Source organism: Thermobifida fusca YX, from assembly GCF_000012405.1.
Lineage (GTDB): Bacteria > Actinomycetota > Actinomycetes > Streptosporangiales > Streptosporangiaceae > Thermobifida > Thermobifida fusca.
The window spans coordinates 3,246,953-3,304,623 of record NC_007333.1; the positions used below are offsets into that span (position 1 = coordinate 3,246,953).

A 57,671-nucleotide genomic window follows, 5' to 3' on the forward strand; every position below is an offset into this window, starting at 1 on the left:
ACCGACGAGGAAGGCCGCGGCCACTCGCAGACATCAGTGTCGTGGCAGCCCCGCGACGGCGAAGCCAACTCGGTGGTGATCCACGCGGAACGCACCCAGACCGTTCCCGTGCTTGCGGGCACCGCGGGAGAAACCCTCGCCTGCGTCACTATCCCCCAGTGACAGCCGACAGCCGCCAGGCTGCCCCACCGGTCACGGGCGAAGCCCGATCGTGGCGCTAGCCCGGCGCTGCGCGGTGGGCAGCCACGGCAACGGGACAAGATCCCCGAGAAAACCATATTCGCGGGCAAGCCGCTCCCAGCTCTCGTCACGGCGGGACGCGCACACCTGCCCCCACCACGCGGCAATATCCGCCCACCCCGGAGCCGACAGCGACCCCCCGGTGTGCTGCACGGACAGCGCCGCGCACAAGTTAGCGAACCGCAGGCGCTGCTCCAAAGGCCACCCGGCCAGCGTGCCCATGATGAACCCGGCCCCGAACACGTCGCCCGCACCGGTGGTGTCCACGGCATCAATCACGATGCCTTCCACCTCGGCTTCCTCACCCGTGGTCTGGTCAATCGCGATCGCCCCGCGCGGCCCGTCCGTGACCACCGCGACCGGCACGTGCTCGGCGAGCGCCGCCACAGCCAGCGCCGGGCTGCCCGTCCGCGTGTACGCCATCGCCTCGATCGCGTTCGGCATGAACGCGTGACAGTGCCGCAGCTGCTCCAACACGGACGGAGACCAGCGCTGACTATCGTCCCATCCCACATCGGCGAAGATGAGCGTGCCGTTCTTCGCCTGCTCCTGCGCCCACTCCGGTACCCCGTCCTCATTGCTCAAACTGACGAACGCAGCCCGCGCCTGCGGCAAATCGCGCGCCATGTCCTGCAACGGGATCGGTGACGGATGCTCGTGGGTGACCATGCTGCGGTCACCCCGGTAGGCCAGCGACACCGTGAACGGGGAATGCCAGTTGGGAATCCGCCGAGACGCAGACAGATCCACCATCTCCTGGTTCGCCAGCGTCTCCCAGCAGAAGTCGCCGTACACGTCCTCCCCGAACGCTGCCGCCACTGCGGTGCGCAGCCCTAGCCGGGATGCGGCCACCGCCATGTTCGCCACCCCGCCGGGGCAGGACCCCATCCCCTGGGCGCTGACCTCGGTGCCGCTCGCCGGCGGCGAACTCAACCCGGTCAGCACAATGTCGAAGAAGACCGTCCCGCTCAACGCCAAGTCGATGGCGGGTCCGCCGCTCTCCCGGGTCTCCTTCAATACGTCCTTCGGCTCCCCCACCAGAGGAGTGGACTCGAGTTTTCCGTACTGGGATGTCAGCCCTTGGGGGTCCCCTGCTCCGTCCGAGGCCATCGGCGCTCCCTGCGTATCTGGTGCTCAAACCGTAGGTTAACCCTTTTCCCACCCGTGTCGACGCTACGACGGCTCCGCTCCGGCCGAAGCCCACTACCGTGAAGCGCAGCCGCACCCGACAGGGAGGGGAAAAGACGTGCGACTGACCATCCTCGGCGGCGGTGGTTTCCGCGTCCCGCTCATCCACCGCGCCCTGCTCGCCGACGCACGGCACCCGGATCCGCCCATCACCGAGCTCGTGCTGTTCGACACCGCACCGGAGCGGGTGGCGGTGATCCGCACCATCCTGGAACAGCAGCGTGAAGCCCACCGGGCCGTCTACGGCGAACCCCCGCTCACCGTCCGCGTCGCAGACACCCTGGACGAGGCGTTGCGGGGAAGCGCCATCGTCTTCTCCGCGGTCCGTGTCGGCGGCGCCGAAGGCCGGGTCCGCGACGAGCGGGTGGCGCTCGCCGCTGGAGTACTCGGCCAAGAAACCGTGGGCGCGGGCGGGATCAGCTACGGGCTGCGCACCGTGCCGGTGGCCGTGGCCATCGCCCAGCATGTGGCCCGCCTCGCCCCCCAAGCATGGGTGATCAACTTCACCAACCCGGCCGGGCTGATCACCGAGGCGATGACCCAGATCCTCGGCGACCGGATCATCGGTATCTGCGACTCCCCGGTCGGGCTCGGCCGCCGCGCCGCCCGGGCACTGGGCTTGGACCCGGCGCGCGTCCACTTCGACTACGCGGGCCTCAACCACCTCGGATGGCTGCGCGGCCTGCACGCCGACGGCCGCAACCGGCTCCCCGACCTGCTCGCCGACGAGGCCGCGCTGACCTCGTTCGAAGAAGGCCGACTGTTCGGCGCGGCGTGGCTGCGCGCCCTGGGCGCCCTCCCCAACGAGTACCTGCACTACTACTATCTGGCCCGCGAAACCCGCGAAGAGATCGCCCGCACTCTTGCGGCCGGCGGCCACACCCGCGGGGAGCAGCTCGTCGTCCAGCAGAAAGAGTTCTACCGGCTGGCTGCGGCCCGCCCTCGCGACGCCTACGACCTGTGGGAGCAGACCCGTCGGGAGCGGGAAGAGACCTACATGGCCGACAACCGGCGCGCCGCCGGAGGAGTGGAACGCGACGAAGCCGACTTGGACGGCGGCGGCTACGAGCAGGTGGCGCTAGCGGTCATGCGCGCGATCCTCCGCGACGAGCCCGCCCGGCTGATCGTCAACGTCCGCAACCGGGGCGCCCTGCCCGGCGTGGACGCTGACGCAGTCGTGGAAGTGCCCTGCCTGGTCGACGCTTCCGGGGCCCGCCCACTCGCCGTGGACCCGCTCGCCCCGCACCAACTCGCTTTGGTGCACGCGGTCAAAGCCGTGGAACGGGAAGTCCTGCACGCGGTCCGCACCGGTTCACGGACTGCGGCGCTGCGGGCTTTCGCCACCCACCCGCTCGTGGACTCGGTGGCTGTCGCCCAACGCCTCCTCGACGGCTACCTGCAGGCTTTCCCCGAACTGGCCCGCATCCTGCCCGGAGACTAGAAAGTCCTGCCCCGATGCCGTCCCCATCGGGGCAGGACTGTTCCGCAGCCGTGCAGGAGGACGGCCACGGAACAGCGCAAGGGATGACAGAGCACCGGCTGGAGCCCGCGGCTGCTTCAGGGATGTGACACTGCTCGGTTGCAGTCGGGCAAACCCCTGGCCTCCCCGCTTCAGCCCCGGTCACCCTTCCGTGTTGCGCCGGACGAGAGCGACCGCTTCCCGAGCCCGGTACACGTCCATGCCGGTCGCCTCCCGGACCATCTCCACCGCTTCCGCTTCCCGACCTTCCCGTACCAGGTCACGCACTCGGGACAGAATGTGCGGGGCGAGGACGGGTTCGTGACCGGTGCTGTCCTCAACAAGCGGCCAATACCCCCCGATGCCGTTGCCTTCCGGCAGAGGCTCTATGCCGTCCGCGTCGAATGCCCGGCCTCCCCGGTACTCGGCCCCCCAGCGCACGAGCGCTATCCCCACCGCCATCACCAGGACAGCTCCGAGCAGTGAGACCAGCATCAGCAGCATGCTCATACTTCGACACTAAACGTCACCATCCCCACCGTGAGGGATTGGTCGCGGGGCGTCGGAACAAAACAGGACACGTACCGGTTACCCTAATACCCCCAGGGGTATTCAAGGGAAAGGACGGTGTCAGCCATGGCGACGATCGAACTCACCAAGGAGAACTTCAACGAAACCGTGACCGGCTCGGACATGGTGCTCGTCGACTTCTGGGCGAGCTGGTGCGGTCCGTGCCGCATGTTCGCCCCCGTCTACGAACGGGTCGCTGCCCGCCACGACGACATCGTCTTCGGCAAGGTCAACACCGAAACCGAACAGGAGCTCGCCGCAGCGTTCCGCATCTCCTCCATCCCCACCCTCATGGTGATCCGCGAAGGCGTCGTCGTGTTCTCCCAGGCAGGGGCCATTCCCGAGCAGGCCCTGGAAGCCCTGATCGCGGACGCCCGCAAACTGGACATGGACGAGGTGCGGCGCAAGATCGCAGAACAGTCCGCAAAGGCGTGACACGGCCCCACAGCAGAGGCATGCAAGGCCCACCGGTTCCGGTGGGCCTTACGCCTGCACCGGGCAGGCTGAGCGTCTCGAAGACCGCCGCCTTCCTCCCACCTTCCCGCTGACTTTCCGCCCGTTCCTTCCCCCCACCTGCGGGTAGTCGCCCCAATGGGATTGCAATCCCAAGGCGGACCGCTCGCAGAGGAGGAACACCATGCATGCCGTCCAATACCGTGAGGTCGGCCAGCCGCCCCGCGTCGTCGACGTTGACGTGCCCACTCCCGGCCCCGGCCAGATCCTGCTGCGCGTCACCGCCGCGGGAATCTGCCACTCCGACCTCACAGTCATGCACTGGGACGCCAAAACCCTCCCCTACCAGTTGCCGCTCACCCTGGGCCACGAGGGCGCTGGCGTCGTCGAAGCCGTGGGGGAGAACGTGAACGCCGTCTCCGTCGGCGACTCGGTTGTCGTCTACGGACCGTGGGGGTGCGGCACCTGCCACGCCTGCTCGCAAGGCCGGGAGAACTACTGTCCGCGCGCCGCGCGCCTCGGCATCATGCCCCCGGGACTGGGCCGTCCCGGAGCACTAGCGGAATACCTGCTCGTCGACTCGGAGCGGCACGTGGTGCCGATCGGGGACCTCGACCCGGTGAAAACCGTCCCGCTCACGGACGCTGGACTCACCCCGTACCACGCGATCAAACGCTCCATGTCCAAGCTGGAACCGGGCAGTGTCGCGGTGGTCATCGGCGCAGGCGGGCTGGGGCACGTCGGCATCCAACTGCTGCGCCTCATGTCCGCAGCCACCGTGGTGGCCTTGGACATCCGCGAGGAGAGCCGGGAACTGGCGTTGCGCAGCGGAGCGCACCACGCGCTGCCGTCCGACTCCAAAGCCGTGGGCCTGGTGCGGGAGCTGACCGACGGCGCAGGCGCCGACGTGGTGTTCGACTTCGTGGGGGCACAGGTCACCCTCGACCTTGCCGCGCAGATGGCAGGCTTGGACTCCCACATCAACATCATCGGTATCGGCGGTGGGTCGCTGCCGGTGTCGTTCGACTCGCTCCCCTACGGCACCAGGGTGAGCACCAGCTACTGGGGCACCCGCTCCGAGCTGATCGAACTCGTCGAACTCGCCAAACAGGGCGCGATCGACGTGCACGTGGAACGCTACGAGCTTGAGGAAGGCCCCGAGGTGTACAAGCGGATGGAGGCCGGGAAGATCCAGGGTCGCGCGGTGTTGGTGCCCGCCCAGAGGTCGTGACAATCGTTTTGGGGTGGATACCCTCCTGGAAAAGTATCCACCCCAAAGATCTTTTATTACGCAAAACATCCAACGCAGAGCTGATTGACCAGCAATAGCTCAGGAAGTCTCTCTACCGTTCGACATAGTTCCCCGTTGAACGGGGACCACCATCTACCAGGTCGGGATCTTCTTCATATTTTCCACTGCTGCCCAATTCACTCCGCACCTGACGCCAAGCACGAATGATTGGCGGTATTCGTGCCAGGACCTCATTGATCTGCGAGAGTGTCAGAGTGACACAGCCGGAGAAGGCAAGGATAGCGAGAGTCAAGCTGTCCCACTTCACGGCGCTTCCCCGTCCTCAACTGGATGAGAAAGAGTGCGGTATTCACCTTCTTCTACATCGATTCCAAACTCTACCAAAGACTCTAATATGGCATCGGGTCCACAATCGATGTCTGAGAAGTCATGCTTACCGTCGCAACCTTCGGGACATTCCATTTCCTCACAAAGCTCCGGATCAGGAGGCATGGCGTCGTTGATGATCCGATAAGCGAGAGAATTCGCCACAGCGAACCTCGTTGAGATCATTTCCAACGCGAGTTGGAACTTTTTTCTTTGCATAATCTCGTCCTCGTCCTCAACGGAGGCCGGTTGTTCGGGAGCACCGTCCTCAACCCAGGCATAAGCCGACTCCAATTCCATGAACAACCAGGCGGTCTGCGAAGCTCTGAGATCCTTCTCCGTAACGAGGTAGGCTACGGCCTCCGCTGCCCGACGCACCCGCTCAAGCTCAGCGAGATATCGTCCACGCTCTGCAGCCCACGCAGTTGCTTCCTTCCGAGCCTGCTCAGCTTTTCGGACAAGTGCGCTATCACGCAGTTGACGTGCCCGGGCGACCAGATGGGTTAGACAAGGGCGGCATGCAAACAACCCGAATCCTTCAGTCCCCCCGAGCGAGACTGGTGCGCGTCTCCCAAAAGGCTCGTTGCAGAAACAACAGTCCAGGCCAGCCACTTGTCCTGGGGTCGGGACTAGTGGTAACTCCGCACGGATCGTGGCACGGGCATAAGCAGGAATGTGCATACGCGAGCAACCCCTTGAAGCAACAAAGCTAGACGTCACCTTCCATGCTTCGGACATCTCTGGCTGCATGTCGTCATCTGACAGGAAAAGCCAGGAAGTTGACTAAAATTGACGCAATCAGACTGCTTTGTTGGCAAAAGTTGACATTTCCTGCTGCTGGAAGGAGCCCATATGCCGGCAGACGCTACTTCATTCCCTGCTTCCTTGGCACACGAAGAGCTGGTTGAGGCTCTCCAGGAACTGCATAGAGCTACTGGATTGCTGAGCTATCGGAAGATCAGTTCGCTCATCAAGGACCGAGACGATCTCCCAGACAGTGTCAGTCATGAAGGCGTCCGGACTGCTCTCAAAGGAGAACGGAAGCCGCGCTGGGAGACTGTTCGCTCAATCGTTGTCGTGATGGCCGAGCAGTGCACTCCGCCTCGAGACCCCCAGTCCGAGGTGGCACGGTTCCTTCCGCTATGGCGTGCAACACGTCAGGGCGAGGCAGGAGCTTGGAAGTCTGCTCGAGAATTCGATCTCAGCGGCTGGGGCGGCGAGGACGGAAAGTGGACCCCTGAACTAGTTGCTGGACTCATCATCAATCCCTTCAACGCTATTGAAATCCACCCTTCATTGACACTCCCACATGAGCCAATAATTTCTGAAGATGAATGGATTTATTCCGTCAAAAGAATAATTGAAGAAAATGGAGTAGAGTTCGCTCTTCGCGCACTTTCGCGCATACTTAAAGGCGACTATCCAGGAGCAGAGGAAGGAGTACCTTATGGTTACAAGAGCCCCGAGGTTGAGGAAGTATCAGCCATCCAGGCTTTCCGTTACGGATGCTCAGAAATTTTGCGGCGCCTGCGCTCTGAGCCCAACCTTCTCCAAAAATCTGTACATGCCATCAGAACTGATGAGACGATAAGCCAAGAGGAGCGAGCGGAAATACTCCAGGAAGAGTCAGATGTCACTTTGTTGCGAGAGGTGATGACTGTAACTCCCGAAACTTGGCATGAAGTCTCAGAAGAAGCACATCACCTAGTATTCAACTATCTTATTAAAAGAATTGAAACTATCGGCCCCATCAATCTACCCCCAGAGAGTCGCTTTCGAATTATTTGGCGCATCCCTGAAGAGCCCCAGACACCTTAAAATCCAAAAACATTCAGAAAATTGGGAATTAGTAGATCATGGAGCGAAGATTTTTTAATTCCCTGTTTCAAACTTTTCTTTGGGATCGCTGGCGTTGGAGTGCCGCCCCGATCAAGCACCGGGAACGAAGAACTGCGGCTTAGCATCTCGACCACTGGCTTAGCGTGTGGCCATGAGGCTTCCTCACGGAGAGGTACTACTCTCCTCAGTCGTCCAGATAAGACGCAACAACTTTCCAACAGATAGACGACATAAATCCTCATAATAGAAATAATAAAAATTACAAAAAAAGAGGCTTGTTTTTCATATCTGTTTCCCACCCCCTTGCCATGGGTAAAGTTTCTACATCGTGGAGAAATGGTCTTCTCGTCCTCTGTCAAAGGAGTCCTATGCCTCGAGAAGAACAACTGTCCCTTTTCAGCCCCGATCTCGAATCGCCTCCGTTAAAGCCTCCAGGGGATCAACTGGAGCGGATGCGGGTCCTCATTACAGTCAAAGCCGCTCCCACACCGTCAAAAACCTATGGCGAGACAGTCTGCGTCGCGGGTTTGCGCCTCGACCCTGACTGTCAAGGTTGGGTCCGGTTATATCCGATCAACTTTCGGGCACTCGAATCCGAGGACCAGTTTAACAAGTACGATGTGGTGTCTCTGTTCGCGAAACCATCGAGACTCCACGACCAGCGTCCGGAAAGCTGGCGTCCTCGCTTAGATTCCCTAAAAATCGAAAAAAAGCTGAAGGGATGGAAGAAAAGAATCCCCTATATCTCCGGCTTCATCGAGGAGTCCATGTGCCGGATCTACTGGCGGTGTAAAGAGGATCCCCAGGCACGTTCCTTGGCTGCTATCCGCCCGAAACGTATCTACGGTATCGAGGTTGCCCCGCATCCTCCGTGGACCCCTGAGGAGCAGCGGAAAATTGACAAGTATGTCAACCAGCTTGCCCTCGACTCCTCTGCGCCACGAACCGCTCTCGAGGCACCACGGTTCGCAGCGTGGTACCGCTACACCTGCTGGCAGCCAGAGTGTCGAGGCCATCGTCAAAGAATCCTCGACTGGGAACTTGTCGCTTTGCAGCGCCGCTTCCGACCGGCCTCCGACCAAGAACTCACATCGATTATCAAGGAGAAGTTTTTCGAAGAGATGTGTGCACCTACCAAGGACACCGTCTTCTTCGTCGGAAACCAAGCGAAGCGACGACACACTTTTTCTGTTCTCGGCATTTACTACCCCGATCGTTAAAATAGATTCTTATTTGCCGATTACTATCACTTCATCAGGCAGTAGCGAGCTTTCCGATACGATCACGGACTTCCCGGATCGTTACATAGCGGTGGCAGCGCTCTTCACAGGCCTCGAAGCACATCAGAGCAACTGTTCTTGTCATGGCCTGCTCTGCAATCCACTCGATCCACTGCTTTGCTTCATTGTTTTGCATAAGCTTTGAATATGTGGATCGTGCTTCCTCTAGCTCGCGCGGATCTCCAGAGAATCCTGGTCGATTCCACTTCGGATTCCCGAGACAGGAAGCGTGCTTGTACTCGATTCCGACAGCCTTGAGATTCTCACTTAACCTCGTTTTGCTAAGTCCAGGCTTTCGTGATATCGGAGTCTTTCTAATATCAACAAGAAGAGACACTTGGTCTTTTTTCAGTTTTTCTATAAATTGAAAGACATCGAGCCCTTCATAGCCCACTCCAACAACACCACAAGCATCAAACAGAGGAGTATCCGACATTGCCACCTCTCTTGCCAATAACTCCTTAACCCAAGGATATCAGCAATCGAACAACAAAGACACAACTATCCTCAAACTATTTAAAACCAAAGAAGAGAAAGTTTTCCACATGATGTGGAAAACTCTAGCAGTCGAACCACAGTCAATTCCCACCCCATCACTCCCTCTAAAACTGTAACGACAAATTTTAAAGCCCCCAACCAAGACTTTCTCAAACACCATTTCCTTCACCGTATAATTCAAGCTTCCAAACCAAACTGTACCCACAAACAGAAACAGTCATATTTCGACAGAAAAATGAGTTAATTTCCACTGTTCATTCGACCGTCAGATCTCGAACCAGGTTTCTTGGCCGTGCCATCCTTTGCGACTTCCCCAGCGGTCGGCGAGAGCGTCAACGATGAAGAGCCCTCGGCCGTGTTCGTCGTCGGTTTCGGGTTTGGTTACGTGAGGGGTTTGTTGGCGGTTTCCGCTGTCGTGGACGGTGATGCGGACTATTTCGGTACAGGTGTGTTCGACGGTGACGAAAAAGCCGTCGCCGTGTTGGCCGGAGCGGGTGTGTTCGATGGCGTTGGTGGCCAGTTCGCTGGTGAGCAGAATTGCGTCGTCTTGGCGGGGGTGGCTGGGGAGTTCCTCGGCGATGAAGCGACGGACTTGGCTGATGGACCCGGGGCGGCCGGGGAACCAGCGGGCGCGGGCCGACTGTGTCGGATGGAGGGGGTGGGCAGCGTGCAGGCTCATCGCGGTGTGACCTCTCGTGAGACAGCCCATAGCCGACATGAACTGCGCGACTAGTATTTAAAGTACGGCTGGAGTACAATAAGTAAATGTTGTTTGGAATGTGTTTGCCACACGATGAGTACGGACAGCGAAACGCATAGAGTCAGCTAAGGGAGTCGCCGTGTTCGGTCTGGTGGTTAAGTTCGTCCTGAAAGACCAAGCCAGCGCGCAGGGGTTTGATGCGCTTGTGGCCGAGACGTTGCCCAAGATCCGCCAGAGCGAGCCGGGGACCCTGGTCTATGCAGTGCACGAGGTGGACGGTGAGCCGTTGCAGCGGGTCTTCTACGAGCTGTACGCTGACCGGACGGCTTTCGAGACCCACGAAGAGCAGCCGCACGTGATGCGCTTTCTTGAAGAACGCGGCCAGTACCTGGAGTCTTTCACCGTGGACTTCCTGAACCTGCAGGATGCCAAAGGTGTGGCACGGTGAGTACGGAGTATCAGAAAGCGCTGGGCCGCAAGATCGCCCAATACCGGCGCAGACGGGGCCTGTCGCAACGGGAGTTCGCTGCTCTCATCAACCGTTCTGAAGCCTGGGTTTCTCAGGTGGAACGCGGGGTGCGCAAGGTCGACCGGATGTCGGTGCTGGCAGCCGTGGCTGAGGTGTTGGACGTACCGGTTGCGGAACTGGCCGCTGAGGCACCTATCGTCGCGGCCACAGCCAAAGAAACCCCAGACAGTACCCGGCTGCGCCTGGTGCTGAGTGCCGCGCACGCCCTGAATGCGCTCCTCGCTCAGAAGCAACCAGCTGATCTTGCAGAGTTGCGGCCTCGTGTAGAGCAGGCGTGGCAGCTCACCCATAAGGGTCACTACCTGGAGTTGACAGACCTGCTGGAATCCTTGGTGCCTCAACTGGAGACAGCGGCACGATCCGTCGACGACGAGCAGCGCACCGAATGTTTCCGGTTGCTGGCCTCGGTCTACCAGGCGTGTTCGTCGGCGCTCAGCAAGCTGGGCGACTTTGCGGCGGCCTGGGTTGCTGCTGAGCGGGCAATCGTCGCGGCAGAGCGGGCTGATGATCCGCTGTTGATGGCGGCGGGCGAGTTCCGGTTGTGTGTGACCTTTCAGGGGGCCAAACACTTCCACCAGGTCGACACAGTAGCGCGCACCTCAATAGAGGCGCTGTCCTCTCTGGCTTCCAACGACCGTCCAGAGGTGCTATCACTCATGGGAGCGCTGACTCTGCAACGGGCCATTGCCGCCGCCCGCAGCAACGACGCAACCGCCGCATACACACACCTCATCTCAGCACGATCCCTAGCTCAACAACTCGGCGCAGACCGCAACGACTTCCACACCGAGTTCGGCCCAACCAACGTGAGCCTGCATGAAGTATCGGTCGCAGTGGACCTAGGCGATGCCGGAATAGCGCTGCGAGCAGCAGCAACAGTCGATGCTTCAGACCTATCCGCAGAACGGCGAGGACGGTTCCTCATCGACGTCGCACGCGCCCACCTTCAGCGACGCAACCTCGACAAAGCCATCCATACGCTGCACCAAGCAGAATCAATCACACCCGAACAAGTCCACAGCCATCCCCTAGCCCGTCAAGCAATCGGAGACCTCCTCACCATCCAAGACCCCGCCAGCCCAGCACTCCAAGAACTGGCCCGCAGAGCAGGCATGCTTTAGATACTCACAACTCAAAACACCAGGCAGTCACACAAGCACCGGTCAGGGTGTGGCTACCGCCGCACCCCTCCCGCATGCGCGGGGAGCACTCGACACCGATCGTGCCGCCGGCACGCTGACGCGGTCCATCCCCGCATGCGCGGGGAGCACCGAGCCGAGGCGATGCGTTCTCGCACCGAGCCGGGTCCATCCCCGCATGCGCGGGGAGCACACTTAACGACCTGCGACTTTACCGGCCCAAGGCGCCAGTTTCATTCACTTCTTGGAGAAGTGTAGATCGTTGATGGTGGCACTTCGAGCCGAGCTTCTCTGTTTGGGGATCCCTCCGGGTTCCGGCAGCACCACTACGCCGCTTTGACCTGAGCGTCACCGCCAACCCATGAAGGTTTCCTGTTGTTTTCCGCATCACGCTGGGCCATGGAGGCGCTGAACGGGCGGCGACGGTTGGCGGCTCCGTCATCGTCCTTCAAGCAAGGGCGTTGGATCTTCCGGTCCCGTCAGACCCCGAGGAATGCAGACGAGGCCGGCTTCCGAAGCCTGGCCAGAGACCCCTCCTCAGCACAGAGGACAAGAAAAGGCCCTCCCTGGACCGGGGAGGGCCTTCCGTACTGCGAGCCGCCTGTGGGAATCGAACCCACGACCTACGCATTACGAGTGCGTCGCTCTGGCCGACTGAGCTAAGGCGGCCTTCACAGAGGCTCTGTAAGTCTAGCGCGTTCCTGGGCAGGACCGAAATCGAATCCGGACGGGTCAGCACGCCACCCGTGCGGGCAGGTCGCTGGTGTCGGGGAAGCGGTCCAGGTAGGTGGAGAACGCGAAGTCCAGAAAACGCGCTCCATCATCCAGGGTACTCGCTAGGCCGAAGGAGACGCGGATCGCTCCGGCCGTGGGCATGCCCATGGCAGCGAGCACCTCGTCGACTGTGGCGGGAAACTGCAGTCCGGGCAGTCGCAGGTTTTCCCGGCGGAGCCGGAAAGCCGCCTCCCCTGCCCCGGGGTTGCAGAAGCATCCGGTCCGCAGCGAGATGGTGGCGCGTGCCGCGTCACGGGCCACCACCCGTTCGTCGACGACGCGCCCCGCCGGGTCGAGGAAGTTGAACGCGATCGTGCCGCCGCGCGCGTCCGTGGTGGTGGGCCCGTAGATGCGGACGAGCGGCGTGCCCGTGGCGTGGCGGGCGCGGACCAGCTGGTCGAGCAGCCAGCCGGTGAGGCACTGCACCCGGGTGTGCACGGTGTCGATGCCGATCGCGGACAGCCAGCGCAGTCCCACTTCCACATCCGGAATGGACAGGTAGTTGACGGTGCCGTCTTCGAAGGCTGCGGCGCCGTCCAGCGGGTGGAACCAGTCGCCTTGCACGCTGACCGCTTGGATGGTGCCTCCGGAGAACCACGGCCGCTGCAGTCGGGCAAGGGCTTCACGGCGTGCGATGAGACAGCCCAGGCCGGTCGGATACCCGAAGAGCTTGTACCAGCTCACAGGCATGAAGTCGGGGTGGATTTCTGCGAGGTCGATCCGGTTGGCGGGCGCGTAGGCGGCCGCGTCCAGCAGCACGTCGAAGCCGTAGCGGTGGGCGATGTCGATCCATTCCAGCGGGTGTTGCACGCCGGAGAAGTTGCTCTGCGCCGGGTAGGCGAATAGTCCGGCCCGCCCGCCGTTGTCCTCCCGGTTCCGGAGGGGCGGGGGTGGGGGGCGGTCGAGCGCGGTGTGAATCTCGTGTTCTTCTGCGCGCAGTTCGGGAGGTGTGACGTCGATCGTGTCGATCTGTGCTCCTCTGCGGCGCGCGAATTCGCGGATGCCGTTCACGGAGTTGTGGTTGTCGGCGAGCTGCACGAACCGGGTTCCGGGTTGGAACGGGTACGCCTCGCCGACGAGACGGCAGGCCCCGGTGGCGTTGGGGGTGAAGATGGCCGTGTACTCGTCGGGGGAGGCGTTGAAGAACCGCAGTACCGCGTCACGGGCCTGTTCCACGAGTTCGGTTGAGGCGGCGGAGGTGGGGTTGGCGGAGTGGGGGTTGCCGAAGCAGTTGGCCCGTACCCGGTCAGCATGGGCTTGGATCTGGGTTTCGGCGGGGAGTCCGCCCCCCGTGTAGTCCAGGTAGAGGTGGTTTTTGGCGTCGAGGTACCGGTATTCGGTGGCGCGCAGGTGGTCGAGTATCGCCGTGTCGGCGTACTCGGGGTAGGTGTCGAGGAACGTGCTCTGCTGGGGGATGGGGGACTGCGGGGTCGGATGCGTCCCTGTGGCGTTCGGAGCCGCGCGGTCCTTCGTCCGTTTCATGCTGCCCTCCGCGTCATGCCTGTCCTTGTGAGGGCCATTCCCGCGGTTGCGCCCCGCTTCCCACCATCCTCGCGTATTTTGAGGAGCTTTTACCTGGTTCAGGGTAGTTTGCCGGGTTTATCGGTTTGTCTGGGTTCCCAGGGCGCAGACAGTCCCGTCTTCCGGCACGTCCCCCTCCACCAGGTAGGCGTCGACTTCCGCGTCCACGCACGCGTCGAACCCGTAGGCGGTGTGGCCGTCCCCGTCCCAGGTGAGCAGCACCCCCGACTCCAGAGCCTCAGCCATTTCCTCCGCCCACGCGTACGGGGTCGCGGAGTCCCGGGTGGTGCCGACGACGAGGATGGGCGGCGCGCCATCGCCGTCGATCTCCGGCACCGCGTCCTCCTGGGCTTCTTCCGGCCAGTACGCGCACGTCAACGAGCCCCACACGAGGGACGGCCCGAACAGGGGCGACGTTGTTTTCACGGTGCGCGCAGCCTCCTCGTAGGCGGCGAGGTCCCGCGGTCCGGGCCGGTCCGCGCAGTTCACCGCGATCAGCGCGGCCAGGGAGTTCTCGTACGTGGTGCGGTTGTCCCGGCGGTACAGCATGTCGCCGAGTTCGAGAAGCGTCGTGCCGTCGCCGTCGTTGATCGCTTCAGCGAGCCCGGCGCGGACCCGCGGCCACAGCGACTCGCTGTACAAGGCGGCGAGCACCCCCAGTTCCACGCGGGTCTGGTTGATCTCCCGGTCGTCAATCCGGTTGCGCAACGGCTCGGCTGCGGCCTGCTCCATGAGTGCAGCGATCCGCGCCACCCCTTCTTCCACGGTGGGGTTCTCCCCGTCGGCGAGCGGGCAGTCGGACCAGGTCAGGCAGTCGTCAACGAAAGCGTGCAGGGCCGTGGTGAAGCCTTCCGCTTGTTCGACGCTGAGCTCCAACTGGTCGCCGTGCGGGGCGACCGCGCCATCCAGGACGAGGGCGCGCACCTTGTCGCCGAAGAGTTCGGCGTAGTGGGCGCCGATGAACGTGCCGTAGGACTTGCCGAGGTAGGTGAGCTTGTCGTCGCCGAGCACTTCCCGCAGCACGTCCAGGTCACGGGCCACGTTGGCGGTGCCCACGTGGTGGATGAGCTCCCCGGAACGTTCCAGGCACGCCGCAACGAAGTCGCGGTTCACCTGGGCGAACTCGTCCAGTCGGGTGTCGGCGGGGTCCTCGCTGTCCAGGATGGGCGCGGGGAAGCCGATGAACTCGTCCAGTCCCGCGCTGTCCATGCAGTAGATGGGGGTGCTCTGGCTGACGCCCCGCGGGTCGAAGCCGACGATGTCGAACCGTTCCCGCACCTGCTCGCTGAACAGGGAGGGGGCGGCGCTGACATAGTCGAGTCCGGAGCCGCCCGGCCCACCCGGGTTGACCACCAGGGATCCGATTTTGTCCCCGGAGGCGGGGAGGCGTTTCACCGCGATCGTCACCTGCCGTCCGGACGGGTCGTCGTAGTCCATGGGGACTGTGATCGTGCCGCATTCGAAGCCCCGGCCGCAGTCCTCCCAGGCGATCTCCTGGTCGTAGAAGGCGGCCAGCGGGTCCGCTGTCTCCGACGCGGCAAGGGGGTTGACGTTAGCGCATCCGGTCGCGAGCAGCGCCACCACCAGTGACGCGCCGATCCAGCCCTGTGTTCCCACTCGTTTCTGTTCTCCGTGCCAGGCCCTCGTAGGCGTTGTCGTATGCCTGCCTCGCCGCGCAGACGTCCGCTCGGTCGCACGAGAAGCGCCGCCCCGGGGACTCGTGCTCCTGGTCCGGCTCGTGCTCGTAGCGCAGGCAGCACATCAGCTTGCCGCACGCGCCCGAGATCCGCAGGGGATTAGCGGGCAGGTTGTGTGCTTTGGCCATGCGCATCGTCACCGGTTCGAAGCGGGTGAGGAAGGTGGCGCAGCACAGTTCGCGGCCGCACGGGCCGATACCGCCGTGCCGGCGAGCTTCGTCGCGTGCGGAGAGCCGGATGAACCGCACCCGCGCTTTGAGGGTCTGGGCCAGCTCCCGTTGCAGGGCCCGGTAGTCCACCCGGGTGCGCGACGTGTAGTAGATGGTGACGGCGTCGCTGTCGGCGACGTGGTCGGCGCCGACGACCACCAGGTCCACGCCGCGGGTGCGGGCTAGGCGCCGCGCAGTACGGCGTGCTTCAGCGCGTCGGCGGCGGGCCTGTTCGGCGCGGGCCAGGTCTGCGTCAGTGGCCAGGCCCAGGCAGACGGGGAGGCCGTGGATGTCTTCGTTGACCCACTGCGGTGCCCACACACATTCGGCAACCTCGGGTCCGCCTTCGGCGGGGACGAGCACTTTGTCGCCGACGCGGGGACTGGTCTGCCCCGGGTCGAGGTAGTGGAGCCGTCCGTACCGTTCGAAGGCCACCGCCATGATCATGGGCATGGTGATCAGCCTAAGCGGCGTCCTGCGGCCAGCACCAGTGTCGTGCAGGGCTCAGCCCAGATACAGGGCGGCGGTCATCGCTTCCATGGCGATCTGCGGGTGGACGTTGGCGTTGATGCGGCGGCGGCATTCCATGATCGCGTCGATGCGGCGCAGGGTGGCTTCCGGGGTGCTGGAGCGTGCCACGCGACGCAGGTCGGCGTCGCGGTCCGCGGTGGAGAGTTCCACGGACGCACCGAGTTGGATGGCGAGCACGTCCCGGTAGAAGGCGACCAGGTCCATGAGGAACGTGTCGTAGGCGTCCCGTTTGATGCGGGTAGCGCGGCGTTTCTGCCGTTCCTCGAGTTCTTTGAGGGCTCCGGCTGCGCCGCGCACTGCTTTGGCCACGCCTTTGCCGGTGGCGCCTTCCCCGAAAGCAGCTTTGAGGTCTGCTTTCTCCTGTTCGTCGAGGGCCGCGGTGCTTTCCTTCGCGTCGGCTTCCGCGATCTCGTACAGGCGGGCGGCGGCGTGCACGCACGCGCCGAGGCTGTCGAGCCGGGCGGGGATGGTGAGGACTTCTTCCCGCCGGGCGCGGGCGGTTTCGTCGGTGGCGAGTTGGCGGGCGCGTTCCAAGTGTCCGGCAGCGGCGCGGGCCGCGGCGACTGCGCGGTCCCGGTCGATCCCGTCCCGGGTGACGAGGGCGTCGATGATCGCTTCCGTGCTGGGGGTGCGCAGGTTCACGAGGCGGCAGCGGGAGCGGATCGTGACGAGCAGGTCGTGGGCGGTGGGCGTGCACAGCAGCCACACGGTGCGCGGGGCGGGTTCTTCGATTGCTTTGAGCAGGGCGTTGGAGGCGGCTTCGGTGGCGCGGTCGGCGTCTTCGAACAGCACGACCCGGAAGCGGCCCCCCGTGGGGCTGGAGGCGGCGCGCACCACGAGTTCCCGGGTCTGCTCCACGCCGAAGCTGAGCCCGCTGGGGCGCACGTAGAGGACGTCGGGGTGGGTTCCGGCAAGCACTTGGTGGCAGGAGGCGCATTCGCCGCAGCCGCCGTGGGTGCATTGGAGGGCGGCGGCGAATGCGCGGGCTGCCTGGGCTCGCCCTGCCCCGGGCGGGCCGGTGAACAGCCACGCGTGGGTCATGCCCGTGCCGTCACCGCCGGAGAGCAGGTTGTCGGCTGCGCGCACGGCGGCGCGCAGCCGTTGGACTACCGTGTCCTGGCCCACCAGGGTGTCGAAGACGCTCATCACCGGCCAGCATAGGGGGACCCGACGACAGTCGGGGCGGTCTGGGTGCTTCGGGCGGGTGCCTGAGGCTCGGTCACTCCTTGATGATCGGGATCATGCCGGTGATCTCTTCGGCGTCGTGGGGGACCGGGTCGGGCAGGATGCGCCGCAGGTGCCTACGGATCGCCTTGGTGATCTCTTCCTGCGGTTCCCGGGCGTCGAGCACGAGGTAGCGGTCGGGGGCGCGGTCGGCGAGTTCCAGGAAGCAGCGGCGGACCCGCTCGTGGAATTCGAGGTTTTCTGACTCGAGCCGGTCGGCGGGACGGTCGGCGTGCCGCCGCAGTCCTTCTTCGGCGGGAATGTCGAGCAGGATCGTCAGGTCCGGCACGAGCCGCCCGGTGGCCCAGTTGTTGATTGTGGCGACGTCGTCGGGGTCCAGTTCCCGTCCCGCCCCCTGGTAGGCGAGCGTGGAGTCCACGTAGCGGTCGCTGATGACGATCGCGCCGCGTTCCAGTGCGGGCCGGATCACTTTGTCGACGTGTTCGGCACGGTCGGCCGCGTACAGCAGTGCTTCGGTGCGTGCCGCCATGCCCTCGTTGGCTTTGTCGAGCAGCATGGTGCGCAGCCGCATCCCGAGTTTGGTGGCGCCCGGTTCGCGGGTGGTGAGCACGTCGAAGCCTTCGTCCCGCAGCCACACGGCGATCTCGCGGACTTGGGTGGACTTGCCGGAGCCTTCGCCGCCTTCCAGGACAACGAACAGGCCGCCGGGCTTGTCGGGGGCGCCTTCTTCTTCGGCTGCGCCGCCCAGCAGGGTTTTGAGTTCAGCCCACAGCGTCTTGTCGTGGCCTTCGTTCATCTGCCAGTAGGCCACGAGGGAGACGAGGATGAGGAGGACCGCGGCGATCAGCAGCATGCCGGCGGAGCCGTGGAACTCGTAGCTGAGCTGCCCGGCTTTGAGAGTGGCAGACCCCATGGTGGCGGCGATCAGCGGGGACACCGCGACCGAACCCATGAGTACGACGCGGGCCATGGCGTGCAGGAACGCGAAGGTGCGGCCGCGGATCTCGTCTTCGACTTCTTGTCCGAGCAGGGTCAGGCCGATCACCCAGGCGATGCCCGCGCCCACGCCGACGCCCGTGGTGAGCACTGCAGCCAGGACCATGTCGGGGATCAGGCCGGCCAGCAGCAGCGCAATCCCGGAGCCCAGCAGGGACAGGCCGAACAGTCGGCGGCGGCTGAAGTCGCGGAGCACGCGGGGTCCGGCGAACATACCGAGCGCCATGCCGGTGAAGACCGCGCCGAACAGGACACCGAACCCGGCGTTGCCGGCGCCGAGGTGGGTGACGTAGATGCGGGCGACCCCGATGACTGCGCCGCCTGCGGCGAACGCGCCGAGCATGCCCAAGAGCAGGCCGCGCACCAGGCGGGTGGTTCCCGCATACCGGAGGCCGTCCCAGATGGCGCGGAACATGGAGATCCGGGTCACCTTGTCCGAACTGTGGGTGGTGGGGATGGGCAGTCGGGCGATGACGACTGCGGCGACGAAGAAGGTGACGCCGTTGATGTAGAGGGCGATGTCGGCTTCGGGGGTTTGCAGGACCGGGAAGAGGCCGCCGAGCACCGTGCTGAGGGAGGCCAGCAGCGCGAACAGTCCGGCAGCGACGGGGGCGGAACCGTAGGTGGTGAGCAGGCTGAGCTGGTTGGCCTGTTCCAAGCGGTGCCGGGGCACCAGGTTGGGCACGGTGGCGTCCTTGGCGGGCGACCAGAACAGGGCCACGCATTCGGCGAGGAAGTTGGCGATGAGCAGCCAGTCCAGGCGGCCCACGATGGGGATCGAAATGTAGAGCAGGCCGCGGATAACGTCGCCCACGACCATGGTGAGGCGGCGGTCGAGCCGGTCGGCGAGGACTCCCGCGATCGGGCTGAGCACCACCGAGGGGAGCACTTTGAGGACGACGACTCCGCTCACCGCGAAGTATTGGATGACTGCTTCCTCGCCCTCGGTGAGGATCGCGGCCAAAGACATGAGTGCCAGGAGGCTCAGCCAGTCACCGAGGCTGGACAGGGATAGCGCAATCCACAGCCGCCGGAATGGCGGAATCGCGAGAACGGTGCGCGCCTCGCTGGGTGTCCCTAGGGGTGCGGGTCTGCTCATGGCGACCAGCGTAGCGACGGGTGCGAATCATGCAACGCTTACGGAATGCCCATTATTGGCATTTCTGGACATCTTCTCCCGGGGCCTCAGGATGAAAAGGACGTTCGTCCTGATCAGGAAGGGGAGGACCCGGGAAGGTCCTCCCCCTGGAATGCCTGTCACGCTTTTTTCGCGGTGCTTTTCGTGGTCTTCCGCGTGGTGGTGCGGGACGTGGTCTTCTTCGCGGGCGCTTTAGCCCGCCGCTCCGCCAGCAGTTCCGCGGCGCGCTCCGGGGTCAGCGACTCCACGTCGTCCCCCTTGCGCAAGGAGGCGTTGCTCTCCCCGTCGGTGACGTAGGGGCCGAACCGACCTTCTTTGATCACCATGGGCTTGCCGGTGACGGGGTCCGGGCCGAGTTCCCGCAGCGGCGGCGCCGCGGCCCGGGTGCGCCGCTTCTTCGGCTGGGCGAAAAGCTCCTTGGCTTCTTCGATCGTGACCGTGAACAGTTGCTCTTCGGTTTCCAGGGAGCGGCTTTCGCTGCCTTTCTTCAAGTAGGGGCCGAACCGGCCGTTCTGCGCGGTCACCTGCTCCCCGTCGATCTCCCCGACGACGCGGGGCAGGGAGAGCAGCTTCAACGCGTCCTCGAGGGTGATCGTCTCCAACGACATGGACTTCAGCAGGGACGCGGTGCGCGGCTTGGGGGCAGCGGTCTTCTTCCGCCCCTTCGGCTTCGCCTCCTCGGCCTCAGCTTCGGTCTCTTCGATGACCTCGGTGACATAGGGGCCGAACCGGCCGTTCTTCGCCACAATGGTGCGCCCCGTCTCCGGGTCCTTGCCGAGTTCCCGGTCCCCGTTGGGCTGGGCAAACAGTTCTTCGGCCCGCTCCTTGGTGAGCTCGTCCGGGGCGAGGTCGTCGGGTACGTTCACCCGCTGGCCGTTGCGTTCCAGGTAGGGGCCGTAGCGGCCGACCCGCAGCACGATGTCGCTGTCCGGCAGCGGGAACGAGCTGATCTCCTTGGGGTCGATGTCCCCCAGGTGCTCGTTGACGAGTTCTTTGAGGCCGATCTGTCCGTCAGCGCCGAAGTAGAACCGGCGCAGCCACGGCACCCGTTCCGCTTCCCCGCGGGCAATCGCGTCGAGCACGTCTTCCATGCGCGCGGTGAAGTCGTAGTCGACCAGGTGGCTGAAGTGCCGCTCCAGCAACTGGACCACGGCGAACGCCAGGAAGGACGGCACAAGCGCGGAGCCCTTCTTGAACACGTAGCCGCGTTCCAGGATGGTGCCGATGATGGTGGCGTAGGTGGAGGGGCGGCCGATTTCGCGCTCTTCCAGTTCTTTGACTAGGGACGCCTCGGTGTAGCGGGCGGGCGGCCGGGTGCTGTGTCCTTCCGCGTCGACGCTTTGGGCGTGCAGCGGGTCTCCTTCGGTGAGCGGTGGCAGCCGCCGTTCCCGGTCGTCGAGTTCGGCCTGCGGGTCGTCGGTGCCTTCCACGTAGGCTTTGAGGAAGCCGTGGAAGGTGATGATCTTCCCGGTGGCGGAGAATTCGACCTGTTCGCCAGCGGTGGAGGTCCCTGCGACGCGGACGCTCACCGATTCGCCGACCGCATCCTTCATCTGGGAGGCGATCGTGCGTTTCCAGATGAGTTCGTAGAGGCGGAGCTCCACCCCGCTCAGCCCGGTCTCCGCGGGGGTGCGGAAAGTGTCGCCGGCCGGGCGGATCGCCTCGTGGGCTTCCTGGGCGTTTTTGACTTTGCTGGTGTAGGTGCGGGGCTTGTCCGGCAGGTAGTTGTCGCCGTACAGGCGGGCGACTTGGGCGCGGGCCGCGGCGATAGCGCTCTCCGACAGGGTGGTGCTGTCGGTGCGCATGTAGGTGATGTAGCCGTTCTCGTACAGCCGCTGCGCCACCTGCATGGTCTGCTTGGCGGACAGGCCCAGCTTGCGGGAGGCCTCCTGCTGCAGGGTGGTGGTGCGGAACGGCGCGTACGGCGACCGCCGGTAGGGTTTCCGCTCCACGGAACGCACCGTGTACTGGGCTCCGGCCAGGCGTTCCGCGAGTCCGCGCGCCGTCTCCTCGTCCAAGTGCCGCACCCCCTTGGGGGAGCGCAGCACGCCTTGGGAGGTGAAGTCGCGGCCTTGGGCGACCCGGTCGCCGTCCACGGTGGCCAGGGTGGCCGGGAAGGTCGTGGGGTCGGCCCCGTCTGTCCCGGTGAGGACAGCGAAGACAGCTTTGAGGCCCCAGTATTCGGCCGGGGTGAACGCGATCCGTTCGCGTTCCCGTTCAACCACGAGACGGGTCGCCACGGACTGCACTCGCCCTGCCGACAGGCTGGGCATGACCTTCTTCCACAGCACCGGGGAGACCTCGTAGCCGTAGAGCCGGTCGAGGATGCGGCGGGTCTCCTGGGCGTCGACCAGGCGCAGGTTGAGGTCGCGGGTGTGTTGGGCCGCGTGGCGGATGGCTTCCTTGGTGATCTCGTTGAACACCATGCGCTTGACCGGGATCGTGGGTTTGAGTTCCTCGCGCAGGTGCCAGGCGATCGCTTCGCCTTCGCGGTCCTCGTCGGTGGCCAGGTACAGTTCGTCAGCTTCGGCCAGCAGTTCTTTGAGCCTCTTGACTTGGGCTTTCTTGTCGGCGTTGACCACGTAGAGAGGCTCAAAGTCGCGGTCGACGTTCACTCCGAGGCGCGCCCACGGCTCGTCCTTGTAGCGTGCCGGGATCTCCGCGGCCTTGTTTGGCAGATCCCGGATGTGGCCGATGCTGGACTCCACGATGTAGCCGGGGCCGAGGTAGCCCGCGATCGTCTTCGCCTTGGCGGGCGACTCGACGATGACGAGTTTGTTTCCTCCGCCCCGTGCGGTGTCCTTCACGCCGTCTCCGGCACTGCCCTTCTTGGGTGGCACGTCTTCCCCTACGTCTCGCCTCGCGTTCGCGCGTCCACTCCGCAACGCGCGGGTCGGTTGCCCAAACTTTGACGGTAACCGACGCCGCTTGGTGCCTTTCGCACATCCGGACCGACGTGATGGGCCCGCGGTCCGGGTATCTCCCACTATGGGAGAGACACTGTCCCTCAGTTCGTCCGGGTAACGCTCTGGCGCAACACCCGTCAGCAGTCGCAGAATAAACGCAATGCTTGAGTACGAATACCAGGAACTCCGCTTTCCACGCGGCACTTCGCGGAGCGCGGCCCGTCAGGCCCTCACTGATCACGCCGAATACGGACGGTGGGAGCTGGCCCGAGTACGTGTGTACATGGACGGCAGCCGCCGTGTCACCTTACGGCGCCGGATCATCCGACAACCCAGACTAGTGTGATTTCAGACACAAACATAGCGAGGCATGTCCGTGTCCTTTGAACGGCGCGGAGGAAATGCCCTCGTCGCAGGACAGACTGGAGAAGTCTGGCCTGCAGACCACGGCGCGGGTGCGGGGTCTCCGCCGTCGACGGTCCGCTGCCGTCACCGGAACAGGTTCGGCCGGTCTGCGCGGCCAAGACCGTACCCGACGTAGATCGCGACCCCACCGAGCAGGATCGTGGCGACCCCCGCGGTGAGCAGCGGGGAGTCCTGAGATCCGACCGTGGTCAGCGCATACGAGGCGACTTCGGGGGCTGCAGGGCGGTCAAGCGGTTCCGGCAGTCGGGGGATTTCTGCGAGACGCAGCGGAGGGATCTCCTCAGGCTCCGGGCTCGCGGCATGCCAGGTGTCGTTGTTGCGGGGAATGTTCGCTTCGAGGACGGGGGCGATTCCGGGCTCCGCAGCGGACACCGGTTCTGCCTCGGCCTCGCGGGAGGGGGCTTCCACCGGTTCCGGTGTCTCCTCGGTTTCCTGGGGCGGCGTGATGGCGTGGACTTCGACGATCTGCGGCAGGTTTGCTAGCGGGCAGTGCGCTTCGGCTCGGCACCGGTCCGGGGCCGCGTCTGCTTCGGCGGGTGCGGGCTGTTCTGCAGCGGGGGCGGCTGGCGTGGTTGCGGTCGCGCACACTGTGGAGCGCTGCACGAGCGTGAGAGAGGTGTCGCAGACGTTGAGCGTGGTGTCGATCAGGGGGGTCCACTTTCCGTTGAGGAGCGCGTCGTGGTCGTCTCCGACCGTGTCGGCATACGCTGCCGGGCTGGCCGCGACAAAGCCCGCGGCGATGAGGGCGGCGAGCGTGGTGTTCCGCACGGGTGCGTACATGCGTGTTCTCCCTCTGGACAAGTCTCTGGTGTCGACGGACGCGGCGGTGCGGGTTATGTGAGGGTTGGGGAGCCGTCGGCGGGTGTGCGCCGGTCGGGTTGGGCCGCGTTCCGACTGGCCGGGTGGGGAGTACCTCGACGTCGTTGTCGCCTCGATAGGGGAGCTGTCCCGTGGACCGGGAAGTGCCGGGGCGGCTTCTGGGGTGCCGCGGCGGGGGTTTGCGTCGCCCGGTCCGGGTGCCGATGCCGCCACCATCGGCCGACGCTGTGCGGGCTTCCCGGGAGTGTGCGGCTGCCCCGCACTGGTGGGAAGCCACCGCGGAACAGGGTGGCACCGCCACCCCGCAGCGGGGCAGCGGTAGTCGTGGGGGCCACGGCCAGCGCAGCCTTCGCTTTCCACTCGGTGGGGAAGGCAGATCGGGCGGGGTCCGCCCCGAATCTGACGCCCAACCCGTCGCGGGCCGGGATGTGAGCGGAAGCGGGAGGGGCAGCACCGCAGACCGGACGGCCAGCGGCGTCCTGTCGCTCGCGTTCCGAGCACACCATGGACCAACCCCTCAGTGACTCCGGCTGAGCAGGACTAATCCCACGACTGTCGCGGAGATTCAGCTCTCCGAAACACAAAGCAACGGTAGCACCGAGTAAGCAGTCCGTCTCGATGTGAAACCAGGCGTGTCTAGGGTGAACCGTCCCGAAACCACCCCGAAGCGGTCCCGGGACGGCAAGGCGTTGCTCAGGCCAGGTCGAAGAAACGGTCGAGGACCCGTACCCCGAACTGCAGGGCGTCGACGGGGACCCGTTCGTCTACCCCGTGGAACATGCCCGCGAAGTCCAATCCCGGGGGCAGCCGCAGCGGCACAAACCCGAAGTTGCGGATACCGAGCCGCATGAACGCCTTGGCGTCGGTGCCGCCGGACATGCAGTACGGCACGGCCTTGGCTCCTGCGTCTTCGGCCTGCAGCGCCTGGGTCATGGCGGTGACGATGCCGCCGGTGAACTCGGTCTGCACGGCAGGCAGGTACTGGATGAATTCGCGGGTGACCTTGGGGCCGAGCAGTCGGTCGATCTCCGCGAAGAACTCCTTTTCCAACCCGGGGAGGAAACGCCCGTCCACTTGTGCGGTGGCCGTTCCGGGGATGACGTTGGCCTTGTAGCCTCCGGCCAGAACGGTGGGGTTCACCGAGTTGCGCAGGGTCGCGCCCACCATGCTCGCGGCCGGGCCCAGCTGGGCCACGGTGGCTTCCACGTCGTCTTCGCGGAACTCGATACCGAACTCGGCGCACACTTCTTCGAGGAAGGTGCGTACTGCCGGGGTGAGCCGGACCGGGAACTTGTGCTGGCCCAGCCGGGCCACGGCGGCAGCGAGTTCGGTGATCGCGTTGTCGTTGTTCACCATCGACCCGTGCCCTGCCGTGCCCCGCGCGGTCAGCCGCATCCACGCGAGGCCTTTTTCTGCGGTTTCGATCAGGTACAGCCGCCGGTTCTCGTTGACGGTGATGCTGAACCCGCCGACTTCGCTGATCGCCTCGGTGCAGTCGGCGAACAGGTCGGGATGCTTTTCCACCAGCCAGTGGGCGCCGTGGGTCCCTCCGGCTTCCTCGTCGGCGAGGAAGGCGAGCACGATGTCCCGCGGAGGGCGGCGTCCTTCCCGCATCCGCTGCCGGACTACTGCGAGCACCATCGCGTCCATGTCTTTCATGTCGATGGCGCCCCGGCCCCACACGCATCCGTCGGCGACCTCCCCGGAGAAGGGGTGGTGGGTCCAGTCGGCGGGGTCCGCGGGAACCACGTCGAGGTGTCCTTGCACAAGGAGCGGCGGCCGGGACGGATCAGTTCCTTCGATCCGCGCCACCACGCTGCTGCGCTTGGGGTGGGATTCGTAGATCGTTGCTTCCAGGCCGACTTCGTCGAGTTTGGCGGCCACGTATTCGGCGGCTTCGCGTTCCCCCGGCCCGGAGTGGTCCCCGTAGTTGGAGGTATCGATCGCGATGAGCTCTCGGCACAGGTCGACGACCTCGGTTTCGGCCGTGCTCATCCCTTCCCTGTCCGTCATGGGTCGCACACCATCCTTTGTTGCGTTGATTCCTGCCCCCATGGTCCCGGTTCTGAGCAGTCCTGTGCTGCTTCTCGACGGATGAGGTCTCCGTTGTCGGCTAAGCTGCCGATCCGAGGCAGGGTTTATTGGCGTACGGGCCACCCCAGAGTTTTGATATGGTTGTCTTTGTCAGGCGGTGGTCCGCCAAGGAGCACCCCAGGTCCGGGTGGCGGAATAGGTAGACGCGCTAGCTTGAGGTGCTAGTGCCCGTTATAGGGCATGGGGGTTCAAGTCCCCCCTCGGACACGGACCTGAATCGACAAAGTCCTGGTTGCTGGCAGCAGCGGCCAGGACTTTTCGTTGTGTGGGCAGTCAGGCCAACGCTAGGCCGGGTTCGGCGTAGGCTTCCGCGGTGCAGGGGGCTGTGCCTGGAAGCGGCGAGTGCGTCTCTGTTCCAAGATTGCTTCGGACCTTGGCAGATACCGGGCTGGCGTTCCTGTTCGCCGCGGTGTGATTTTCCTCGACTGGTTCCAGAGCTCTCGGCGGTTGGTGGCCTGGGAAAGCCGGCAGCGGGGCCAACCGGGCGTTGTCCGGCGCTGCGGCGATAGCCCCCGGCAGAGGTGTCTCCGCCTGGCCATCTGCCGGGTAGTGATCCCTGCTTGTCCTGGCGCAAGGCCGGGTGATCCCAGAGGACTTGCCTCTGCGGGAGAGTGTGCGGCTTCTGCCCCGCGTCAGGGTTCCTGCAGGCCAGAAACGAACAGCCGCACTCGTGCGCTGTGTGGGGGTACAGCGCACGGGTGCGGCTTTGCGGTATGGGTGGTGGGGCCGCCCTTGGGGCGGCCCCGGTGTGGTTCACCTCAACGTGGGTCCGGGTCAGGAGCAGGTGGCTCCGTTGAGGGTGAACTGGGAGGGCGGGGAGACGTTGCCGGTCTTGTCAGCAACGAAGCCCAGTTCCACGCTCTGGCCCGGCTGGAGCGTGGAGTTCCAGGCAGGAGCGTGGACGGTGATCTGCGAGCCGCTCTGGCTCCACTCGCCGTTCCAGCCGTTGGAGATGTTCACACCCGAGAAGCTGAACTGCAGGGTCCAGTTGTTGATGGGCGAGGATCCGGTGTTGGAGACGGTGATCGCCCCCTGCATACCGTGACCCCAGTCATTGACCACGGTGTAGTCCACGTCACAGGTGGCTCCCGGGTTGCCAGGGCCAGGGGTGGGAGTCGGAGTGGGGGTCGGCGTCGGGGTCGGGGTGGGCGTCGGGCCAGGGTTCGTGGGCGCGCCAGCGGGGAAGGTGAAGGTCCAGCCCTGCGCCTTCCACTGCGGGATGACCTGGTCCACGGCTTGCACGGTCTGGCTACGGTCGCCTCCACCGTCGTGGAGCAAAATCACCGCCCCCGGGGTGACCCGCTCGTTGAGCCGCCGCACCAGTTCGCTGGTGCCGGGAGGCTCCCAGTCGGCGATGTCCATGGCCCAGCCCAGCGGCTGCATGCCCATGTCAGCGGCGACCTGCGGGCTCTGTCCCCACGAGCCGTACGGGGCCCGGAAGTACGGGATGTCAGCGTTGGGGACAGCCTCGCGGATGGCCTGGTTGGTGGCTTCCAAGTCGGCGCGGATCTGGGCTGCCGACCAGTTCCCCATGTCGTCGTGGCGCATCGAGTGGTTGCACAGGATGTGCCCCTCCTCCGCGATCTGCCGGGCGATCGCCGGGTATTGGCGGACGTGCTCGCCCCACAGGCAGAACACCGCTTTGACCTGGTGTTTGCGCAGGACCGACAGGAGGGCCGGGGTGTCGTTCGGGTTGGGGCCGTCGTCGAAGGTGAGGGCGACGGTCCTTCCGGGCTGCCCGGTGGTGGTGACGATGTCAGGAGTCACCTGGGCGTGGGCTGTGGCGGCGGAGGTGAAGGCGAGTCCTAGCGCGCACAAGGCCACCAGGAGACGTTTCCGTAAGGGGGAGCGTCGGGGGACGGTCGTCATCTAGGTCTCCTCTCCCTGGCCCGAAATTTTCGGAAACTTCCGGAAGATATAGGAAACCTAGAGAGCACCACGCCTCTATGTCAATATGTGTACACACTCCGTAATAGGCGACTTTTTCGACAACTCGGGCAGATCGCCTGGAAGTGTGTCGGCCCGCTCCCGCCCGCCCACCCCGCCAATAGGCACCGTCCCCAAGCCCCGGATCAGCCCAGACGCAGGACGATCATGCTGGGCTGCACCGGCCGGGCAGGACGTGTGAAGATCCAGTCCTGCGCCTGCCACCGCGGGATCACCTGGTCCACGGCTTGCACGGTCTGGCTGCGGTCGCCGATCCCGTCGTGGAGCAGGACCACCGCCCCCGGGGTGAGCTGCTCGTTGAGCCGCCGCACCAGTTCGCTGGTGCCAGGCTGCTCCCAGTCGGCGACTTCGACCGTCCAGCCCAACGGCTGCATGCCCAGGTCAGCGGCGACCTGCGGGCTCTGTCCCCACGAGCCATACGGAGCCCGGAAGTAGGGGATGCGTGCCCCGGGCACTGCCTCGCGGATGGCTTTGCTGGCTTCGAGCAGGTCAGCCCGGATGTCCGCGGCTGACCAGTCGCCCAAGTCGTCGTGGTGCATCGAGTGGTTGCACAGTGTGTGGCCGTGCAGCACGATCCTGCGGACCAGGTCAGGGTGGTTGCGTGCCTGGTCACCCACCAGGCAGAACACGGCTTTGACCTGGTATTTGTGCAGGACTTCGAGCAGAGCCGGAGTGTTGTCCGGGTCGGGACCGTCATCGAAGGTCAGTGCGACGGTCTTCCCGGCCCTGCCCGTGGTGGTGACGAGGTCGGCGGTCGCCTTGGCATGCGCGGGAGCTGCAATGCCGCAGGTTAAACCGATGGTCAAGACGGAGAGCACGCCGAGTAAGCCGTGCCACCGCTTCGTTTGCCCACAGAGCATGGATGGAAACCTCACACGGGAATCTCCCGGACTTTTCTGCGTCCGGGCAGGTAAAGAGACGCCAAAGAAATCGACTCCGCACAGTCAACGGAGCCTTACATAAAGTAGCGTCATTTTTTGGTTGCTGTGGGCGAAGGAGCGGTGCTGTCTCGAACGATGAGCTCAGTAGCGAGTTCAACGCGAGGACTTTCGATCTCCTCGCTGTCCATGAGTCGGCGCAGGGTGCGCACGGCGAGTCGACCCATGTCGTCGAGGGGCTGGCGCACCGTGGTCAGCGGCGGGGACGACCACCGTGCCTGCGGCAGGTCGTCGAAGCCGACCACGCTGACATCGTCGGGGACGCGGAGGCCACGCTGGCGCAGCGCCTCGTAGACGCCGAGAGCCATCTGGTCGCTGGCCGCGAACACCGCCGTCGGCGGATCGTCCAGGTCAAACAGGCGTTCACCGGCGCGGAACCCGGATTCGTAGTTGAATTCCCCGGGAGCGATCAGCTCGGGGTCCACCTCGATTCCCGCTGTTTCCAGGCCGGCCCGGTAGCCGTCGAGGCGGGCGCGGCTGCACCACAGTTCGGGGCGTCCGGCCACGAAGCCGATCCGCCGGTGGCCGAGCTCGATGAGGTGCGTCGTGGCGCTGAGTCCGCCTGCCCAGTTCGTGCAGCCGATCGTGGGCACCGTGAGGTCAGAGAGTCCGACCGGGTCGATGACCACCACCGGAATGTGGAGTTCTTCCAGTTCGGAGCGGAGTTCGGAGTCCAGGTCTGTGGTGACGAGAACCGCGCCGTCGCTGGCCCGGGAGCGGACGTTTTGGAGCCATTTCCGGGTGGAGCTGGCTTGGCGGTGGATGGCGGACACGGCGATGCCGCTGTCCATGCCGTGCGCGGCATCCTCGACCCCGCGGATGATCTCCACTGCCCACGGGCTGTCCAGGTCGTTGAAGACCAGGTCGATGAGGCCGATCCGCTCGCCGCGGCGCTGTCCGTCGCCGCGGCTCCCCCTGCGGCGGTATCCGCGGAGGCGGAGCAGGTTTTCGATGCGTTCGCGGGTCTCGGGTGCTACATCGCCTCGTCCGTTGAGGACGCGCGAGACCGTCGGCGCGGACACACCCGCCTCTGCCGCGATTGCGGAAATCGTCACGGATCGGCTCGGTGTCTCGGCCACGCGTCCTCCTTTTCCTCTGTCTCTCCTTCAAAGTATGAGCGCAGAAGGCCGCGGTCATACCTAAGACGTCGCCCGGTGGTTGACGACCTGCCCCATTGCCTCTAGTGTCCTTCGTCACAATGTTCCGGAAATTTTCGGAAAATATTACGACTCAACCTTAGGGAGTCTGATGAAACCGGTGCGTCTCATCACCGCCGCGCTCACTACTGCGGTGCTGTCTCTCCCCCTCATGGTGGTTCCCGCTAGCGCGGGACCGGTCCACGACCATCATCCCGCTCCCCACTCCAACGCGAAATCCGAGCGGCTGCGCTGGGCTGCCCCCGACGGCTTCTACATCGGCAGCGCGGTCGCGGGCGGCGGCCACCACCTGGAGCAGGACTACCCCGACCCCTTCACCCACGACGGGAAATACCGCAGCATCCTGGCTCAGCAGTTCAGCTCAGTCTCCCCGGAAAACCAGATGAAGTGGGAGTACATCCATCCTGAGCCGGACCGCTACGACTTCGCCATGGCCGACAAGATCGTCGACTTCGCGGAGCGTAACGACCAGAAGGTCCGCGGTCACACCCTGCTGTGGCACAGCCAGAACCCCGAGTGGCTCGAAGAGGGCGACTACTCCCCTGAGGAGCTGCGCGAGATCCTGCGGGACCACATCACCACCGTGGTCGGCCGCTACGCCGGACGGATCCACCAGTGGGATGTGGCCAACGAGATCTTCGACGAGCAGGGCAACCTGCGTACTCAGGAGAACATCTGGATCCGCGAGCTCGGCCCCGGCATCATCGCTGACGCGTTCCGCTGGGCGCACGAGGCAGACCCGAACGCGGAGCTGTTCTTCAACGACTACAACGTGGAGGGCATCAACCCGAAGAGCGACGCCTACTACGAACTCATCCAGGAGCTGCTCGACGACGGGGTTCCGGTCCACGGCTTCTCCGTCCAGGGGCACCTGAGCACCCGCTACGGCTTCCCGGGCGACCTGGAACAGAACCTGCGCCGGTTCGACGAGCTCGGTCTGGCCACGGCGATCACCGAGCTGGACGTGCGCATGGACCTGCCGGCCAGCGGCAAGCCGACCCCGAAGCAGTTGGAGCAGCAGGCCGACTACTACCAGCAGGCGCTTGAAGCGTGCCTGGCCGTGGAAGGCTGCGACTCCTTCACGATCTGGGGCTTCACGGACAAGTACTCCTGGGTGCCGGTGTTCTTCCCCGACGAGGGCGCGGCGACGATCATGACGGAGAAGTACGAGCGCAAGCCCGCTTTCTTCGCGCTGCAGCAGACGCTGCGGGAAGCCCGGTGCGCGGACAGCCCCAAGCCGGGACCGGGCAAGCCGAAGCCGGGCAAGGGCCCCAAGCACGATCACTGCTGAGGCGCTCCGTTCTGAGCTTCGGGGAGGGCGCCGCGTGGGGCGGCTGCTCCCTGGGCGTAGCGCTTGACGGCGGGGAGCCGGGACTCCCGGTTCCCCGCCACGGCATGTCTGCCCCTGGCGTGTGCCAGGGGCAGTTTTTCTGCGCTGCACCGGCCGGATGCGTCCCGCGCGGCTTCCATGGGGTGCGAGGCCAGTTGTCAGACCTAGTGGGCGTGCCCGCGGTTGTTCGCGCCGGGCACGGTGCGGCCTAGGGCCGTGGGAGCGTGCTTCCCAGCTTGCGGGCGCAGGCGGTCTCGCGGGGTCTCTCCTCGGCGTCCCGCCAGCGGGATTCTGCGGTGCGGTCCCCTTTTTCCTGGTGGGGAAGAGGATCCTGGACTCCGGTATGCATACCGTTTTTTCGATTTCTGTTCGGATTCCGTCCCCTTACCAGGGCCTGACCTCGAAAACTCCACAGATTGTCCGTAAAGTCCGCTGTATTCGTTCTGCCATCGGCGTGAAATTTCCTTTAACTTATCCGCCCTCGGACGTCAAAAAAATACGCGAGTACCGCGGATCGCCACCGCCACCTCGGCCTCTACGGATTCCGCACAGAAACCGCGCCAGCGGCACAGTCGCATAACCGCTGCTCACCCACGGGATCCCTGACCGGGATTACCCGAATTCTTCCTATTGGTGATCATTCCGCTATTCTTCAGGCAAGAAAACCGCATCTCCCCGCCGGAATCCCGGTTCTCGGGCGGCAGAGACGACACAATCGTCCGTTCCTGCCTCGACCTTTCCACGCCCGAAACGCGGAGAGAGCCCTGTTCCCCCCAGGACGATCCGAAGGACGAACCGTGACGAACACCAGACGGTCTCCGCAGACCCCGGTTTCCGCACTCCTCGCCCTCCTGCTCCCACTGGCAGCCTGCGGCGGAGACGGGACCTCGAGCGCCCCACCCACGCCAGAGGACCGGGGCGTCACTGCTGAGACGCTGTCCGGTTTCGCCCGGCTGGCGGAGAGCTCGTCGGGAAAGACCGTCTACCTCACCTTTCACGACGTGGATGACGGAGTCCAGAAGCTCTTCCTCGACCTCACCGAACTGACGGACCGCTCCGCGAACTACATGTTCTTCCTGGACACCACGGACTTCGCGTTCTCCGCGGACTTCCGCCACGCCGCCTACGAGACCTCGGAAGGAGAAATCCGGCTCGCCGAGCTGGACGCCGACAGCCGCTCCTACCATGTGACCGCGGTCCTCGCGCCGGACGAAGCAGCGCCGGAGACCGAGGACGTGTACGGCGTCGGAAGCGAGGAATCCGAAGCCGAAGTCTCCTACCAGTCCCCGCAGTTCTCCCCGAACGGCAGCGAATTGTGGTTCGAAGAACGGCGCGAAGGGGAGGAGAAATACCGGGTACTCGCGGTGCCCACTGACGCTCCTCTCGACAATCCCCCGGAGGAACGGGGCGAGGTGCCGCACGATTCTCTTCCCCTCGAAGAGTATGAAGGGGCTCTTCTCCTCAAAGGTCCGGAAGGCTCTTTCATCCCTAAAGCCGCCTACACCGCCACTACGGACAACAAACTCCAGATATTGACCTCTCCTCGAGGGGCAGCCACCCAAGAATTCCACTTCCTCACCGACGGGACCCGGGTCGCCTCGCGGAATTTCCTCCCCGGGCCGTCGGGGAACTTCGTCGGCCTCCTGCCGAAGGACGGGCAGGGGGGTGAGGTCGACCACTCCACGCTGCGGACGTTCAAACTGTCCCCGGACGGCGAAGTCTCCGACGTGGAAGAGCTCGTCACACTCTCCGGGAAGAAGATCGAGCGCATCTGGACGGACTTCGACAACAACCGCTACGTCCTCTACGCGGACGGTACCTACTACGGTTTCCCGTTCCACGCCCGGGGCGGCTCACCGACGGAGCTGTTCTCCGAGTTCACCTTCGACGACTCCGTCTCCCACCGCACCGACTCGGCACGCATTCTCGGCATCATCCCCAAGCAGGGCACGTAGCGGGCACGCCCAGCAGTCGTGACGGCCCCGCCGGTCCCGCCGGTGAGGGCCGTTGTTTCTTCCGCAAAGCAGCCGCGACGCGCACGCCCCACCGCCGTACCAGGGGAAACGCTTCACTACCACCCCCGAATTTTTACGGCGATCACCGTATTTACACTGGGAGCGTGGGAAGTGAGGACGGGACCGTGCGAACTCCAGGCATCGACCCCGGCGAACACCGGGTCTTCGCGGACCCGAGCCGGGTGGCTGTCTGGGAAGCCCTCCGCCGTGCCCCAGGTCCGCTCACCGTTCAGGACCTCGCCCAGCGTGTAGGGCTCCACGCCAACACTGTCCGCGGCCATCTAGCGATCCTCGCGGAACGCGGATACGTGACCAGCGCCCCTGAGGAACGCGACCAGCCCGGCCGCCCCCGCCTGCTCTATTCCGCGGTCACAGACGAGACCGCTGCCCTGCGCAACTACCGGCTGCTCGCGGAAATGCTCGTCGACTACCTCGCGGAAACAGCGGCCGACCACGCCGCCGCCGCGATCGACGCCGGCCGCAGCTACGGCCGCCGCATGGTGCATGCACCGCAGGCGGGCGAGCGGGTCGATGCCGACACCGCGATCCGCGCCGTGGCCACGCTGCTGGACCAGGCCGGTTTCCGTCCCCGCCGCAGCGCAGCCGGCATCGACCTGCACCGCTGCCCGTTCCGGGAACTCGCCGAATCCGCCCCCGACATCGTCTGCGGCATCCACCTGGGCATGATGCGCGGCGTGCTCGCCGAACTGGGCGCCCCCGTGGAGGCGGTGCGGCTGCGGCCCTTCGCGGAACCCGACCGCTGTGTCGCAGAACTCCGGCCCCGTAAGGAGACAGAGTGAACGCCGACACCCTCCTGTGGTCCCTGCTGCTCGGCGTCATCGTCGTCGCTGCCGCGGCGGCGATCATCATCCCCACCGTGCGGAACAGCAGCACGGCTCCCCCGCCCGGGGCGGTAGGGACCGCGCTGGGTGCGGCGCTCACCGCCGCTGCCCTCGGCATAGCGGGCAGCGGAACCGCTCCCGCCTCCGAAGTGCCCGCGGGCTCCGGCCAGGTCCGTACCGTCGACGTGGTGCTGGGCGACATGACCGTCTCCCCGTCCCACGTCACCGTCGCGCCCGGCGACTCCCTCGTCCTCCGCGTGCGCAACGAGGACACTCAAGTCCACGACTTGGTGGTGGAGACCGGGGCCCGCACGCCCCGGCTTGCGCCAGGTGACAGCGCCACCCTGCAGGTCGGCACGGTGACCGAGCCCATCGACGCCTGGTGCACTGTGCTCGGGCACAGCGCCGCGGGCATGCGGATGCGGATCGACACCACTGACACTGCGGACAGCGCTGACAGCCCCGACACGCCCGCTGGTGCGGACAGCGGTCCGCCCGCACCGCTCCCCCTGTCCGCGGAGATGAGCGACGACTGGCAGCCCCGCGACGCTGTCCTGCCGCCCGCGCCGGACCGCACCGAACACGAAGTGGAGATCCGGGTCACCGAAACCGAGCTGGAGGTCGCCCCCGGGGTGCGGCAGAGCGTGTGGACGTTCGGCGGCGACGTCCCCGGCCCTGTGCTGCGCGGCAAGGTCGGCGACGTGTTCACCGTGACCTTCGTCAACGACGGCACGATGGGCCACGGCATCGACTTCCACGCCAGCAGTCTCGCCCCGGACGAGCCGATGCGCACGATCAATCCGGGCGAGCGCCTCACCTACCGGTTCCGCGCGGAGAAAGCCGGTGCCTGGGTGTACCACTGTTCGACCTCGCCCATGCTGCAGCACATCGGCAACGGCATGTACGGCGCGGTCATCATCGACCCGCCCGACCTTGAGCCGGTCGACCGTGAATACCTGCTGGTCCAAGGAGAGCTGTACCTGGGCGAGCCGGGCAGCGCCGACCAGGTCGCCCGGATGCGGGCGGGTGAGCCGGACGCGTGGGTGTTCAACGGGGTCGCCGCCGGCTACGCCCACGCGCCGTTGACCGCCGAGGTCGGGGAGCGCGTCCGGATCTGGGTGGTGGCGGCCGGTCCCACCAGCGGAACGTCTTTCCACATCGTCGGCGCCCAGTTCGACACCGTCTACAAGGAGGGTGCCTACCTGGTGCGCCGTGGCGACGCCGGGGGCGCGCAAGCGCTCGACCTGGCGGTCGCCCAAGGCGGTTTTGTCGAAACAGTGTTCCCCGAAGCGGGCTCCTATCCCTTTGTCGACCATGACATGCGGCATGCCGAGAACGGGGCCCGCGGCTTCTTCACGATCACGGAGTGAAACGGTGCTGACGATCTGGACAGTGGTGCGGTTTCTCCACGTACTCGGCGCTGCACTGTGGGTGGGCGGGCAGCTCACCGTGTCCCTGGTGGTGTTGCCGCTGGCCCGGCGCAGCCTGGACGACGAACGGCGCGCCACCCTGTTGACCGCGGTCGGCCGACGGTTCGGCATTCTTACCGCGGCGTTCTTCCTGCCGTTGCAGATCGGCACCGGTGTCGCCTTGGCGTGGCGGAAGGGCGTGACATGGGAGTCGCTGCTCCTGCCCGGCTACGGGCAGATCCTGACCGCCAAACTCGTGCTGTTTGCTCTGGTGATGGTGGCGGCGGCACTGCACGGCGAAGCGAGTTCGCGGGGATACCCAGTCTTCGCCCGGGTGATGGCGATCACCAGCGTGGTGGCCTCGGTGGGGGTGATCGCGCTGGCCGCTGCCCTGCCCGCCACCTGACCGGCGGCCGGGGTTGACAGGTCAGCGGGCGGCCTGCCGGGGCGGCTCTGCCACGGGGGCGGCGCTCCGCTCCCGGTACAGGGTCAGCACGGTCATATCGTCGCGGTAGTCCTCCTCGGTGAACTCGCCCAGGTCCGCGGCGATCCGTTCGATGAGCTGTTCCGCGGGCACGTTCCGCCACCCGCGGAGGCGTTCTTTCAAGGGGTAGAACTTCCCGTCGCGGTTGCGTGCCTCGGTGACCCCGTCCGTGCACAGCAGGAGGGTCGCCTCCGGGGGTAGGGAGAACTCTTGGATGACCCGGGCCTGGGGGACGAGGCTGCCCAAGCCCAGCGGGGCGCTGGGGTCGTGCGGGACTGCTGGACCGGCGTACTGGGGGCACACCACGTAGGGCGGGAGGTGGCCGCAGTTGATGACCCGCACCCGGCCCTGGTCGTCGATGTCGAGGAGGAGCGCGGTGACGAACCGTTCCGGCTCTTGGACCTGTTTGGCGTAGATGTTGTACCGCACCACTGAGGTGTCCAGTACATCCGCTAGTTGGATGAGGTCTTTGATGTGGTAGGCGGCGCTGCGGAAAGCGCCGAGGACGGAGAACGCGGTGCCGACCGCGGGCAGGCCTTTGCCTTGGACGTCGGCGATCATCACCCTTACCCCGAAAGGGGTACGGACCACTTCGTAGATGTCGCCGCCCACCATCTGGTTCTCTTCGACGGGCCGGTAGTGGCCGTCGACGATGAGCCCGGACACCCGTGCGGGCAGCGGGCGGAGGATCCGCCGTTGGAGCTCGGCGACGGTCGACCGCAGCTGGCGGACTTCTTCTTCGTGGGAGCGCCGCCGGTACTCTTCTTCGGCGCTGCGGATGCGGTACCAGCTCGCTGCGATGCTCAGCACCGCCAGGACTGCGGCGAGCACGAGCCCGTACAGTTCTTGGCCGGAGATCCCGTCCCGCGAGGCGTACACCATGAAAGCGACAAGGTAGGTCCACCCGGCGATGATGGCGGTCTGCTGCAGTGTGCCGACCGTGGCGACGATCGCGGGAAGAAAAACGAGAAACGGAACGAGCGGCGCAAGCGCTCCCACCACGAAGCTGAGGGTGAGGACAAGCGAAATCCCCAGCGAGGCCCAGAACACGACCGTGCCCAGGGTGGACGACCGTCGTGGCCCCGCACTGAGGGGGCGTCCCTGTTCCACGGCTCCGCCAGCACCGGCAGTCCGCATCACGATCTCCTCTTCCCGGTGTGCTGTCCGTGTGTGATCCGGTAACCGGTACCCACCAGGAAAAACAGCACACCGGTGACGTTCTTGTCCCGAGGCCGGTGGACCATAACGCTGACTACGGGGAATGCGGGCCGTGGCACCTGCCGGGCACGCGAGTAAAAAAAGGGGCCCGCCTCGGGTTCCGCGGTGCCGGAACCGGGGCGGGCCCCTCCTCCCTCCCCACCAGGGAGTGGTCGCTGCTGCGCCCGGGTTAGCGCAGCGGGTCGAATGCGGCCAGTGCTTCCGGCCGCTTTCCGGTGGTGATCTGTTCGGCGAGGAGACGGCCGGTGATCGGGCCGAGGGTCAGCCCCCACATACCGTGGCCTCCCGCAACGTAGACGCCTGGTGCTTTCGTCGCTCCGATCAACGGCAGCCCGTCCGGGGTGACCGGGCGCGGGCCGACCCATTCGTCGGTGCGGTCCTCCCAGGAGATCCCTTCCATGAGCGGGCGTGCCGAGGCGATGATCGCGCGGATCCGCCCCGGGTCCAGAGGGTCGTCAGGCCCGCGGAACTCCATCGTGCCCGCGACCCGCAGTTTGCCCTGGTAGGGGGTGCAGGCTACGCGCACGGCGGGCAGGTACAGGGGGCCGGGCACGGGTTGCTCGGTGGGCACGGTGAACGAGTATCCGCGTCCCGCCTGCACGCGGGTGCGGACCCCCAGTTTGCGGGCGAGCCCGGTGATCCACGATCCGGCGGCCAGCACCACCACGTCGCCGCGCACGCTCTCCCCTGTCGTCGAGCGGACCGCGATCGCCCCGGAGTCCGGCCGGATGTCGGTGACGGTGAACCCTTCGCGGAGGGTGCCGCCGCGTTTCACCACGGCTTCGCCGAGCGCCTTCGTGTACGCTCCCGGGTCCACGTAGCGCTGCCCGTCCAATCGGATCGCGAGTTCCACCCGCTGCGACACTTGCGGCATCCGCTCCCGCAGCTCGTCCCCGGTCATCTCGGCGAAACCGATCTCCTGGCCGGAGTCGCGGATCAGCCGCAGCTCCCGCAGCAGGTCCGCGGCTTGGGCGCGTTTTTCGAAGGCCGCGGTGATCGGCGCGTCCACTGTCGGCACGGTGATGTCGTTCTCCGCCAACTGGTCGTAGGCGTCCAAACACTGCGAGTTGATGGGGATGAACCCTTGCATGGACCGGCGCCACGCCCGCATGGTGCAGTGGGCGGCGAACCGCAGCAGGAATCCCCACAAGCCCACGTCGACACGGATCGGAACGTAGAGGGGGGCATTGCGGTCCAGCAGCGACCGCAGTCCGTAGCGCAGGACGGACGGTTCAGGCAGCGGGATCGACAGTCCCGGGGAGATCCATCCCGCGTTGCCCCATGACGCGCCTGCCGCCACGCTGTCCCGGTCGACCACGGTCACGTCCACGCCCCGCTCCTGCAGGAACCAGGCGGTCGACAGGCCGACCATTCCGGCCCCAATGACCACCGCGGTGCGCGGTGCGCCTCCGTCTCGTGTCTGGTTCATCGCCGCTCCCCACAAAGCTCCACAGACCTTCCCTCTGCTCTGAGCATGGCGGACAATCTCGCGGAGCGGTCTATTCGGTGTGAACAAATCCACAAGTCAGGACTGTTCGCGGAGAACAAAAGGACCGTCGGCCTCTACTGCGAGAGCGATCGCGAGCGCGAGGTTGGTGCGGGGGCAGTCCAGGTCGACACGGGCGATCTCGGCCATGCGGCGCATCCGGTAGCGGACCGTGTTGGGGTGGACGCCCAGCAGGTCGGCGGCGGCCCGGTGGTCGCCTTGGGCGTCGAACCAGGCGCGGAGTGTCTCCACGTGGCGGGTGCCGTGCTCGTGGTCGTGGCGGGCGAGGCGCGCCACGGGGTGACCCGCAGGAATCCGTCCGGTGGCGGCGACCCGGCGGAGCCGGCCCAGCAGGATCTCGTCCCAGTCGTCGTCGTAGCTGACTGCGATCCGCCCCCGCGGGTGGGCGGCGTGCAAGGTCAGGCTTTCGTCGGCTTCCTGGCGGCTTTCGGTGAGCTGGTCGATGTCGGCGGGTCCGCCGATCCCCGCGTGCACTTCCACGTCGGACGGCAGGGCGGCGACCACTCCGGCGATCCAGTCGCGGGCCCGGGCCACGCCGGTATCGGGGAGCACCGTGTAGACGGTGGTGCCGAACAGGGCGCTGCGTCCCGGACGTGCCCACCCGAATCCGGTGGTGACGTGTTCGAACACCAGCAGGGCTGCGGCGTGCTGGTCGTCGCCGACGTGTGCTTGCAGGGCCACGACCCGGAACGGGCCGACGGGCAGGCCGAGCTGGGCGGTCACCAGCGCATCGCCGCGGCCTTCGAGGAGTTGGATCACCCCGTCGGATTCGACTTGGCGTTCCAGGTCGGCGCTGGCGCGGGCGCGCAGCAAGTGCAGGGCCACGGTGCGGGCCCCGCTTTCCAAAGCGGCGGCGCGCGCCGGGGGGAGGGGTGCTTCGGCGTCCACCCAGATGGAGCCGAGGAGTTCCCGTCCGGCGCGGACGGCGACCACGACACGCCCGTTGAGCCCGTGTTCGGGCATGGGTGGCACGAACAGCGGCTGGTCGGATTCGGCGAGGTGCGCGAAGACGCCGCGTTCCGCGAGGGCGAGCCGGACGGGTTCGGGGACGCGCCGGCCCAGGATGGTGCGGGCCCGGGCACGGTCGGTGTGTTCTTGGAGGCTGGAGTAGGCGAGGACGCGGGACAGGACGTCTTCGACCGTGACCGGCCCGCCGACGGCGCCGGCGATCGTGTCTGCGAGCGCGAACAGGTCGGTGGGGCCGCGGCCCGCCTCGGTTTCTTGGCCTTCCAGGACGAGCCCGTAGGCGACCGCGGCGAGCTGGCTCCACGACACGGCCGGGTCGAGGACGGCGATCGCGATCTCCTCGTGGCGGGCCCGGGACAGCACGTCGCTGTCCGGGGGTGTTTCGGCGCGGACCAGCACGACGACGGCGTTGGCTGCGGCCGCGAGGTCGACGGCGTGGGCGACGCTGGCCACTCCCACGGCGAGGAAGACGTCACCGCCGACCGGCCGAGGGTCGGTGGGATCGTAGGTGACGACGCTGCGCAGTTCTGCCTGGCGCATCCGCGGGTCGCAGTAGAGCCGGACTCCGAAGCGTCCCAGGACGTTGACTAACCGGTCGAGCCTGATCATCCGCTTTCCCCACTCCCGTGTGTGGAACGCCCTCATCTTCCCTGTGTCGGGATGGGCGCGGATTCGGTGCGGACTGTGCTGGTGGTTGTTCTGGAAGGGGCGGCCGGGTGGCGGGCCTGCTGCGGCCAGCCGTGCGGGGGAGGCAGCCCGTTCCGTGGTGGTCCGGGCCCCGGTGGTGCAGCGCCGCTGGGCGCGGGCCGGCACCGGGTCCGGATGTGCGTCCTTCCCGCAGCCCACCTCTCCCCTACCACGGGGATGGGGTCAGTATCCTCGGGTTTTCTTCCGGGGCGGGGAGGTTTCCCGGTTCCGGTTCTGGATCGGCAATGCCGGGCCGCTCAGGCGGGGCGGCGGTAGCCGTTGAGGAGCAGCCGCGTGATCTGTTCGACGACTTCGTCGGCGGAGAGTCGGCCTTCGGGGTCGTACCAGCGGTATGTCCAGATCGCGGCGCCGAGCAGGGTCGCCGTGGCGACGGTTGGGTCGACGTCGAGCAGTTCCCCGGTGGCCACGCCTTCGGCGTAGAGGCGCTGCATGATCTCGGTGTATTCGCGTTCCCGTTTGCGCATCTCCCGTTCCCGTTCGGGGGAGAGGAGACCGCGCTCGTTGTAGAAGACCGTGTTGGCGTCGAGGTTCCGCAGGATGGTGCGGGTGTGCTCAACGAGGAGGGCGTGGATGCGTTCCCCAGGGCTGCCGGGACCGGCCGCAATGGCGTGGAATCGTTCCAGGGCCTCGTCCACGATGCTGTTCACGATCGCGAACAGCACGTCTTCTTTGCTTTTGAAGTAGTAGTAGATGGCCGGTTTGGTGAATCCGATGCGGTCCGCAATGTCGTCCAGGGACGTGGCGTAGTAGCCCTTTTCGCGGAAGAGTTCGGTGGCGACCTTGATGATCTGGGTACGCCGATCGTTGCCGGTCCGTCCCCGGGTGTGGCCCTGCCGTTTGTCTGTTGTTGCCTCAGCCATCACATGGTCCGAATCGGATCGTTGTCCCACGCGGGTCCCGGTGCCGTGGGGGCGGCCGGGTCGGCGCGGGCGGCACCGGTTGGTCGGAAACGCTTCTGCTCCCTCCCGCTGGCCGGGCGTGCGGCGCGGCAGGGCAGTGTCTTGACCGAGCCATCGTATCCTTCCCGATCCTTCCGGGACAGGAGTCGGCTGGCCCACGTTGCAGCGTGCTCGACTGCCCGCTGCGGTGAGGGGCCGGTTTTCTCCCCGATCCGCCAAACAGTGTCCTCTCTGGCGTCTTTCGTGAGATTTCTCCCTCGAACTCCGGAAGTCCGTCATTTTTTGGCGCGGCTCAGGATAGAGTTTGGGTAGGCCCGGTAAGCGCCGATTCTCTTTCCTTCTCCCGGTACCCCGGAATGACGTGCCGCTTCCGTGTGCCTTCTTGTCGCCTGAGCACTCCGGACCTGTCAGGGACACCATCCTCGACGGGGATCGGGCACGTTGCACCGATCAATCCGGACCGCGGGCTGCTCTCCCCCGCAGGTGCTCTGGTGATCGCAGACGACCTTCTACTGCTGAAAACGCGGGCCACCTTTCCCGTTTCCAGCAGTGGCTGGTCTGTCTCCTGTCCTCCGCGAACCGCGCACCGGTGCTGGGGGACACTCGCCTCCGCACCGTCGCGGAAGGCATCCCAGCCATCATCGCCAGCACGCCCTTCCTACGGCGTCCCTCGTCGAAGGTTAGTGACCGTGTACCAGCTCATCCCCTCCGAAGAGCTGCGCCGCGCCCGGGCGGAGTTCCCTCACTACGAGATCTGTGTACTCCACGACGATGCCGGCATCCCGGAGGTAACAGCCGTCCTCAAACCTCCCTATCAAGGCATCGGCCTGGCTGTCCTGGTGTGTGCTGCTTCAGTGTCTGAACTGGTCCACACGCTGCGCACTGCGCCTAAGGCGAAACTGCCGCGACGCGACCCGAACCGTCGCTACTGGCCTCGGCCGTGGGAGCTGCGCCCCCGTCCGCAGTGAGCTGTGCGCGGGCCGTCCCAGGCGACAGCAAAACTCGCTGCTGCTGGAGAAGCGCGACCGCGAATGTGGGTAGAGCGGTTTCCCACACCGTCAGAGACGAACGAGGGGAACCATGGCGAAGACAACCACGATGCCGACGACGCGGTCGCTGCTCGCCCCGGGGCGGTATGTGCAGGGGCGGGGGGTTCTCGCGGATCTCGGCACCTATGTCGCAGCGATCGGGTCCGTGCCGCTGATCCTGGCTGATCCCGTGGTCCGGCAGTTGACGGAGGCCACGGTGACCGAGTCGTTCCGGCAGGCGGGGCTCGCGGTGCGGTTCGAAGAGTTCGGCGGGATCCCCACCGCCGCTGAGGCGCGGCGGGTCGCCGACGTGCTCTCTGACCGCGGCTGCGACGTGATCATCGGTCTCGGCGGCGGTTCGACGATCGACACTGCCAAGGCTGCCGGGGACAACGCGGGGATCCGGTGGGTGAGCGTGCCGACGGTGGCGTCCACGGACGCCCCCACTTCGGCGCTGTCGGTCGTCTACAGCGAGGAAGGCGTCTTCGAAACCTACCGGTTCTACTCGCGCAACCCCGACCTTGTCCTCGTGGATACGCAGCTCGTCGCCAACGCTCCGGCACGGTTCCTGGTCTCGGGTATCGGGGATGCGCTCGCCACGTGGATCGAAGCGCGCGCCGTGCAGCGGGCGAACGGCCCCACGCTCGCCGGGGGAATGGCGACGCACACCGGGATCGCGTTGGCCAAACTGTCGTGGGACCTGTTGTGGGAGAACGCGCTGCCAGCGGTCGAGGCGGTGCGGAGCAACCTGGTCACCCCCGCCGTGGAGGCGGTGGTGGAGGCGAACACGCTGCTGTCCGGTCTCGGGTTCGAGTCGGGAGGCTTGGCGGCGGCGCACTCGGTCCACGACGGGTTGACGGTCGTGCCCCACACCCACCACCTCATGCACGGCGAGAAGGTGAACATCGGGTCGATCACCCAGCTCATCTTGGAGGCGGCGGCAGCCGAGGAGATCCGCGAGTTCATCGAGTTCACCGCGCGGCTCGGACTGCCGACCACGTTGACGGAGGCAGGCCTGGGCCACGTGGACGACGAAGTGCTCCGCATGGTGGTGGAGGCGGCGCTCGCCCCGGAGGAGACGATCCACAACCTGCCGTTCTCGGTTTCGGAGAACGACCTGTTGGACGCGTTGAAGATGGTGGAAGAGCTGGGGCGGTCGGTCCGTGCCGAGGCTGGACTGCCCGAGCCTCGCGCCCCGCAGGAGGAGCGTCCGCCGGTGCCGGCCGCCCGCATGGCGTAGGTGGGAAAGGGTCGGGGCAGGAGGGCCGTGCCGCAGGGACGGCTGCCCTCCCGCCCCGGTTTTGCGGGGGAACTACGGGCGCAGGATGACCGGGAATTCTTTAAGGCTGTTGACGATCACCGACGGGTTGGGGACGAGCTCCGAGTCGTCCACGGCGAGCTTCATGTCGGGGTAGCGTTCGAACAGCATGGGCAGGGCGACCTGCGCTTCGAGGCGGGCCAGGGGGGCGCCGGGGCACACGTGAGGGCCGTAGCCGAAGGAGATGTGGCGGCTGCTGGTCTTCCGGGTGACGTCGAAGACTTCAGGGTTGTCGCCGTGCTGGCCGCGGTCGCGGCCGATCGCGCCGTAGGAGATCATCACCGAGTCGCCCTTGGCGATGGTCACCCCGCCGTATTCGATGTCTTCGGTGGCGAAGCGGAAGATGAAGTTGGTGGTGGGCGGGTCCCAGCGCAGCGATTCTTCGATCGCCGCCTCCCAGGTGGCCTTGCCGGTGCGCAGGAGTTCAAGCTGGTCGGGGAAGCGCAGCAGGGCGCGCACCGTGTTTGTGAGCAGGTTGACTGTGGTCTCGTGCCCGGCGGCCACGACGATCTGGAGCGTGCCGAGGACTTCCTCGTCCGTCATCCGGTCGCCGTTCTCGTTGGCTTGCAGGAGAGCGGTGGTGAGGTCGTCGCTGGGGTTGGCTTTCTTCCGCTCCATCAGTTCGGTGTAGAACTGGACGAGGGCTTCCCGGGTGGCGAGGAACTCTTCGGGCGGGGTCACGGAGCTGAAGAACTTGTCGTAGAGGCTGCGCAGCTGCCCGTGGGCTGCTTCTTCCACCCCGTACAGCTCGCCGATGACCCGCATCGGCAGTTTGAAGGAGAACTCGCTCTTCAGGTCCTGGGGTTCGTTGGCGCGTTCTTCGAGGGCGTCGAGGAGTTCTTCGGTGATCTCGCGGATGCGGGGCCGGAGTTTCTCTACGCGGCGGGGGGTGAACGCCTGGGCGGTCAGGGTGCGCAGGCGTTTGTGTTCAGCGCCGTCCGTGCCCAGCAGGTTGGTGGGGGTGGGCGGGATGACGCTCAGCAGCGGCCAGGTCGGGGAGATCTCGCCGCGGTTGTAGGCGCCCCAGTGCGCCATGTTTTTCGACAGGCGGGAGTCGGTGAGGAGTTCGCGGGCAGCCTGGTGGTGGGTGACGGACCAGGTCCGCACCCCACCGGGCAGTTCAACCCAGGCGATCGGTCCGGCCTCGTAGAGGCGTTCCCGTTCACCTTCCAGATCGGAGACGTAGGGATCGAGGACAATCGGATTGTCGGTAGGCGAAGCCATCACTGACCTCCAATGGGGGGAACGGGGGTAAAGACCACTGGAAGCGCGACGAGGCCGCGCATCCAGGGGGAGGGACGCCAGCGCAGTTCGTCAACCGGGACAGCGAGTTCCACGTCGGGCAACCGGTCGAGGAGGACTTCGATGCCCGCGGTGACGATGATTTCGGCAAGTTCTGGGGCGGGATAGGGGCAGCGGTGTTCTCCGTGGGAGAACGACAGGTAGGCCTGGTTTCCCTGGCTCATCCGGCATTCCGGCCCAGGGTTGATCTGCGGGTCGCTGTTGGCTCCCGCGAGCCCGAGGAGGACCAGGTCGCCGCGGCGGATCAGCTGGCCGCCCAGTTCGACGTCGTGGGCGGCGTAGCGGCCCAGGTAGATCTGCGTCGGGGTGTCTTCCCACAGCACCTCGTTGAGGGCTTCGCGCACACTGCTGCGGGCCCCGGTGAGGGAAGCGGCGAACCGGTCGTCGGTGAGCATCAAGCGCAGGGTGTTGCCGAGCCATTCGGTGGTCGGCTGGTGGCCGCCGCCCAGGATCACTACGAGGTCAGGGATGAGTTCTTCGTCGCGGAGCTTGGCGGGGTGGTGGACGAGTCGGCTGACCACGTCGGGGCCGGGCTGTTTCCGCCGCTCCGCGACGAGCGTGCCCATGGTCTGCAGGAGGAACTGCTGGGCTTTCACCGCGTCAGGGCCGCTGTCGATCATGGTGGTCATGGCCTCGGCGAGCACTTCGGCGTGCTTCTGGTCGAGGCCGTACAGCCGGCCCAGCACGATGGCGGGCAGCCGGGAAGCGTAGTCGGCGCGCAGGTCGGCTCGTGAGGCAGCGCAGAACCCGTCGATCAGCCGGTCGGCAGCCTGGACCGCGTACTGGCGGACTTCGTGCTGGTCTGCCCCGGATAGCGCGTCGCTGATGGCCGTAGCCCTGCGACGGTGTTCTTCTCCTTCGGAGTAGAGGATGTTGGGGGTGCGCGTGACCATCGGGTAGAGCGGCCAGTTCTCCGGCACCAGGTCCCACGCATTCCACCGCCGGGAGCTGCGGGCGAACGTTTCAGGGTGGTTGAGGACGTGGGTGACTTCCCGGTAGCCGATGACGAGCCAGGCGGGGATGTCCCCGTCGAGGAGGACGGGGGCCACCGGCCCGTAGTCGGTGCGCATCTGCCGGTACAGTTCGGCGGGCTTGTTCTGGAACTGGGGACCGTACAGGCGGAAAGCGTTCTGGTGGCTGCTCGGTATGCCGCGTTGGGCGTTCATCGGACGGCCTCCCCCGCGATGGTCGTCATCACATGTCGGACCAGGGTGACCAGCACCTGTTTGGCGGACTCTCGTTCCCGGGCGTCGCATTCCAGGAGGGGGACTGAGGGGTCCAGGTCGAGTGCCCCGCGGATCTGGTCCAGGGTGTAGGAGGACCCGAAGTTGTTGTGGGCGACGACGAAGGGAGTGCCTTGCGCCTCCAGCCGGTCGATGGAGTACCAGGAGTCTTCGAGTCGGCGGGCGTCGACGAGGACGACTGCGCCGAGCGCCCCGGTGAACAGCCGGTCCCACAGGAACCAGAAGCGCTCTTGGCCGGGGGCGCCGAACAGGTAGAGCACGAACGTGTCGTCGACGGTGATGCGGCCGAAGTCGAAGGCCACGGTTGTCGTGGACTTGTTGGGGATTCCGTGGAGACTGTCCACCCCGGCTCCTGCCTGGGTCATCGTCTCCTCGGTGTTGAGCGGACGGATTTCGCTGACCGCGCGCACCAGGGTGGTCTTGCCGACGCCGAATCCGCCGACGACGACGATTTTCAACCCGTGTGCGGCTGTGGCGGGCAGCACTGTGGATTCAGAGGTTGTGGAGTGCAACGAGAACCTTCTCCAGCACGGCCGGGGAAACGGGGACTGTCGCGGAACCCGTAGTAACGGGGTGGCGGGCTGTGACGTACCCTGCGTCGAGCAAGTCGGTCAGCAGGATGCGCACCACGGTGACAGGCAGTTCGAGCCGGGCGGCGATCTCCACAACCGCCATAGGACGTCGGCACATCTGCAGGATGCGAGCGTGTTCCGACTGCATTCCGGGCGTCGGGTCGGACTCGGTGACGATGAGCGTCACCGAGTCGAGTGCCTCGTCCCCACCGCGGCTGCGTCCGGAGGTGATGACGTAGAAGCGATCGGGTCCCTCCCGGTCGATGGCTCTGCTCATGCTCTACCAGACAGGGGTTCAGCGGTACGGACTCCGACGCTGAGGTGTTCGCCGATCTGTTCGACGAGCTCGTTCATGTTGTGCCCGGTCAACCCGGGATCGGCGTCCTCGGCGGCGATGACGGCGAGGTGGGCTCCAGCGCCTGCTTCGATGATGAACAGCAGTCCGCCGTAGAACTCGGCCATGGCTTGGCGGACTCCACCGGCCCCGTCACCGAACTCCATAGACGCACCGTGCGCGAGGCTCTGCATTCCGGCGGCGATGGCCGCGAGGTGGTCTGCCTGGTCGGTGCTGAGCCCGGAGGTGTGGCACAGCTTGAGGCCGTCCCGGGAGAGCACGAGAGCGTGGCGGGCTCCGGGGGTGCGTTCCAGGAGATTTTCCAAGAGCCAACTAAGCTTGGCGAGATCCATCAGGATTCGTCCTCCTGAGTCCGGTTAGGGGTCGTCTTGCGTACCGCGGCACGGAACGCTCCGAAGCCCTCTGCCGACGTGGTCGGCGTGCGGCGGGCGGGCGGCTTCGGGGCCTGCTGTCGCCGCTGGGCTGCGGCGAGGGTTTGACCGCGGCGGCGTACCGGGAGGCCGCTGGCGTTGCGGATGGCGGCCTGCGCAACGGGTTCGGTGGTTGCGGTCCAGCCGGAGGGGGCGGTCTGCGGGGCTGGGGTGCGCGGCTGCCGTTGGGGCGCGGCTGGCGGTGCACTGGCCGCGGAGGGCTGCGGCGCGGTTTTGAGGATGCGCTGCGGGACGAGCATGACTGCCGCGGTGCCGCCTCGGGAGGAGGGCCGGTAGGAGACGGACAGGCCGTAGCGGCGGGCGAGGGCGCCGACGACGGCGAGGCCGAGCCGGCTGCCGGAGAGGTTGGTGAGGTCTCCCCCGTTGCTGACGGCTTCGCGGGCGCGGCGCAGCGCTTCTTCGCTCATGACCAGGCCGCTGTCTTCGACGGTGATCGTGACTCCTGCCTGCACCTCTTCCACGTAGACGTGGACCGTGGAGGAGGGCGGGGAGAATTTCGCGGCGTTGTCGAGGAGTTCCGCGAGGGCGTGGATGACTCCTTCAGCCGCGTATCCGATCACGGCGAGGGTGGAGGTCGAGTGGCAGCGCACGCGCTTGTAGTCGCCGATACGGGCCATGGCGCCGCGGAGGATGCTCTCCATGGGAATGGGGCGGGTCCAGCGTCGTCCGCTGCGGGCCCCGGTGAGCACCGCGATGCTGTCGGCGACCCGTCCAGCCTGGGCAGTGCTGTGGTCCAGGTGCATGAGGTCGCCAAGGATGTCTCCCGCGGGGGTGTCGTTGCCGTAGCGTTGCTGCATTTCCCGCAGGTCGGCGGCCATCGCGGTGGTGATGGCTTGGACTCGTCCGGCCGCGGTGGCGCAGGCCGCCATGGCGGCAGCGCGCTGGCGTTCGCTGCGCGCGATTTCGGTGGCCACGGTTTCCAGCACGGTGCGGTGGACGGAGTCGACGGTCTCGTTGACGCCGTCGAGCGCGGTGGCTGCGGACGCTCCTGAGCGCACCCGCTGCACCACGGTGGGAAGGGCTTCGCCGACGAGCCGCTGGGCGTCGGCGGTGATCCGGTCGGCACGGTCGGTCGCCCGCGCGGCCCGTGCGGATTGGTAGTACATGACCACCCCGAAGGCGACCAGCAGGATGATGGAAGCCCCGCCCGTGAGCAAGACGGGCAGCAGGATGGTTGAGGGGGCGCTCCACGCTGTCCAGGTCCATCCCGCGGCCACGATGAGGACGGCGGCCAGCAGGAGAAGAACGCCCAGCGGCGTTGCGCCCGTGTGAGTGCGAGCAGTTTTCTGATCAGTCATTATGGTTCGCGTTCAGGCACGTCACTGAAATGTGGGGATAGGGGGGATCAGCAACGGTTGACGCCACCATCCTCCAGAGATCAAAGATGTGTATTGATTGTCATGAAATCGCGTCTGGGGATCTGAACCCGATCCCATGGCGTTTCACCTTTGGGACGCCTCACCGCCACTGCGGCAGCATAGCCGAGCGATGGACGTCCCTAAAGCTCCTAAACGAGAATTCTCTATTGTTTACGGTTAAATCAGTCTCGATAACTCCAAATCATGGAACTGATCAGCAGCAATGACATATGGCGCCGTTATGCGTAATACGAATTTTTTCGTCTCAGTCAGGTCATCACATCATCCCATCAATTGGAACATTACAACCTAAGCAATCATTCTCATATTTGTCGTGACATCTGTTCTGACGAGGAGAAACAACGGGATCGCCGGATCACGACCCCACGCAGGTGACCTTTTTCTTTCTTGTCCACTTTCTTGCCAGGAAGGCACATCTGGGGCCTTCGCCACCGCAAATCCCGCACTGCGATCCGTGAACTAGACCACTTTTGCCGTCGCGGACGCACTGCCCCGAACCGACCGACCGGCGCGGCACCCGTCCCGCTGCACCGGGAGAACACCCACAGGAACCGCAAAAAGGCCGGAGCCTGCGGCCCCGGCCTCACCTCGGACTATTACGAACGGCGCAGTTCCGGAAACTCGTCGTCGCGCCACTCCTGACTCGCCTGTCCCGTGCCCTCAGCACGTTCCTGCTCCTGCTGCCGCAATTCCACTCGGCGGATCTTGCCCGAGATCGTTTTCGGCAACTCGGCAAACTCCAGCCGCCGCACCCGCTGAAAAGGTGCGAGATTCTCCCGGGCATACCGCAGGATCGACAGCGCTGTCTCCCGTGTCGGCTCGTATCCGGGGGCCAGCGCCACGTACGCTTTGGGCACTGCCAGCCGCACCGGGTCAGGGGCGGGCACCACCGCGACCTCCGCCACCGCTGGATGCTCGATGAGCACGCTCTCCAGCTCGAACGGGCTGATCTTGTAGTCGGAGGCTTTGAACACGTCGTCGGTGCGCCCAATGTAGGTGATGTACCCGTCAGCGTCCCTCCGGGCGATGTCGCCCGTGTGGTACCAGCCGCCTTCCATCGCCTCCGCGTTGCGCTCCGGGTCGTCCTGGTAGCCGCGCATGAGCATCACCGGACGGGCCGACAGGTCGAGGCAGATCTCGCCTTCCTCGGCGGGCTGTCCGCTGCGGGGATCGATCAGCACGACCGGGCAGCCGGGGAGCGGGCGGCCCATCGACCCGGGTTTGACCGGGGAGCCCGGGGTGTTCCCCACGACAGCGGTCATCTCGGTCTGCCCGAATCCGTCGCGCAAGGTCAGGCCCCAGGCTCGGCGCACTTGGTCGATCACCTCGGGGTTGAGGGGCTCACCTGCGGCGACGATCTCCCGCAGCGCGCCGGGGCCGCCGGAGAGGTCCGCGTTGATGAGCATCCGCCACACGGTCGGCGGTGCGCAGAACGTGGTGACCCCGGCGCGGCGGATGTGCGCGAGCAGCGCCGCAGCGTCGAACCGGGAGTAGTTGTAGACGAACACGGTGGCTTCGGCGATCCAGGGAGTGAAGAAGCAGCTCCACGCGTGTTTCGCCCAGCCCGGCGAGCTGATGTTGAGGTGGATGTCGCCGGGGCGCACCCCGATCCAGTACATGGTCGTCAAGTGGCCGAGGGGATACGAGGCTTGGGTGTGCTGGACGAGTTTGGGGCGGCTCGTAGTACCGGAAGTGAAGTACAGCAGCAGCGGGTCGTCCGGGGCGGTCTCCGGGTGTGCGATCTTCGGTTCAGCGATCGTGGCGGCAGCGCGGTAGTCGGCCCAGCCCGGGACGTCGCCGTCCACGACGATCCTGCCGTAGTCGCCGGGCACTTCGGCAAACTTCGCGGTGTTCGCGGCAGAGGTCACCACATGTTTGGCGCCGCCGCGCTCGATCCGGTCAGCCAGGTCGGCCGGGCCCAGGGCGGTGGTGGCCGGGAGGATCACCGCGCCGAGCTTCATCACGGCGAGCATCGTCTCCCACAGTTCCACCTGGTTGCCGAGCATGACCATCACCCGGTCGCCGCGCCGCACCCCCTGCTCTGCCAGCCAAGCGGCTACCTGGTCGGAGCGGTGGACCATCTCAGCGAAGCTGTACTTCGCTTCGCTGCCGTCCTCTTCGACGATCCACAGCGCCGTGGTGTCGTTGTCCCGCGCGTAGACTTCGAACCAGTCGATCGCCCAGTTGAACCGGGGTCCCAGGTCAGGCCAGCGGAACGTCTCCACCGCGGTGCGGTGGTCTCCGGACAGTCCCAGCAGGGTGTCGCGGGCGCGACGATAGTTCTCGGTTGCGGAACCGTCGGTCACGTCTCCCCCTCGAGGTCGGTTCATGGTGCTGTCCACGGCAGTAGCGGCCTCCCAGCCCTGTGGGCGCCGGTACGGCCTCTTGCGGGGGACATCCTGACCTCGAAGTGAACTGGGTCACTACCCCCGAAATGGGGTAACGTGGTCTGCGTCACTCATATGTCGACCCCGGGGGTGTGGCCTATGACGATCCCTCCCGGCCCGTATTCCCCGAACCCCGCTCCCCTGCTGGCCCGCGCACTGCGTGCGCTGCGCCGTGACACTGGTCTTCCCGTCGCTTTCGGCGGCCCGGTCTCCCGGGACGGCCGGGGGTTCGTGATCGAGCAGCTCGACAGAGCCCGGACGACGTCGCTCCTTCGCCTTCGGGTCCAGGCCGGTGCCGGGCTCGGCGGTCGGGCGCTCGCACTCGCCCGCCCGTGGGTCGTGGACGACTACTTTGCCGCTGAGGAGATCACGCACGTCTACGACCACGCTGTTGCTCCAGAACACTTGCGGTCGATCGCCGCGGCACCCGTGGTCGTCGACGGGGCGCCCCGCGCTGTGCTGTACGGGGCGAGCCGCAGCTCGGTGGACTTCGGAGACCGGCTCTTGGAATCGGTGGCCCGTGTCGTGCAGCTCGTGGAGCGGGACCTCGCCGTTGAGGAAGAAGTGCGGCGCAGACTGGCTGCCGCCCCGCCAGCCCTCCACTCCGCGGAAGTGCACGAACTGGTGGCTGAGCTGTCGCAGATCGCCGCCACCGTCCAAGACGAAGGGATCCGGCGCCGTCTCGTCGACGTGTGCCGCCGCACCCGGCTGCTGGCGGGCCGTGTCCCGTCAGCGGACCGGTCCCCTGCCCCAGCCGTGGCAGCGGTCCGGTTGTCTCCGCGGGAACGGGAGGTGCTGGCAGAGGTCGCCAGGGGGTGCACGAACGACGAGGTCGCCGAGGCGCTGGGGCTGCTGCCGAACACGGTGAAGTCGTATCTGAAGAGCGCGATGCGCAAGCTTGGCGCAACCAACCGGGTGCAGGCGGTCAACCTGGCGCGTGCCGCAGGCGCCCTCGACTGACCCTGACCGGCCGCGGTCGTGCGGCGTGTCCCGGTGGCGCCTAGCGGGCACCGGTTACTGGACGAGCGCAGCCAGCCCTTCTTTGGCGTGCAGCAGTGACGGCCCGTACCAGGTGAGCAGCCGGCCGCTGACCAGCACGGTGGGAGCACAGCGGAACGCTTCCGGCCCGTCCTGCGGGGTGAAGGCGTAGGGTTCGTCGGGGAGGACGACCAGGTCCACATCGTCCCGGTCGATGTCGGCGAGCGCCACTTTCGGATAGCGCTCGGGATGGTCGGCGAACACGTTGGCGAGCCCCAAGCGCCGTGCCAGGTCCCCCGTGAACGTCGCCGACCCCACCACCATCCACGGGTCGCGCCACACGGGGATCGCCACCCGGGCCCGTACCGGGGGAAGCGGGTGCGACCACAGGCGGCGCGCCTCTACCAGCCAGTCGGGCAGCGGCCAGCACAAGGCTTCGGTGAACAGCCGCGTCAGCGAGTCCAGTGCTTGCGGCACGGTCTGGATGACCGTCACCCACACCGGGATGCCTGCGGCGCGCAGCATGCGCACGTCCAGTTCCCGGTTCTCCTCCTTGTTCGCGATGACCAGGTCGGGGCGGAGCGCGGCGATCGCCGCCCGATCCGGGTTCTTCGTGCCGCGGACCCGCGCCACATCGAGACCGGCGGGATGGGTACACCAGTCTGTCGCGCCGACCAGCGCCTCCCGTCGGGTGTGGGCGATCGCCTCGGTCAAGGAAGGGACCAGCGACACCACGCGCCGTGCCGGACCCGACACTGAGACCGGAAACCCCATGTCGTCGTAGGCCACCGCACTACCACCCTCTCCGTGCCGCGGTCGTCGTGCGCCGCCCGTTCTCTCGCCTTGCGGACCGGGAAAGTCCAAGCCCGCACACTGGACGAGCCTGCCAGCCGTGCGGGCTGGCAGGCTCCGAACCCAGCCATTCCAGTCAAGGACTGGTAACCGGTTACACGTTTCTCCGGTATTGGCCTCCCACTTCGAAGAACACGTCGGTGATCTGCTGCAGGGTGCATACCCGTGCCGCGTCCATCAGCACCGCGAACACGTTCTCGTTGTTGATGACCGCCTGCCGAAGGCGTTCGAGTTCCCGCTCAGCCTCCTCCCGGTGCTTTTCCCGGAATTCCCGGACCCGGCGCAGTTGCGACTGCTTCTCCTCCTCGGTGGCACGGGCCAGGGTGATCTCTTGGGCCGCGCCGTCGTCCCCGTTGGGGTTGCGGAAGGTGTTGACGCCGATGATGGGCAGCGATCCGTCGTGTTTGCGCTGCTCGTACAGCATCGACTCGTCTTGGATGCGGCCGCGCTGGTAGCCGGTCTCCATAGCGCCGAGCACCCCGCCGCGTTCGGTGATCCGGTCGAATTCGGCGAGGACCGCCTCCTCCACCAGGTCGGTCAGCTCGTCGATGATGAAGGAGCCTTGGAGCGGGTTCTCGTTCATCGCCAGGCCCCATTCCCGGTTGATGATGAGCTGGATCGCCAGCGCCCGGCGCACCGACTCCTCGGTGGGGGTGGTGATGGCCTCGTCGTAGGCGTTGGTGTGCAGGCTGTTGGCGTTGTCGTAGATCGCGATGAGCGCCTGCAGCGCGGTGCGGATGTCGTTGAACTGCATCTCCTGGGCGTGCAGGGACCGCCCCGACGTCTGCACGTGGTATTTGAGCTTCTGCGAGCGCTCATTGGCGCCGTACTTGTCGCGCATCGCGATCGCCCAGATGCGGCGCGCCACCCGCCCCAGTACCGAGTACTCGGGGTCCATGCCGTTGGAGAAGAAGAACGACAGGTTGGGCGCGAAGTCGTCGATGTGCATGCCCCGCGCCAGGTAGGCCTCCACGTAGGTGAAGCCGTTGGCGAGGGTGAACGCGAGCTGGGTGATCGGGTTCGCCCCGGCTTCGGCGATGTGGTAGCCGGAGATGGACACCGAGTAGAAGTTGCGGACCTGGTTGGCGATGAACCATTCCTGGATGTCGGCCATCATCCGCAGCGAGAATTCGGTGGAAAACAGGCACGTGTTCTGTCCCTGGTCCTCTTTGAGGATGTCGGCCTGCACTGTGCCGCGCACCGACCGCAGCGCGTTGGCACGGATCTCCGCGGCTTCCTGCTCGTCGGGGTCCCGGCCGTGCTTGTCCCGGAACGCGTCGAGCTGCTGGTCGATGACCGTGTTGAGGAAGAACGCCAGCACGGTGGGGGCCGGCCCGTTGATGGTCATCGACACCGACGTGGTGGGCGCGGCCAGGTCGAACCCGGCGTACAGCTCCTTCATGTCGTCGAGCGTGGCCACGGAGACGCCGGAGGTGCCGATCTTGCCGTAGATGTCGGGTCGGGGATCCGGGTCGCGGCCGTACAGGGTGACGGAGTCGAACGCGGTGGAGAGCCGGGTCGCGGGCTGGCCTTCGGACAGGAGTTTGAAGCGCCGGTTGGTGCGGAACGGGTCGCCTTCCCCCGCGAACATGCGGGCGGGTTCTTCGTCGTCCCGTTTGAACGGGAAGACGCCCGCGGTGAAGGGGAAGAAGCCGGGAAGGTTCTCCCGCCGCAGGAAGGACACGAGTTCCCCGTGGTCGGTGTAGCGGGGCAGGGCGACGCGGGGGATCTTCGTGCCTGCCAGGGACTCGCGGTGGAGCCGGGTGCGGATCTCGCGGTCGCGTACTTTGATGACCTGCTCGTCACCGGAGTAGGAGGCCACCACGTTCGGCCAGTTCGCGAGCTGCTCGGCGACGTCCTCGGGGACTTCTTTGCGGGCTTTGGCGAGCAGTTCGTCGACGGCGCTGGTGTCGTGTCCCGCCGCGGCGAGGTCGCGGGCGGTTTCTTCGAGCCGTTGGACTCGGCGGACCGCGGAGACAAGCCGCCGGGTCTCCGCGTGGTAGGCGCGGACGGTGTCGGCGATTTCGGAGAGGTAGCGGACCCGGTGGGGCGGCACCACCTGGGTGATGCCGGTGGAGTGGCGGACGTCGACGCGGGGGAGGACGCCTTCGCTGACGGGCAGGCCCCGCTCGGCGAGAAGGTCGCGCAGGTGCTGGTAGAGCGCGGTGACCCCGTCGTCGTTGAAGGTGGCGGCGGAGGTGCCGAACACCGGCATGTCTTCGGGTTTGATGCCGAACGCTTCCCGGTTGCGGATCAACTGGCGGCGCACGTCGCGCAGGGCGTCGTGGGCGCCGCGCCGCTCGAACTTGTTGATCGCCACCACGTCGGCGAAGTCGAGCATGTCGATTTTTTCGAGCTGGGAGGCGGCGCCGAACTCGGGGGTCATCACGTACAGGGACACGTCCGAGTACGGCACGATCGCCGCGTCGCCCTGCCCGATGCCCGGGGTTTCCACGATGATCAGGTCGAATCCGGCGGCTTTGACGACGGTGAGGATGTCGTCGATGTGTTCGGGGAGCTCGCGGCTGCCTCGGGTGGCCAGGGAGCGGTAGAAGATGTGGTCGCTGTCGATGGAGTTCATGCGGATGCGGTCGCCGAGCAGCGCCCCGCCGCCGCGGCGGCGCGTGGGGTCGATCGCGATCACCGCAATCCGCAGTTTGTTCTGCTGGTCGAAGCGGAAGCGGCGCACCAGCTCGTCGGTGAGGGAGGACTTCCCGGAGCCGCCTGTGCCGGTGATGCCGAGGACCGGCGGGGCGGAGGCAGCTGAGCGCAGCCAGGACCGCTCTTCGTCGGTGAGGCGGCCGAGTTCCGCTCCGGTGATGGCGCGGGCGAGGGCGAGCCGGTCTCCGGCGACGACGGCTTCCAGGTCGGCCCGGCGGTGCTCCCACAGGTCGTAGTCGCATTCGCGGATGAGGGTGTTGATCATCCCGGCGAGGCCGAGGCGCTGGCCGTCTTCGGGGGAGAAGATGGTCACCCCGGATTCGCGGAGCCGGGCGATCTCCTGGGGGACGATGACGCCTCCCCCACCGCCGTACACCTTGATGTGGTCGGCGTGCTGTTCTCGGAGCAGTTCGACCAGGTATTTGAAGTATTCGACGTGTCCGCCCTGGTAGGAGCTGACCGCGATTCCTTGGACGTCTTCTTCGAGGGCGGCGTCTACGACCTCACGCACCGACCGGTTGTGTCCCAGGTGGATGACTTCGGCTCCCTGCGATTGCAGGATGCGGCGCATGATGTTGATCGCCGCGTCGTGCCCGTCGAACAGGCTGGACGCGGTGACGAACCGCACGGGGTGGGTCGGACGGTGTAGTGCCCCTGGCGTGGCCTTGTCGCTCATCTGGGACCTCCCGGAGCGAGAAGCGAATTAGTAGGACTACCAACTAAATAGTAGGTCATCCAACTTTTTCCGTCTCAAGCGACTCGCTTTTTCCCCGGGACACGCTCTCCTGCGCTGCCCCTGGAGAGGCGCAGCACCCCCTCTACCGCCACGAATCCCAGGGGTTCCACGGCGGGAGCGACGACCGCTCACCACTGCGGAGCAGGTGCACCGGCACCATTGCTACCAGCACCATCAGGCACGCGGCCAGGAATGACACCCCGTCAGCGAACCGCACAGCAGCCGCCAGCCAGCCCCCGCAGCCGGCCCAAACCCCAAGCCACCCGAGCGTGAAGAGCATCTGTGCGGCGATCGCCTGCAGCCCGCGCTCCCCCTTCAGCCGGAACGTCATCGAGGTGTGGGCGATCACGGCAAGCGCCAGCACCCCCTGCCCCACCGAGGAGAACTCCATCTCCACCCCGTCCAGCAGGGCCACCGCGGCGCCAAGCCCGCCCAGGAAGAAAGCCCGGCTCAACAGCAGGTGGCCGAGCGGCTTCCAGGAGAACGAGGCCACCCGGGACAGCACGTCACTGCACAGCCGGTAGACGAGGTATCCGACCGCGACAGCCAGTACGGGGGTCCCCAGACCGGTGCCCAGGCGGGCCCCCGCCCACGCCTCGGACAGCCATCCCCCTAGCCACAGGCTGACGGGAAAGCCGACCGCGAGCACCGGCACGACGAGGACCGCCGTGAAGATCGCGTACCGCCAGCGCGCCAGCTCGAAGAGCTCTCTTGACAGGGCTACGCGGAGCGCATTCTCCTGCTGGGCACGGAGTTCAGCCTGGGCAACCGCCGTAGTGACCAGGTCCGCAGGCGAACCCGTAGCGGGCAGCACCATGGTGAAGGCGTCCCTTGTGCCCGCCCACATCCCCGGCGCGGCAGTCTCCCGCAACGCTCGGGCCCGGATATAGGCGCGGATCACGCCGATGGGGACCAGCACGAAGATCCCGACCACCGCCGTGAAGACCGCCGTCGCCACCAGGGGGCGTTCCCCCAGCGACACCCCTGGGACCAGCTCCGCCGCACCCCACACCCCCACGGCCAGGGAGAGTCCATTGCGTACCACACTGCCCGCCATCCCGCTGCCCCTCTGTGCTCGCCCGTCCGCTGCAGAACGCCGCCCCTGCGCTAAGGCGTTCCCTTGACCAGAAGAACAACTCCGCATGACCCAGAGTTGGCCTGTTGCGGCCACCGCAGACGGCTGCTCCGATCGCGCGCCC

At 66.1% G+C, this 57,671-nt stretch carries 47 protein-coding genes and 2 tRNA genes (1 of these 49 cut by a window edge); 18 read left to right on the forward strand and 31 right to left on the reverse strand.

The annotated features are described in order from the left end of the window. Nucleotides 1-162, forward strand: partial view of a superoxide dismutase family protein gene (locus TFU_RS13765; RefSeq protein WP_011293189.1) — the 3' portion only. The gene continues 402 nt to the left of window position 1, outside the view; the window shows 162 of its 564 coding nt (coding positions 403-564); its start codon lies beyond the left edge, outside the window; the stop codon is at nt 160-162. Between the two features lie 30 nt (nt 163-192). Here TFU_RS13765 and TFU_RS13770 read toward each other — a convergent pair whose 3' ends face one another. After that, nucleotides 193-1,350 carry a carbohydrate kinase family protein gene (locus tag TFU_RS13770; RefSeq protein WP_011293190.1) on the reverse strand — a complete coding sequence of 386 codons (1,158 nt, stop codon included), beginning with the start codon at nt 1,348-1,350 and terminating at the stop codon, nt 193-195. Between the two features lie 136 nt (nt 1,351-1,486). Between TFU_RS13770 and TFU_RS13775 the strand changes: the two genes are divergently transcribed. Continuing rightward, nucleotides 1,487-2,869, forward strand: coding sequence for a 6-phospho-beta-glucosidase (locus TFU_RS13775; RefSeq protein WP_011293191.1), 1,383 nt, complete (start codon nt 1,487-1,489; stop codon nt 2,867-2,869). A 180-nt stretch (nt 2,870-3,049) separates the two neighbouring features. Here the strand turns inward: TFU_RS13775 and TFU_RS13780 are convergent, their stop codons facing one another. Then, a complete protein-coding gene (locus tag TFU_RS13780) occupies nt 3,050-3,397 on the reverse strand; it encodes a hypothetical protein (protein WP_011293192.1) in 348 nt (115 codons plus the stop codon). Nucleotides 3,398-3,514: 117 nt separating this feature from the next. On the opposite strand from TFU_RS13780, the gene trxA reads away from it, so the two are divergent. Both trxA and TFU_RS13790 read left to right on the forward strand, forming a co-directional pair. Then, nucleotides 3,515-3,892, forward strand: a complete 378-nt coding sequence (gene trxA / locus TFU_RS13785) for a thioredoxin (protein ID WP_011293193.1) — start codon at nt 3,515-3,517, stop codon at nt 3,890-3,892. Between the two features lie 202 nt (nt 3,893-4,094). Next, complete coding sequence (locus tag TFU_RS13790; RefSeq protein WP_011293194.1) at nt 4,095-5,141, forward strand: NAD(P)-dependent alcohol dehydrogenase; 1,047 nt, start codon at nt 4,095-4,097, stop codon at nt 5,139-5,141. Nucleotides 5,142-5,465: 324 nt separating this feature from the next. On the opposite strand, the gene TFU_RS15605 is transcribed toward TFU_RS13790, so the two are convergent. Then, complete coding sequence (locus TFU_RS15605; protein ID WP_016189296.1) at nt 5,466-5,906, reverse strand: hypothetical protein; 441 nt, start codon at nt 5,904-5,906, stop codon at nt 5,466-5,468. 474 nt (nt 5,907-6,380) lie between these two features. Here TFU_RS15605 and TFU_RS15910 point away from each other — a divergent pair, with 474 nt between their 5' ends. Beyond that, entirely contained in the window at nt 6,381-7,346 is a 966-nt protein-coding gene (locus TFU_RS15910) for a hypothetical protein (RefSeq protein ID WP_011293196.1), read from the forward strand. 389 nt (nt 7,347-7,735) lie between these two features. Next, on the forward strand, nt 7,736-8,587 hold the full coding sequence (locus TFU_RS15915) for a hypothetical protein (RefSeq protein ID WP_155983553.1): 852 nt from the start codon (nt 7,736-7,738) through the stop codon (nt 8,585-8,587). 34 nt (nt 8,588-8,621) lie between these two features. On the opposite strand, the gene TFU_RS15920 is transcribed toward TFU_RS15915, so the two are convergent. Both TFU_RS15920 and TFU_RS13800 read right to left on the reverse strand, forming a co-directional pair. Next, nucleotides 8,622-9,101 carry a DUF488 domain-containing protein gene (locus TFU_RS15920; protein WP_011293198.1) on the reverse strand — a complete coding sequence of 160 codons (480 nt, stop codon included), beginning with the start codon at nt 9,099-9,101 and terminating at the stop codon, nt 8,622-8,624. Nucleotides 9,102-9,410: 309 nt separating this feature from the next. After that, nucleotides 9,411-9,824 (reverse strand): ATP-binding protein, encoded by a 414-nt coding sequence (locus TFU_RS13800; RefSeq protein ID WP_011293199.1) that lies wholly within the window; start codon nt 9,822-9,824, stop codon nt 9,411-9,413. 160 nt (nt 9,825-9,984) lie between these two features. Here TFU_RS13800 and TFU_RS13805 point away from each other — a divergent pair, with 160 nt between their 5' ends. Further along, entirely contained in the window at nt 9,985-10,293 is a 309-nt protein-coding gene (locus TFU_RS13805) for a putative quinol monooxygenase (protein ID WP_011293200.1), read from the forward strand. Continuing rightward, nucleotides 10,290-11,495, forward strand: coding sequence for a helix-turn-helix domain-containing protein (locus tag TFU_RS13810; protein ID WP_011293201.1), 1,206 nt, complete (start codon nt 10,290-10,292; stop codon nt 11,493-11,495). The genes TFU_RS13805 and TFU_RS13810 overlap by 4 nt, the downstream gene beginning before the upstream one ends. Nucleotides 11,496-12,108: 613 nt before the next feature. Here the strand turns inward: TFU_RS13810 and TFU_RS13815 are convergent. The 7 genes from TFU_RS13815 to topA all read right to left on the reverse strand — a co-directional run bounded on the left by TFU_RS13815 (nt 12,109) and on the right by topA (nt 22,404). Beyond that, nucleotides 12,109-12,182 (reverse strand) — tRNA-Thr (locus tag TFU_RS13815). 63 nt (nt 12,183-12,245) lie between these two features. Then, nucleotides 12,246-13,769: an aminotransferase class V-fold PLP-dependent enzyme gene (locus TFU_RS13820; protein ID WP_011293202.1), complete on the reverse strand. Its 1,524-nt coding sequence runs from the start codon at nt 13,767-13,769 to the stop codon at nt 12,246-12,248. Between the two features lie 117 nt (nt 13,770-13,886). Then, nucleotides 13,887-15,425 (reverse strand): alpha/beta hydrolase, encoded by a 1,539-nt coding sequence (locus TFU_RS13825; RefSeq protein ID WP_016189298.1) that lies wholly within the window; start codon nt 15,423-15,425, stop codon nt 13,887-13,889. Then, a complete protein-coding gene (locus TFU_RS13830; protein WP_011293204.1) occupies nt 15,361-16,167 on the reverse strand; it encodes a PSP1 domain-containing protein in 807 nt (268 codons plus the stop codon). The genes TFU_RS13825 and TFU_RS13830 overlap by 65 nt, the downstream gene beginning before the upstream one ends. Nucleotides 16,168-16,218: 51 nt before the next feature. Continuing rightward, nucleotides 16,219-17,391, reverse strand: coding sequence for a DNA polymerase III subunit delta' (locus tag TFU_RS13835; RefSeq protein WP_011293205.1), 1,173 nt, complete (start codon nt 17,389-17,391; stop codon nt 16,219-16,221). A 73-nt stretch (nt 17,392-17,464) separates the two neighbouring features. Beyond that, nucleotides 17,465-19,525 (reverse strand): dTMP kinase, encoded by a 2,061-nt coding sequence (gene tmk, locus TFU_RS13840; protein WP_011293206.1) that lies wholly within the window; start codon nt 19,523-19,525, stop codon nt 17,465-17,467. Between the two features lie 158 nt (nt 19,526-19,683). After that, the gene (topA, locus tag TFU_RS13845; protein WP_011293207.1) at nt 19,684-22,404 is read right to left on the reverse strand and encodes a type I DNA topoisomerase; all 2,721 of its coding nucleotides are present in this window, start codon (nt 22,402-22,404) and stop codon (nt 19,684-19,686) included. Between the two features lie 226 nt (nt 22,405-22,630). Between topA and TFU_RS15925 the strand changes: the two genes are divergently transcribed. Further along, nucleotides 22,631-22,816, forward strand: a complete 186-nt coding sequence (locus TFU_RS15925; protein WP_011293208.1) for a DUF5703 family protein — start codon at nt 22,631-22,633, stop codon at nt 22,814-22,816. 143 nt (nt 22,817-22,959) lie between these two features. Here the strand turns inward: TFU_RS15925 and TFU_RS13850 are convergent, their stop codons facing one another. Continuing rightward, complete coding sequence (locus TFU_RS13850; protein ID WP_011293209.1) at nt 22,960-23,676, reverse strand: hypothetical protein; 717 nt, start codon at nt 23,674-23,676, stop codon at nt 22,960-22,962. Nucleotides 23,677-24,408: 732 nt separating this feature from the next. After that, nucleotides 24,409-25,710 carry a M20/M25/M40 family metallo-hydrolase gene (locus tag TFU_RS13855; RefSeq protein ID WP_011293210.1) on the reverse strand — a complete coding sequence of 434 codons (1,302 nt, stop codon included), beginning with the start codon at nt 25,708-25,710 and terminating at the stop codon, nt 24,409-24,411. Nucleotides 25,711-25,930: 220 nt separating this feature from the next. Between TFU_RS13855 and TFU_RS13860 the strand changes: the two genes are divergently transcribed. Next, nucleotides 25,931-26,016: transfer RNA gene (locus tag TFU_RS13860), tRNA-Leu, on the forward strand. A 567-nt stretch (nt 26,017-26,583) separates the two neighbouring features. Here the strand turns inward: TFU_RS13860 and TFU_RS13865 are convergent. The 3 genes from TFU_RS13865 to TFU_RS13875 all read right to left on the reverse strand — a co-directional run bounded on the left by TFU_RS13865 (nt 26,584) and on the right by TFU_RS13875 (nt 29,773). Then, a complete protein-coding gene (locus TFU_RS13865; RefSeq protein WP_011293211.1) occupies nt 26,584-27,678 on the reverse strand; it encodes a polysaccharide deacetylase family protein in 1,095 nt (364 codons plus the stop codon). 203 nt (nt 27,679-27,881) lie between these two features. Continuing rightward, complete coding sequence (locus TFU_RS13870; RefSeq protein ID WP_227480935.1) at nt 27,882-28,562, reverse strand: polysaccharide deacetylase family protein; 681 nt, start codon at nt 28,560-28,562, stop codon at nt 27,882-27,884. A 164-nt stretch (nt 28,563-28,726) separates the two neighbouring features. Beyond that, a complete protein-coding gene (locus TFU_RS13875) occupies nt 28,727-29,773 on the reverse strand; it encodes a LacI family DNA-binding transcriptional regulator (RefSeq protein WP_011293213.1) in 1,047 nt (348 codons plus the stop codon). A gap of 169 nt (nt 29,774-29,942) precedes the next feature. On the opposite strand from TFU_RS13875, the gene TFU_RS13880 reads away from it, so the two are divergent. The 5 genes from TFU_RS13880 (at nt 29,943) to TFU_RS13900 (ending at nt 35,853) form a co-directional block, all read left to right on the forward strand. Next, a complete protein-coding gene (locus TFU_RS13880) occupies nt 29,943-31,142 on the forward strand; it encodes an endo-1,4-beta-xylanase (protein WP_011293214.1) in 1,200 nt (399 codons plus the stop codon). Nucleotides 31,143-31,978: 836 nt separating this feature from the next. Beyond that, the gene (locus TFU_RS13885) at nt 31,979-33,136 is read left to right on the forward strand and encodes a hypothetical protein (protein ID WP_011293215.1); all 1,158 of its coding nucleotides are present in this window, start codon (nt 31,979-31,981) and stop codon (nt 33,134-33,136) included. A gap of 185 nt (nt 33,137-33,321) precedes the next feature. Next, complete coding sequence (locus TFU_RS13890) at nt 33,322-33,996, forward strand: helix-turn-helix transcriptional regulator (RefSeq protein WP_011293216.1); 675 nt, start codon at nt 33,322-33,324, stop codon at nt 33,994-33,996. Then, a complete protein-coding gene (locus TFU_RS13895; protein ID WP_011293217.1) occupies nt 33,993-35,408 on the forward strand; it encodes a multicopper oxidase domain-containing protein in 1,416 nt (471 codons plus the stop codon). The genes TFU_RS13890 and TFU_RS13895 overlap by 4 nt, the downstream gene beginning before the upstream one ends. A gap of 4 nt (nt 35,409-35,412) precedes the next feature. After that, nucleotides 35,413-35,853 (forward strand): hypothetical protein, encoded by a 441-nt coding sequence (locus tag TFU_RS13900; RefSeq protein WP_011293218.1) that lies wholly within the window; start codon nt 35,413-35,415, stop codon nt 35,851-35,853. A gap of 21 nt (nt 35,854-35,874) precedes the next feature. On the opposite strand, the gene TFU_RS13905 is transcribed toward TFU_RS13900, so the two are convergent. The 4 genes from TFU_RS13905 to TFU_RS16230 all read right to left on the reverse strand — a co-directional run bounded on the left by TFU_RS13905 (nt 35,875) and on the right by TFU_RS16230 (nt 41,190). Further along, entirely contained in the window at nt 35,875-37,068 is a 1,194-nt protein-coding gene (locus TFU_RS13905) for a PP2C family protein-serine/threonine phosphatase (protein WP_011293219.1), read from the reverse strand. Nucleotides 37,069-37,318: 250 nt separating this feature from the next. Beyond that, on the reverse strand, nt 37,319-38,578 hold the full coding sequence (locus TFU_RS13910) for an NAD(P)/FAD-dependent oxidoreductase (protein WP_011293220.1): 1,260 nt from the start codon (nt 38,576-38,578) through the stop codon (nt 37,319-37,321). Nucleotides 38,579-38,674: 96 nt separating this feature from the next. After that, nucleotides 38,675-40,231: a PucR family transcriptional regulator gene (locus TFU_RS13915; RefSeq protein ID WP_041428153.1), complete on the reverse strand. Its 1,557-nt coding sequence runs from the start codon at nt 40,229-40,231 to the stop codon at nt 38,675-38,677. Between the two features lie 335 nt (nt 40,232-40,566). Beyond that, complete coding sequence (locus TFU_RS16230) at nt 40,567-41,190, reverse strand: TetR/AcrR family transcriptional regulator (RefSeq protein WP_016189310.1); 624 nt, start codon at nt 41,188-41,190, stop codon at nt 40,567-40,569. A gap of 728 nt (nt 41,191-41,918) precedes the next feature. Here TFU_RS16230 and TFU_RS13925 point away from each other — a divergent pair. Together TFU_RS13925 and TFU_RS13930 are read left to right on the forward strand one after the other, a co-directional pair. After that, nucleotides 41,919-42,197 carry a hypothetical protein gene (locus tag TFU_RS13925; RefSeq protein WP_016189311.1) on the forward strand — a complete coding sequence of 93 codons (279 nt, stop codon included), beginning with the start codon at nt 41,919-41,921 and terminating at the stop codon, nt 42,195-42,197. Between the two features lie 112 nt (nt 42,198-42,309). After that, nucleotides 42,310-43,497 carry a glycerol dehydrogenase gene (locus TFU_RS13930; protein ID WP_011293224.1) on the forward strand — a complete coding sequence of 396 codons (1,188 nt, stop codon included), beginning with the start codon at nt 42,310-42,312 and terminating at the stop codon, nt 43,495-43,497. A 72-nt stretch (nt 43,498-43,569) separates the two neighbouring features. Here the strand turns inward: TFU_RS13930 and TFU_RS13935 are convergent, their stop codons facing one another. The 7 genes from TFU_RS13935 to TFU_RS13965 form a co-directional block, all read right to left on the reverse strand. Beyond that, nucleotides 43,570-44,799, reverse strand: coding sequence for a cytochrome P450 family protein (locus tag TFU_RS13935; protein WP_011293225.1), 1,230 nt, complete (start codon nt 44,797-44,799; stop codon nt 43,570-43,572). Then, on the reverse strand, nt 44,799-46,043 hold the full coding sequence (locus TFU_RS13940) for a cytochrome P450 (protein ID WP_011293226.1): 1,245 nt from the start codon (nt 46,041-46,043) through the stop codon (nt 44,799-44,801). The genes TFU_RS13935 and TFU_RS13940 overlap by 1 nt, the downstream gene beginning before the upstream one ends. Next, nucleotides 46,040-46,633 carry a GTP-binding protein gene (locus TFU_RS13945; RefSeq protein WP_038044178.1) on the reverse strand — a complete coding sequence of 198 codons (594 nt, stop codon included), beginning with the start codon at nt 46,631-46,633 and terminating at the stop codon, nt 46,040-46,042. Before TFU_RS13945 ends, TFU_RS13940 begins: the two co-directional genes overlap by 4 nt. Continuing rightward, nucleotides 46,614-46,970, reverse strand: coding sequence for a DUF742 domain-containing protein (locus TFU_RS13950; protein WP_011293228.1), 357 nt, complete (start codon nt 46,968-46,970; stop codon nt 46,614-46,616). The genes TFU_RS13945 and TFU_RS13950 overlap by 20 nt, the downstream gene beginning before the upstream one ends. Then, a complete protein-coding gene (locus tag TFU_RS13955) occupies nt 46,967-47,380 on the reverse strand; it encodes a roadblock/LC7 domain-containing protein (RefSeq protein ID WP_011293229.1) in 414 nt (137 codons plus the stop codon). Before TFU_RS13955 ends, TFU_RS13950 begins: the two co-directional genes overlap by 4 nt. After that, a complete protein-coding gene (locus tag TFU_RS13960) occupies nt 47,380-48,777 on the reverse strand; it encodes a sensor histidine kinase (RefSeq protein ID WP_011293230.1) in 1,398 nt (465 codons plus the stop codon). The genes TFU_RS13955 and TFU_RS13960 overlap by 1 nt, the downstream gene beginning before the upstream one ends. A 677-nt stretch (nt 48,778-49,454) precedes the next feature. Further along, on the reverse strand, nt 49,455-51,188 hold the full coding sequence (locus TFU_RS13965) for an AMP-binding protein (RefSeq protein WP_049755085.1): 1,734 nt from the start codon (nt 51,186-51,188) through the stop codon (nt 49,455-49,457). 156 nt (nt 51,189-51,344) lie between these two features. Here TFU_RS13965 and TFU_RS13970 point away from each other — a divergent pair, with 156 nt between their 5' ends. Beyond that, nucleotides 51,345-52,205, forward strand: coding sequence for a LuxR C-terminal-related transcriptional regulator (locus TFU_RS13970; RefSeq protein ID WP_011293232.1), 861 nt, complete (start codon nt 51,345-51,347; stop codon nt 52,203-52,205). A gap of 54 nt (nt 52,206-52,259) precedes the next feature. Here the strand turns inward: TFU_RS13970 and TFU_RS13975 are convergent, their stop codons facing one another. From TFU_RS13975 to TFU_RS13985, 3 genes are all read right to left on the reverse strand, one after another. Further along, nucleotides 52,260-53,012, reverse strand: coding sequence for a helical backbone metal receptor (locus tag TFU_RS13975; protein WP_011293233.1), 753 nt, complete (start codon nt 53,010-53,012; stop codon nt 52,260-52,262). A 157-nt stretch (nt 53,013-53,169) separates the two neighbouring features. Further along, nucleotides 53,170-56,412 carry a fused isobutyryl-CoA mutase/GTPase IcmF gene (gene icmF, locus TFU_RS13980; RefSeq protein ID WP_011293234.1) on the reverse strand — a complete coding sequence of 1,081 codons (3,243 nt, stop codon included), beginning with the start codon at nt 56,410-56,412 and terminating at the stop codon, nt 53,170-53,172. A gap of 142 nt (nt 56,413-56,554) precedes the next feature. Further along, complete coding sequence (locus TFU_RS13985; protein ID WP_016189318.1) at nt 56,555-57,529, reverse strand: hypothetical protein; 975 nt, start codon at nt 57,527-57,529, stop codon at nt 56,555-56,557. Between the last annotated feature and the right edge of the window lie 142 nt (nt 57,530-57,671).

Coding starts and splice junctions, on each gene's coding strand:
- TFU_RS13955 (WP_011293229.1), bottom strand. CDS start 47,380: ATGGATCTCGCCAAGCTTAGTTGGCTCTTGGAAAATCTCCTGGAACGC.
- TFU_RS13935 (WP_011293225.1), bottom strand. CDS start 44,799: ATGGCTTCGCCTACCGACAATCCGATTGTCCTCGATCCCTACGTCTCC.
- TFU_RS13905 (WP_011293219.1), bottom strand. CDS start 37,068: ATGCGGACTGCCGGTGCTGGCGGAGCCGTGGAACAGGGACGCCCCCTC.
- icmF (WP_011293234.1), bottom strand. CDS start 56,412: ATGAGCGACAAGGCCACGCCAGGGGCACTACACCGTCCGACCCACCCC.
- TFU_RS13850 (WP_011293209.1), bottom strand. CDS start 23,676: ATGTACGCACCCGTGCGGAACACCACGCTCGCCGCCCTCATCGCCGCG.
- TFU_RS13910 (WP_011293220.1), bottom strand. CDS start 38,578: ATGAACCAGACACGAGACGGAGGCGCACCGCGCACCGCGGTGGTCATT.
- TFU_RS13960 (WP_011293230.1), bottom strand. CDS start 48,777: ATGACTGATCAGAAAACTGCTCGCACTCACACGGGCGCAACGCCGCTG.
- TFU_RS15925 (WP_011293208.1), top strand. CDS start 22,631: ATGCTTGAGTACGAATACCAGGAACTCCGCTTTCCACGCGGCACTTCG.
- TFU_RS13970 (WP_011293232.1), top strand. CDS start 51,345: ATGACGATCCCTCCCGGCCCGTATTCCCCGAACCCCGCTCCCCTGCTG.
- TFU_RS13855 (WP_011293210.1), bottom strand. CDS start 25,710: ATGAGCACGGCCGAAACCGAGGTCGTCGACCTGTGCCGAGAGCTCATC.
- TFU_RS13950 (WP_011293228.1), bottom strand. CDS start 46,970: ATGAGCAGAGCCATCGACCGGGAGGGACCCGATCGCTTCTACGTCATC.
- TFU_RS15910 (WP_011293196.1), top strand. CDS start 6,381: ATGCCGGCAGACGCTACTTCATTCCCTGCTTCCTTGGCACACGAAGAG.
- tmk (WP_011293206.1), bottom strand. CDS start 19,525: ATGAGCAGACCCGCACCCCTAGGGACACCCAGCGAGGCGCGCACCGTT.
- TFU_RS13835 (WP_011293205.1), bottom strand. CDS start 17,391: ATGAGCGTCTTCGACACCCTGGTGGGCCAGGACACGGTAGTCCAACGG.
- TFU_RS13915 (WP_041428153.1), bottom strand. CDS start 40,231: ATGATCAGGCTCGACCGGTTAGTCAACGTCCTGGGACGCTTCGGAGTC.
- TFU_RS13770 (WP_011293190.1), bottom strand. CDS start 1,350: ATGGCCTCGGACGGAGCAGGGGACCCCCAAGGGCTGACATCCCAGTAC.
- TFU_RS13880 (WP_011293214.1), top strand. CDS start 29,943: ATGAAACCGGTGCGTCTCATCACCGCCGCGCTCACTACTGCGGTGCTG.
- TFU_RS13780 (WP_011293192.1), bottom strand. CDS start 3,397: ATGAGCATGCTGCTGATGCTGGTCTCACTGCTCGGAGCTGTCCTGGTG.
- TFU_RS13940 (WP_011293226.1), bottom strand. CDS start 46,043: ATGAACGCCCAACGCGGCATACCGAGCAGCCACCAGAACGCTTTCCGC.
- TFU_RS13800 (WP_011293199.1), bottom strand. CDS start 9,824: ATGAGCCTGCACGCTGCCCACCCCCTCCATCCGACACAGTCGGCCCGC.
- TFU_RS13865 (WP_011293211.1), bottom strand. CDS start 27,678: ATGACGACCGTCCCCCGACGCTCCCCCTTACGGAAACGTCTCCTGGTG.
- TFU_RS13830 (WP_011293204.1), bottom strand. CDS start 16,167: ATGCCCATGATCATGGCGGTGGCCTTCGAACGGTACGGACGGCTCCAC.
- TFU_RS16230 (WP_016189310.1), bottom strand. CDS start 41,190: ATGGCTGAGGCAACAACAGACAAACGGCAGGGCCACACCCGGGGACGG.
- TFU_RS13930 (WP_011293224.1), top strand. CDS start 42,310: ATGGCGAAGACAACCACGATGCCGACGACGCGGTCGCTGCTCGCCCCG.
- TFU_RS13965 (WP_049755085.1), bottom strand. CDS start 51,188: ATGAACCGACCTCGAGGGGGAGACGTGACCGACGGTTCCGCAACCGAG.
- TFU_RS13790 (WP_011293194.1), top strand. CDS start 4,095: ATGCATGCCGTCCAATACCGTGAGGTCGGCCAGCCGCCCCGCGTCGTC.
- TFU_RS15915 (WP_155983553.1), top strand. CDS start 7,736: ATGCCTCGAGAAGAACAACTGTCCCTTTTCAGCCCCGATCTCGAATCG.
- TFU_RS13820 (WP_011293202.1), bottom strand. CDS start 13,769: ATGAAACGGACGAAGGACCGCGCGGCTCCGAACGCCACAGGGACGCAT.
- TFU_RS13985 (WP_016189318.1), bottom strand. CDS start 57,529: ATGGCGGGCAGTGTGGTACGCAATGGACTCTCCCTGGCCGTGGGGGTG.